We start from the raw sequence: 55,934 nt of genomic DNA, 5'->3' as shown, positions 1-55,934 counted from the left end.
GCTCGTTCTACGCACTCGGCGCCTATGCGGCCTATGTCCTCACCTCGCTGCTCGGCGTTCCGCTCTTCATCGCTGCACCGCTGGCAGTGTTGATCGTCGCAGGCTTCGGCGTGGTGATGGAGCGCTTTCTGGTGCGTCCACTGCGATCGTCACAGCTTGCCGTATTGATGATTACGCTGGCTGTGTCGCTGGCTGTGGAGCAGGCGCTGTTCATCACTTTCGGTTCCGAATATCGCAACGTCCCCTCCTTTGTCGCTGACAAGCTATCGATCGGCGGCGTCGATATCTCCGGCCAGCGCCTGCTGGCACTCGTTGCCGGCGTCCTTGTGCTGCTCGGCCTGTGGCTGTTCATCCAGCGCACGCGCCTCGGCGCGGCCATCCTCGCGGTGTCGCAGGATCCGGAAGCCGCGCAATATATGGGGATTCCGACCAACCGCATCTTCTCCATCGTGATGGCGATCTCCGCCGGCACTGCGGCGCTCGCCGGCGTATTGGTGTCGCCTTTCCTTACGGTGCAGCCGACCATGGGCCTGCTGCCGATGGTGAAGGCCTTCGCCATTGTCATCGTTGGCGGGCTGGGCTCGATCCCCGGCAGCATCATCGCATCGCTGATCCTCGGTTATTCCGAGACCATCGTGGCCTATCTGATTTCGTCATCATGGACCGAGCTGGTGTCGCTGGTCGCGGTCGTCGTCACGCTGATGATACGGCCATCCGGAATCCTTGGTCGACGGGCGGCGTTCTGACATGAAGCGCATTTCACCGATCGATATCGCCGGCGGCATCATCGTCGTCGCCATTCTCGCGCTGGCGCCCATGTTCGCCGCCAGCAACTATCTCACCGGCGTGCTGACAGTGTGCGCGATCTACGGCATCTGGGCGTCGAGTTGGGACTTCATGTCCGGCCTCACCGGCCGCGAGAACTTCGGACATTCGCTGTTCATCGGCACCGGCGCCTATACCGCCGGTTTCCTCTCCAGCATCTGGTCCGCCAGCCCGTGGATCAGCCTGCCGCTGGGCGTCGTCATCGCCATCGCCTTCAGCCTGCTGGTGGGTTTCCCCACGCTGCGCCTGCGCGGGCCCTACTTTGCGCTGGCCATGCTGTCGGCTTCCGCCATCCTGCAGCGCCTGTGCCTGATCTTCTGGGAATATACCGGCGGCGAGGAGGGCCTCTACGGCCTCGATCCCCTGATCAAGAATCCGCTGCATTACTACTGGTTCGTGCTCGCCATTCTGGCGGTCACGGTGATCGCGCTGACGCTGCTGGCGCAATCCCATTGGGGCCTGCTGCTGCGTGCGATCCGCGGCGACGAAGCCACCTGTCAGGCCGCCGGCATCAATGTCACCTTCTATAAGATCGTGTCGCTGATGATATCGGCCGGCTTTGCCGGTCTGGGCGGCGCGCTCTACGCGCATTACCAGCTCCAGGTGTCGCCGCCGCTGTTCTCCGTCGTGGTGTCGATCACCGTCATCATCATGGTCTATGTCGGCGGTATCGGCTCGATCTACGGCGCTGCCGTTGCCGCGATCCTGCTGACGCTGCTCACCGAGATGCTGCGTGGCTTCGGCGAATACCGGCTGTGGATCTACACGCTGACCCTGATGCTGATCCTGTTCTTCCTGCCCAACGGACTGATCGCTCCCCTGTGGCGCCGCATGACGGAGCGTTTCCGATGACCGACCTGCTCGAAGTCAACGGCGTGACCAAGCGCTTCGGCGGCCTGACCGCCGTCAAGAACGCGTCCTTCACCCTGAAGAAAGGCGAGTTCACCGGCATTCTCGGCCCTAACGGGGCCGGCAAGACCACATTGTTCAACATCCTCACCGGCTTCATGCAGCCGACTTCCGGCACCATCCATTTCAACGGCGATCTGGTGCGTGAGCTCGCGCCATACAAGGTCGTCAATCGCGGCATGGCGCGAACCTTCCAGCTCACGCGGCCGTTCGTCGGCATGAACCTGCTGGAGAACGTGCTGGTCGCCTGCATGTCCCCCCGCGCCAGCCAGGACAAGGACAAGGAGGCGCGCGCCAGCTACCTGCTCGCCCAGGTCGGGCTTGGCGGACGTGACAGGGAGCCTGTGGAGACGCTGCCTTACGGCGACCTCAGGCGGCTCGAAATCGCGCGCGCACTGGCGACCCGGCCGGACCTGTTGCTGCTCGACGAGCCTTTTGCAGGCTTGGGGAGCAGCGAGATCGAGCAACTGGCGCAATTGATCCGCCGGCTGCATCGCGAGGAAAACCTCACCATCCTTCTGATCGAACATAAACTCCGCGAATTCATGGCACTCGTATCGCGCGTCATCGCGATGAATTTCGGCGAGATCATCGCCATCGGCCCGCCGGAAGAGATCGTGAAGAACGAGAAGGTGATCGAGGCCTATATCGGCAAGACGGAGGACGCTCATGCCCCTGCTTGAAGTCGCCGATCTCAAGGTCAGCTATGGCAAGGCGCTGGCGATTGAGTCCGTCTCGATCAAGGTCGAGAAAGGCGAACTCGTGGGCGTGCTCGGCCCCAATGGCGCCGGCAAGACCACGCTGCTGAAGGCCATCTCCCGCAGCATCGCCTCGCAGGGCACGCTGAACTTCAAGGACGCGTCGCTGCATCCGATCGAGCCGTATAATGTCGTCGCCAGGGGCATCTGCCACTGTCCCGAGGGGCGCAAGCTGTTCTCGGAACTCTCAGTGCTGAAGAACCTGCAGCTCGGCGCTTACCTGCGCAAGAATAACGCCGACGTCGAGAAGGACCTAGAGCGCGTCTTCGCGCTGTTCCCGGTGCTGCGCGAGCGGCAATGGCAGCAGTCCAGCACACTGTCCGGCGGCGAGCAGCAGATGGTGGCCATCGGCCGTGCCCTGATGGGGCGGCCGGAACTGCTGCTGCTCGACGAGCCCTCTGTCGGCATCGCGCCGCGGCTGAAGGGGCTGATCTTCGACTCGATCCAGCAGATCAGGAAAGACGGTACAGCGATCCTGATCGTCGAACAGGACGCGACATCGACGCTACGGATCGCGGATCGGATCTATGTGCTGGAACACGGGCGGACGATCCGTGAGGGAACGTCGGCGGAGATCGCCGGCGACAAGTACATCCAGCAGATTTATCTGGGGGTGTGAGCCGCTTCCTTCTCCCCGCATGCGGGGAGAAGGTGGCTCGAAGGCGCGAAGCGCGTTCGAGTCGGATGAGGGGGACTATCAGCAGGCTCGGAGCATGAGGATAGTCCCCCTCACCCGCCTTCACATGCTACGCATGCGAAGGACGACCTCTCCCCGCAAGCGGGGCGAGGTTAGAATCACCCCTTCCGCGTATACAGATGAAACCCGCCATAGATGCCCGAGCGATCCGCAGCCAGACCTGCAGCGCTGCGCGCGTCGTCGCGCTGCCACGTCTCGCGCAGCGAGGCATGTTCCGGATCGTCCAGCGGCGATTCAGCGCCGGCCGTGCGAAAGATCACGCGGATGCCGTCATTGCCGGCGCGGTCGATCGCATCCCACAGCGCACGGATTTCGTCCGGCGCCATCCAGTCCTGCGAATCCAGCAGCACCACTGCGTCGATCTGGCGGGCGGGCAGACTCTCAATGAACACGCGCAGATTGGCATGGACCGGTGTGACCAGCGCGGCGCGGCTGGCAGTTTCCGCATAGCGGCTCTGCTGCAGATACAGTGGCAGGCATTTGTCGCCGGGGCCGGCATAGCTGCGGCTCAGCGCCTGCCAGGCGAAATAGTTGTTCGCGTTCGGATGCACGTCGATCAGCGCGAGCAGGCGCTGATGCAGCACTTCATTGAGCGGCTGATTGCCGCCGAGCAGCGTGCGCTGCTGCGGCGGAATGCCGAGGCTGAACAACAGGGCCGGCGTCTTCGTCATCATACGGGCAAGCCGCGAATGGAACAGCCAGTGCAGGCGCTCCAGCGCGCGCTTGCGCGCGGGCGACTGGGCGTCGTCGTGCAGCAACGCCTTGAGATCGATGCGAGCAAGCTTCGCCAGACCATGCGCGAAGCCTATGAAGCGGCCGAGCGCGCCATGGCGATAGAAGCCGTCGCTGAAGTAACCATAACGGGGGCGGCCCTGGATATCGCGCTCGTCCCAATAGCCGCGCGCTTCGGCATCGAGCAGCGGGCGCAGCCGTTCGCGGTACAGACCCACATTGGTATCCGACGCGCCTTCGCCGAAGAATTTCCAGAAGTCCTGGTAGTTCGGCAGCGCGCGCAAGCCGGCGAGTTTCAGCTTCAACAGCGACAGATGCGCCTCGTTGAGATCGACCGCATAGACATGCTCGGGCTTCGCTGACAGATAGGACAGCGCGTTGCAGCCGCCGCTGGAGATGGTGACGATGGTGGAACCGGGCGCCAGCTGCAGTGCCGCCATATCCGCCTCGGGATCTTCCCAGATCTGGGTGTAGACCAGCCGGCGGAACCAGAAGGCAAACAGCCTGTCCCAGATCGTCGTTTCCTCGCGACCACGGCTATTGCGAACGGCGTCGGCGATCAGATGCGTATTCATCGGCTTCTTGGACCCTTCGAATCGACAATCTGATATTTTTATCAAGCGCAGACTGCGGTTTTGCGACAGAACCTTCTCCAATCAGCGACTTTCTTGCCACAAAGCCACTGTCACACCGCTGTCGTGTGGCGATGAAAAGGATCGCGCTGATAGTTGAGCGATGAGGTGAGCCATGACGATTGTCTCCGAATACGAGGATGGCGGTCAGCCTGCGTGGTCGAACGAGGCCACGCATCGCATGAACCGGATGTATCGCTGGCAGCGCTTCATCTATGACGCGACGCGCCGGTACTATCTTCTCGGCCGCGACCAGCTCATCGCCGAACTGTCACCAACGCCGGGCGCATCGGTGATGGAAATCGGCTGCGGTACCGGCCGCAATCTCGTTCAGGCTGCCCGGAAATATCCACAGGCGGTATTTTACGGCATCGATATTTCGACCGAGATGCTGACCACGGCCATCGCATCGATTGCACGCAACGACCTCGCGGATACCGTCCGCGTCGCCCATGGCGATGCGACGAATTTCGATCCGGCACGCATCTTTGCCGTTCCGTTATTCGATCACGTCATGATTTCCTACAGCCTGTCGATGATCCCGAGCTGGCAGGATGTGCTCGATCATGCCGTGTCGCAGCTCAAGCCCGGCGGGCAACTGCACATCGTCGATTTCGGCCATCAGGAGCGGTTGCCCAAACTCGCCAGCACACTGCTGCTGCGCTGGCTGACACTGTTCGACGTGACGCCGCGCCGCGAACTTCTCGATGTGCTGAAGACGCTCGCCGAGCGTCACCATGCCAATCTCGATTTCAAACGCCCGTTCCGCGGCTACGCGCAATCGGCGGTGCTGACGTTGCCGAAGTAGTTCAGGCCAGCTTGCGTCTGTTCACATTCCGATAGGCCTCGACGGCGCCGAACAGCGCCAGCGACAGCACGAACGGAATCAGGTGGTAGAACAGCCGGAACAGCAGCAGCACGGCCAGCAATTTTTCAGTATGTTCGCCGCCGAGCCCGACGAGGATCGTTGCGTCGAACACACCGATGCCCGCGGGTGCGTGGCTGGCGAATCCCAAAAGCGTCGCAGCGATGAAGACGACGATCACCTGCGCGACGCCGACATCCATCGTTTCGGGGATCAGCACATACATCGCCAGCGCCGCCGCCCCGAGATCGACGAGCCCGATGCCGATCTGAAAGAACACGTTGCGCCCGCTGGGCACCGGCACCGACCAGTTGCGGCCGCCGAGCGTCCGCATACCGTTCCACGTCCAGGCGACATAGGCGACGATGCCCACGAGAATTGCGACAGCGATGAAGCGGTTGATCTCGGGCGAGAGCTGATCGATCCGGCTGATGGCGCCCGGCTCATGCAGGGTGCTGAGCGCCAGCGCGGTGAGATTGCCGAGCCAGAAGGTGAGTCCGGTCAGGAAGCAGATACGCGCGACGCCGGCAGGACCGATGCCGTGTGGTGCATAGATCCGGTAGCGCACCGCCGATGAGACCAGCAGCACGGCGCCGGTGCCGTGCGAAATGGGATAGCTGGTGAAATTGGCCAGCGCCGCAATCCTGAAGGGAATGTCCCCCCGCCCGATCATCTGCAGCGCGAGCCAGTCATACAGCGTCAGACTGCCATAGGAGATCGCCACCAGGGACAGCGAGAGCGCAATGCTCGTCGGCTGCACCGTCTGCATCGCCGCCAGCACATGGGCGAAATCCACGCCCTTGAGCGCCTTGGTCAGCGCCATAAACGCGATGGTCGCGATCGCTATGCTAAGGATTGCGCCAAGCCATCCCCAGCTGAGGCGCGCGCGCATCAGCTGAATGATATTTCTCAATGCGGGTGGCACATCGTTCCACTTTTCATTAGGTCTGAGCACGCCGTGATTCGCGCTTGTGTTTGCGCGTTCTGTTGCACGTCCATGTGACAGCTGCGCAAAAGCAGCGCCTTGGCATCGCCTAACAATCCGGTGATTTCCAGATTTAGCCGCCGCGTTGTCGCATCAAATTCATGCGACGCTCGTAAGCCACCCACACTGAATTGATTGACCTAAGCAGGACACCATGCCGACCGAGACCGAATATCAGCTCACCGAAGATCAATGGGACACGCTGCGGGCACTCCGCCCAGCCGGCCTGCCCGTTCGGCTGAACCGTTACGTTCTCGATCAGCTGGTTGCTATGGGGCTCGTCGCGCTGTCGGACACCGATCCGACGCTGACACCCACGGGCCGGGCCGTGGTTTTGCGCGGCTGTCCACGTCTGTGGGACCTTGCGGCGTAAGCTGCCGTCTTGTCTCCGCGGCCATTGCCGCCGCTACAACAGAAACGTCAGCGCATCCTCGCAGCGGTCCTCGACCTTGAAGCTGAGAAATTCATCGGCGCGCGTGCGGCCGAGATTGATCGCCGCGATGGGGATCCCGGCACGCACAGCGGCCTGAACGAAGCGGAAGCCGGAATACACCATCAGCGACGAGCCGACGATCAGCATAGCGTCGGCCTTGTGCAGATGGCCGAGCGCAGCATCGACGAATTCGCGCGGCACGTTCTCACCGAAGAACACCACGTCCGGCTTGAGGATGCCGCCACACTGCGTGCAGGCCGGCACCACGAAAGACGCGAAATCAACGTCCTCCAGATCGGCATCGCCATCAGGCGCAACGGCCGCATCGAGGTCGAGCCATCCTGCGTTCAAGCGACCCATCTCGTGCTGAAACTCGTCGCGCTGGATGCGACGTTCACATCCCATGCAGCGAACACGATCGAGCCGGCCATGAAGGTCGATCACCCCCGTGCTGCCGGCGACCTGATGCAGCCGGTCGACATTCTGGGTGAGCAGCACCTCGCATTTGCCGAGCTGTTCGAGGCGCACCAATGCGTGATGCGCATCGTTCGGCCGCGCCTGGCCAAACCGCCGCCAGCCGATGAGGCTGCGTGCCCAGTAGCGCTGCCGCGTCAGTTCCTCGCCCATGAACGCCTGAAACGTGACGGGCTGCGTCCGCTTCCAGTTGCCGTCGGTGTCACGATAATCGGGAATGCCCGAATTGGTGCTGCAGCCGGCGCCGGTCAGGACAAAAAGACGGTCATGGCGATCAACGAAATCGCGGAGGGCATTGGGTGGGGTCATCAGGGTAGGCTTATCTCTCGGCGAGAAACGATGCCAAGCGGACGCCGGCGCGACGCATGGGACTGCATATGTGGGGGCGGAATTCGGCGATTCCACCGCGCGCGATCGCGCCGCCGCACCGAACATCGTCGGTGAGCCGATGGACCGGCTGTTTTCAGATGAAAATCGGGAGATTCTGGCCAATAGGGGCGCTGCAAGTGAGCGCTAAGCCATTGAAATCATGGTCGGAGTGGCAGGATTCGAACCTGCGACCCCTGCGTCCCGAACGCAGTGCTCTACCGGGCTGAGCCACACTCCGACTAAGAGCGCGGCTTATAGCCTTGGGTTTCGCATCCTGCAAGAACCCCGGTAAAGAAGCCTGACCGATTTTCCAGAACAAGGATCTGCCCTGCATGGCCACAGGCCTGACAACCCGGATGAGCCCTGCCGACACCGCCCATATTGTGGAGGCGGCGCGCTGCCTGCGCGCAGGCGGGCTGCTGGCGTTCCCCACCGAGACGGTCTACGGGCTCGGCGCGGATGCGGCCAATCCGCGGGCCGTGGCGGGGATCTATGAGGCCAAGGGCCGGCCGTCGTTCAATCCGCTGATCGCCCATGTGGCCGATCTCGCCGCTGCCCGGCGCATTGCCCGCTTCGATGCGCGCGCGCTGGCGCTGGCCGAAGCGTTCTGGCCGGGACCGCTGACGCTGGTGCTACCCAAGGCGGCGGACTGTCCGGTAGCCGACCTGGCCACCGCCGGCCTCGACACGATCGCCATCCGCGTACCGGCGCATCCCGTGGCCCACGCGCTGCTGCAGGCCTTTGGCGGTGCCGTGGTGGCGCCATCGGCCAATATCTCCGGACACGTCTCGCCGACCACCGCAGCCCATGTGCTGAGCGATCTGGAGGGCCGGATCGACATGATTCTCGATGGCGGGCCGGTTGAGGTGGGCGTTGAATCCACCATCGTCGGTTGTTTCGACCAGCCGATGCTGCTGCGGCCGGGCGGCCTGCCGCGCGAGGCGATCGAGCGGGTCTTGGGTCAGCCGCTGGCAAGCCCGCCGGATGAACTCGCGAGCGATACAAACCAGCCGCTGGCGCCGGGCATGCTGGCCTCGCATTACGCGCCGCGGACACGGGTGCGGCTGCTGGCCGAGGCCGTCAACCCCGGTGAGGCCTTGCTGGCCTTCGGATCGGCCCCGCTGCCAGGTATGGAGGGCGCCGCCGCTATCCTGAATTTGTCTGAACAGGGCGATCTCGAGGAAGCCGCCACCAATCTTTTCGGCTATCTTCGCGCGCTCGACGCCGCTGCCATCGCTTCGGGCGCCACCAGTATCGCGGTGATGCCGGTGCCGAACCACGGGCTCGGCGAAGCCATCAACGACCGGCTGCGCCGCGCCGCCGTGTAAATCGAACGCGAGACCAAGAAACGCGCCAAGAAAATATCCAAGGGAATAGTTATGAATATCGTCCAGCCGAAGCCGCCCACGCTCTCCCCCGAAACCATCGCGCGCTTCCGGGCCATCGTCGGCGACAAATACGCCATCACCGATCAGGCCGACGTGCATCAATACGTCACCGAGGATCGCAACCTGTTTTTTGGCACGTCACCGCTGGTGCTGCGCCCGGGCTCGACGGCTGAAGTCGCCGCGATCTGCAAACTCGCCACCGAGACGCGCACCGCGCTGGTGCCGCAGGGCGGCAATACCGGCCTCGTCGGCGGCCAGACGCCCTATGGCGGCGAGGTGGTGCTGTCGATGCGCCGGATGGACAAGGTGCGCGATCTGGACACCTCGTCCAACACCATGACGGTGGAAGCCGGCCTCGTGCTGCAGGTCGCGCAGCAGCGCGCCGCGGAAGCCGACCGGCTGTTCCCGCTGTCACTGGGCTCCGAGGGGAGCTGCACCATCGGCGGCAATCTCTCCAGCAATGCCGGCGGCACCACGGCGCTCGCCTATGGCGTGGCGCGCGAGATGGCGCTGGGCCTCGAAGTGGTGCTGGCCGATGGCCGCACTCTCAACGGCCTGTCGAAGCTGAAGAAGGACAACACCGGTTACGACCTGCGCAACATCTTCATCGGCGCCGAGGGCTCGCTGGGCATCATCACCGCCGCAACGCTGAAACTGTTTCCGAAGCCGCGCGCGGTCGAGACCGCCTTTGTCGGCCTGAGATCGCCGGACGATGCGCTGAAACTGCTCGGCATCTCGCGCTCCGAAGCCGCCGGCAATCTCACCAGCTTCGAACTGATCGCCGATATCGCGGTGGATTTCAGCGTCCGCCACGGCATCGGCATTCGCGATCCCCTCGCCGGCAAGCACGCCTGGTATGTGCTGATGGAATTGTCCTCGGGACGCGACGACGCGCGCGCCACGCTGGAAGCGATCCTGGAGCGCGGCATGGAAGACGGCATCGTCGACGATGCCGTGATCGCCGAGAATATCGCCCAGCGTCAGGCGTTCTGGAAACTGCGCGAGGAAATCTCGCCGGCGCAGAAGCCGGAAGGCGGCTCGATCAAGCACGACATCTCGGTCCCCGTCGCATCGGTACCTGCCTTCATTGCTGAAGCCAATGCTGCCGTCGTGAAGCTGATGCCCGGCGCGCGGCCGGTGCCGTTCGGCCATCTCGGCGACGGCAACATCCACTACAATGTTAGTCAGCCCAAGGAGACGCTTGGCGACAGCGACGGCCGCGAGAAATTCCTGGCGCGCTGGCATGACGTCAACGAAGTCGTCTTCGAGGTCGTGCTGCGCATGGGCGGTTCGATCTCCGCCGAACACGGCATCGGCCAGATGAAGGCGGCTGAGCTGCCCTCGGTGAAGGACCCCGTCGCCATCGAGCTGATGCGCAGCCTGAAGACCATGCTGGACCCGCTGAACATCCTCAATCCGGGCAAGGTGCTGCTGCCGGTGCAACATTGAAAGTTGCCCGGCTCGTCGACACCGATATTCAGGCGGTCATCCAGCTCTGGCTGCGCTGCGGACTGGTGCGGCCCTGGAATGATCCGGAAGCCGATATCCGGCTGGCGCGCGCCGGCACCAATGCCGATGTGCTGGTCGGCCGCAAGGGAAAGACCATCGTCGCCTCCGTACTCGTCGGCCATGACGGCCATCGCGGCTGGGTCTATTACGTCTCGGTCGATCCGGACCATCAGCGCCAGGATTTCGGCCGCGGCATCATGACGGCAGCCGAAGACTGGCTGCGCGAACGCGGTATCGAGAAAATGCAGCTGATGGTGCGCTCGGACAACACCAAGGTGCAGGCATTCTACGAGTCGCTCGGCTATGGCGAACAGAAACGCGTGATCTATGCCAAGTGGCTCGACGGGCGTCCGCTGACGCCGTAGGTCGCAATTGTTGGATGGGTAGAGCGTAGCGAAACCCATCGCCTTGGCGTCCAGCAAGGATGGGGTTCGCGAAGACGCTCTACCCGTCCTGCTGTCAAAACAGCGAGCCCTGACCGTCGTCCTCGCTCACCATCACCTTGCGCGGCGCCCGCACCGGCTTCACCTGCTCCACAGCAGCTTCCTCTGCCGAGATCGGCAGGATGAGCTGTGCATCGTCATTGGCCACCTTGTTGACGGCCATCGCCACCGGATGCCAGGCGAAGGTGCCGTCTCCGGGGGCAGCGAGCATCGTCATCACGTCGGATGCGCTATCCGCACTGCAATCGAGCCACCGGCCGAAATGATCCGGCGTGATCGTCACCGGTACGCGATGGTGCAGAACCGACATGCCCGTGCTGGCTTGCGCAGTAATGATCGCAACCGTGTCGACTTCTTCACCGTTCGGCCCCATCCAGGTTTCGGCAAGACCCGCGAAGCCCATCGGTCCGCCCGCATGTGGATGGATAAAATACGGTTGTTTGCGTTCACCGCGATTTTGCCATTCGTAGTAACCATCGGCCGGAATCAGACAGCGTCGGCGGCGAATCGCGTTTTTGAAGGCAGGCTTTTCCTGTACCGTCTCGGCGCGTGCATTAATCAGAAGCGTAAACTTCCGCGGGTCCTTGACCCAGGAGGGCAAAAGGCCCCATCGCATCAGACGGAAATGCCGGGATCCGTTTTCAACGATGACAACGGGAACCGGCTGCGTCGGCGCAACATTGTATCTGGCAGGGAAGTTCGGCTGCTCAACATAGCCGAATACCTGCCGTAACGCTTCCGGCGCCGACGTAATGACAAACCGCCCACACATTCTCGATCCGCAATCCTTGTTCAGGCGGTTTTAACCCGAAACACCAACAGTGCGACACATGACCCTGACGGCCCTGCAACCGGCGCAGCATGACCACCACGACCTGGCCGGCGCCGGTGCTGGCCCGGTCGCGTCCGCCGCTGAACTGATGGCCGCGAACATCAATCCACGCACGGGTCTGGCCACCGATTATCTGAATCACTTCAACGAAGCCATCATGCTGCTTGAGCTGATCCCGGACATGCCGGACTGCTATGAGCTGTTTCTGGAGTGGCAGCCGCTCAGCTATGCCGGGCACTTCATCAAATCCAACTTCAAGGCACGCGATCTCGCCATCGCTTCCTATGAGGCTGCACGCCCCGATATCCGCGCCGAATTCGACGCGCTGGTCACGAACATGACGCAGATCCTGATCACCGTCGGTGACGCCATGCGCACCGTGCATCATGACCGCACCCGCGCGATGCTGGCCGAACAGGCTGCCGGCTGGGTCAAGCCGATGGTCGGAACCGCCGGCGGCATCATCAACGGCCGCGATGAGGAATCCAACGTTGACAGCATCATGGCGCAGTGACCTCGTGACCATTGCTCCTCCCGCCCATCCGCAACTCGCCACCAGCGCCGCCATCTTCCGGGACGGCAAGGTGCTGCTGGTCCGCCGCGCCCGCTCGCCCGGCAAGGGCTTCTATTCGCTCCCCGGCGGGCGCGTGGAATTCGGCGAATCCCTCGCCGTCGCCCTCGCGCGCGAAGTGATGGAGGAGACCGGGCTGACCATCGACATTGTCGGCCTGTCCGGCTTTCGCGAAGTGCTGCCGAACGACAAGGTGACCGGGCATTACCTGATCATGTCCTTTGCCGCACGCTGGGTGGCTGGCGAACCCAGGCTGAACGACGAGCTCGACGATTTCCAGTGGGTCGCGCCGGACGATCTCGGCGCCTTGAAGACCACCGACGGCCTCGGTCCGATCCTTGCCATGGCGGAAGACCTGGTCGGACCATAGATAGCTCCTTGCCGCTGCGGCAGCGTTGCCTTGCTTCAGACGGCTTGAAAAGGCATATCAGCCGGGTTCCGGGACCATTCATGTTGAAGCATCTGCTCCTCATTCTGACCGTTGTGACGATCTGCGCTGGCTCTGCCCGGGGGCAGGACGCGGCTGCGCCATTCGACAACGATCTGCAGCGGATGTCGGAGATCCTCGGCGCGCTGCATTACCTGCGCGGCATTTGCGGCAATAACGAAGGCAACAAGTGGCGCAACGAGATGCAGGCGCTGGTCGACGCCGAGACGCCGTCCGGCGAGCGCCGCGCGCGCATGATCGCCGGCTTCAACCGCGGCTATAACGGCTTCCAGCAGACCTACCGGACCTGCACACCTGCCGCGACTATCGCGATCCGCCGCTATATCGACGAAGGTTCGCGGATCTCGCGCGACCTCACCGCAAGGTATGCGAACTAGATGAAGCAACATGTGATCGACACGGTCTTTTTCGATCTCGACGGGACGCTCACCGATCCCAAGATCGGCATTACGGGCTCGATCCAGTATGCGCTTGATAAGCTCGGCATCCCCGTTCCCAGCCAGGACGAGCTGACCTGGTGCATCGGGCCGCCGTTGCGCGCCAGCTTCGTGGCACTGCTTGGCGGCGAGAAAGACGCCGATCGCGGCGTCGAACTCTATCGCGAACGCTTCGGTACGATCGGACTGTTCGAGAATACGCTCTATGACGGCATCACCGCGACGCTGGAGACGCTTCATACTTCCGGCCGCCGGCTCTTTGTCGCAACCAGCAAACCGCATGTATTTGCCGACCGCATCGTCGAGCACTTCGGCCTGCGCAAGTATTTCACGCACGTATTCGGCTCGGAACTCGACGGTACCCGCGTCGACAAAAGCGATCTGCTTCGCTACGCGCTGGACGAGACCTCCACCGATCCCGCCCGGGCCATCATGATCGGCGACCGCAAGCACGACATCATCGGCGCCGCGAATAACGGCATTCCGGGAATCGGCGTGCTCTATGGTTATGGTGGCCGCGAGGAGCTGACCTCCGCCGGCGCTCGGCATCTGGTGACTTCACCTACGGAAATTCCGGGGCATATCAACTAGTCGTTGGATGGGTTCCGCGAACACGCTCTACCCATCCCTCCGATAATCGCGATTTCAATGCTTCCCCGCGCCCATATAGCCGAACAGGAATCCCGCGACCTTGCGCTTCTGGATTTCCTCGCTGCCTTCCGTAATGCGATAGCGGCGGTGGTGGCGATAGATGTGCTCGAATGGCTTGTGGCGTGAATAGCCCATGCCGCCATGCACCTGCATCGCGCGATCGGCGGACTCGCAGCACAGCCGGTTGGCCCAGTAGTTACACATGGACACCTTGTCGGACAGCGTGTGCTCGACCTGGGCCTGGGTGAGCTGGTCCATCTCCCATGCGGTCTTGCGGATCAGCAGCCGCAGCATCTCTGCCTGCGTCGCCAGTTCGACCAATGGAAACTGGATGCCCTGGTTGCGCGCCAGTTCCTCGCCGAACGGCTTTCGCTCGCGCGCGTATTTCACGCTCTCATTGATGCAATAGACCGCCGCCCCCAGCGAGCTCGCAGCCTGGCGGATGCGGTTCTCATGCACGAAACACTGCGCCAGCGATAACCCGCGGCCGATCTCGCCGAACAGCGCATCATCCGGCACGAACACATCGGTGAACGAGACACGCGGATGGTCCGTGGGCATGTTGAAGGTCCACATATATTCTTCGATCTTCACGCCTGCGGCCTTGGCCGGCACCAGGAAACAGGTGATGCCGCGCGCATCCCCGTCATTCCCCGACGTTCGCGCGAACAGCGCGCAATGCGTGGCCACATGCATGCCGGTGGTCCACATCTTCTCGCCGTTGATGACCCAGCCCTTGACGCCGTCTCGTGTCGCCTCGACCGCCGTCGTCTCCATATGTGTGGCGTCCGAGCCGTGCTCGGGCTCCGTGAGCCCAAAGGTGATGCGATACTTGCCGGTGATGGAGCCTTCGATCATCTCCTTCTGGTCGTCGCGGCCATAGCGATCCAGCATCGTTACCAGCGGCAGATTCCCGACAATGGAGTGTTCGTTCTGCAGATCGTTGTGCAGACCAAGACCCTTGGCGGCGAAATGCTCGCGGATCACCGCCATCCAGAGATTGCTGCCGTCCTTGCCGCCATAGCGCTTCGGGATTGCGAAGCGGAGATGGCCGGCCTTGTCGGCGCGGTTCTTTGCCTGGCGCAGCAGCGCTTCCCATTCGTGTCGAGGCAGCCCGCCATTGTCGAAATCGGTGCGCGCCCATTCGCGACGATGATCGAAGAAACGGATGTTATCGTCCGCGTCTTCCATCGGCTTGATCTCGCGCAGGATGAAGCTATCGAGTTCGGCGAGATAGGCGACCAGATCGGCCGGCAAGGAACAATCCAAGGCGCTCTCCCGATTGTTTTGATGAGCTTTGTTGCTCTTGTTAATCGGGCGATTAAGATGGCATCGTTCGATCAAGTCAAGCGCGGCAAGTCACGCACGGCCCCGCCGCAAATATTCTGCGCAACGAAAAACAAGAGGGAGGCCGCGATGGCTCTGCAATTCTCAACCGTGACCCGCAAGGGACCGATCACCATCGTGACGCTGTCACGCCCGGAAGTTTACAACGCGCTGCACACCGACGCGCATAACGAGCTGCACGAGGTGTTCAACGACTTCGCCGCCGATCCCGACCAGTGGGTGGCGATCGTCACAGGCGCGGGCGACAAGGCGTTCTGCGCCGGCAACGATCTGAAATGGCAGGCGGCAGGCGGCAAGCGCGGCTGGAACACGTCGGGCTTTGCCGGCCTCACAGCACGCTTCGATTGCGACAAGCCGATCATTGCGGCTGTGAACGGCGTCGCCATGGGCGGCGGCTTCGAGATTGCGCTGGCCTGCGACCTGATCATCGCCGCCGAGAATGCGACCTTCGCCTTGCCGGAACCACGCGTCGGCCTCGCCGCTTTGGCCGGCGGCCTGCAGCGCCTGCCACGCCAGATCGGCATGAAGCGCGCCATGGGCATGATCCTCACGGCACGCCACGTGAAGCCGCAGGAAGGTTATGAGCTCGGCTTCGTCAATGAAGTGGTGCCGCAGGGCGAGGCCCTGAATGCCGCGCTGCGCTGGGCCGAGACCATCTGCCAGAACTCACCGATGTCGATCCGCGCCTCCAAGCAGGCAATCCAGAAGGGCATGGCGGTGTCGCTGGAACAGGCGATCACCGAACAGCGCGAATATCCCGCGGTGAAGGCAATGGCGGCGTCGGAAGACTATGTCGAAGGACCGAAGGCATTTTCGGAGAAGCGCAAGCCGAACTGGAAGGGGAAGTAGCTTCAGAGCCGCAGGGTGGGCAAAGGCGCGCTTGCGCGTGCCCACCCTATTTTTTCAGCTCCCGTTGATACGCCGCATAATTGGGCTGATCGACCGCGAGTTTCGCCAGCGTCGTCTGCCACAGGTGATCCTTTACACCGGGCGTATCGAGATCAGCCTCACCGCTCGCAATGCGCGCGGCGAGTATTTGATTGAGTTCGTTGAGCGATCCCGTGGTGCCCAGCAGTGCCGAGAGGCTTGCGGCCTCGCTCGCATCGCTCGCACCTTCCAGCGTCAACTGCCGCGTCACCAGATCGAGCGCGTTGATTGCGACGCGCAGCTTGAACGCCGCATGACCGGACAGCTGCGGCGTGATGTCGTTGCGCAGGAAATCCGCGACGGCTTTGACGAGTTCATCCGGCTTCGGTTCGTCCTGCATCACTCACCCTTTTGCTTTCGCATGATCCAATCCGAAAACCGGCAACCACTTTCCGGGATCATGCGCGCGGAGCAAGAAGCCGCAACAGATCAATCTCGGTTTCCGACGAGCGCCGCCCGATCATCGCCCGCTCCATCGAATGATCCGGCCCCAGTCGAAATCGCTGCATCATCCCGACGCACATCACGCCCCAGCGCAGTGTGCCCATCACTTCCCAGAACTTTACGCATTCGGCATCGACCTTGATGCCCGACGCCGCCTCGTAAGCTGCGAACAAATCCTCATAGGCGCCGAAACCACCGACCGGTTTGTCGATCGCTCCAAAGCGCCATGAATTGACGCAGATCCAGCCAAGATCCTCCATGGGATCGCCTATATGCGCGAGCTCCCAGTCCAGCACTGCGCACACGCCATCGGGCCCGATCATCAGATTGCCGTGACGAAAATCGCCGTGCACCAGAGTGACGCGCTCGGACGGGCCGGGATCGTGATCACGCAACCAGCGCAGTGCCAGTGCGAAAACCGGCCTTGGCCAGTTAAACCCCTCAATTTCCCTGGCAATATCGGAAATTTCGATCGCGGCTGTCATGCGTCGCAGCTGCGGCAGTGCTGCGATATCGAGACCATGGATGCCGGCGAGGATTCCGCCACACTGTTGCGCGAGTTTTGGGCGCGCCTGCGCGAATTCGTCGTCACGCAAAATCTTGCGCGGGATGGTTTCGCCAGCGACCCGCTGCATGATGAAGCCCGTTCCCAGATCCTCATCCGGTCCGAGAACATGCAGCACCTTCGGCGACGGCACGCCGGCATCATGCGCAAGCTGCATCAGCACCGCTTCGGCATCGAGACCCGCAGCACGGCCGGGCGCCGCGCCATAGCCCGGCGGCGCGCGGCGCAGGATGGCGCCGATGGCACCATCGGGATGCGTGATATCGAACGACCACGTCTCCTGACTGGCGCCACCGGACAGCCGCGTTGCCGACGCCACGCCCGTCGCGCCGGGGCACCACGCCACCGCACTGCGCGCCAAAAGCTCCGCGACGGACGCCGCGCTCAAGGCTTACTGGCCCGTGAACTTGGCCGGACGTTTTTCCAGGAACGCCGCGACGCCTTCCTTGAAGTCGGGCGAAGCACCGGCGGCGCGCTGCGATTGGACCTCGAGATTGATCTGGTCCTCGAAGGAATTCTCCGGGCTTTCCCAGTAGAGCTTGCGGATCAGCGACAGTGCGATGGTCGGGCCGTTGGCGAGTTCATGGGCGAGCTTCATGGTTTCATCCATCAGCGCCGCATCATCATAGACACGATTGACGAGGCCCCATTCCAGCGCCTTCTCGGCCGGCAGCCTTTCACCAAGCAACGACAGTTCGACCGAACGCGCCTTGCCGATCATGCGGGGCAGAATCCAGGTCGAGCCGCAATCCGGCACCAGACCGATACGGCGGAACGCCTGCAGGAAATAGGACGAGCGCGCACACAAAATGAGATCGCCCATCAGCGCGAAGCTCATGCCGGCGCCGGCGGCGGGGCCATTCACCGCGGTAACGATCGGGCAATGCAGGTTCTGCAGCCGGCGCAGGAACGGATGGAAGGCAGTCTCCAGCGTGGCGCCGGCATTGCTGCGCGCCTTTGTGAGCTGATTGTTGCGCCCCTGAAGATTGGCGCCCGTGCAGAAGGCACGGCCGGCGCCGGTGAGGACCACGCAGCGCACATCCGCCTTGCGATCATCGATCTCGTCCAGCGCCTCGCCGAGGCCGCCGAGCATGTCGACCGAGACCGCGTTCATGACCTCCTGATGATCGAGCTTCAGGATGGCGACATTGCCGTCGAAATCGAGCGTGACGTGTTTGAACTGCATGGTTTCCTCACGGGATGATCCGCGTGTTTATTCCGCGGTGTGGAAGCTCTATCTGGGCATGATCTGATCCGAAAACCGGCATCCACTTTTCGGGATCATGCGATTGTATGTCAGGCGGCATATTTGATTTTTCAGACGCGCTTGTCCATGCTTCCTGGGGAACACCAGCCCACCAACGGACGCACGGCATAACGTGCGCCAAACATGGAAACGCTGACATGGCAACGCCAACACACATTTTCGACCTCAGCGGCCGCGTGGCCGTCATCACCGGCGGCAATGGCGGCATCGGCCTCGGCATCGCGCAGGCGCTGGCCACCGCCGGTTGCAATGTCTCGATCTGGGGCCGCAATGCCGAGAAGAACAAGGCGGCAGCTGCCAGCATGGCGGATTGCACCGGCAAGGTGGACACGCTGGTCTGCGACGTTACCGACACCGCCTCGGTGAAGTCGGCGATGGATGCCACGCTCAAAAAATTCGGCCGTGTCGATGGCTGCTTCGCCAATGCCGGCATCGGCGGCGGTGGCCGGCACAATTTCATCGACCGCACCGAAGAACAGTGGCGCACCATGTTCGCCACCAATCTGGACGGCGTCTTCCATGCCTTCCAGGTCGCCGCGCGGCACATGACGGAACGCGCCGAGGCCGGCGACAAATTCGGGCGGCTGGTGGCGACATCGAGCCTCGCGTCGATCTTCGGCACTGCGCGCAACGAGCACTATGCGGCGACCAAGGCGGCGATCAACGCGCTGGTGCGCGCACTGGCGGTCGAACTGGCGCGGCAGGGCGTGACGGCGAATGCGATCCTGCCCGGCTGGATCAAGAGCGACATGACGGCGGGGATCATGGGCAACGAAAAGTTCGTCGCAAATGTGATGCCGCGCATTCCGGTGCGCCGCTTCGGCGAGCCCTCGGATTTCGGCGGCATCGCGGTCTATCTGATGAGCAAGGCATCGTCGTATCACACAGCGGATACGTTCGTGATCGACGGCGGGTATACGGCGTTCTAACCACAAATGCTGTCATGCCCGGACTTGATCCGGGCATCCATCCTTGCCCCCTGCACCCCATGAAGATGGATGGCCGGGTCAAGCCCGGCCATGACAACCGGGAGAGCGCAGTCTCTCGCCCTCCTCCACGACTCTACGACGCCACGGCCTCCCGCGGCTTCGCCCCGACCGTCATAGCGAACCCCTCATAGTCCTTCGCGGCGACGTCGTTGCAGATCTGCCGGTAGACTCCGACGCCCCCGATATAGGGCATGAAAATCTGCGGCTTGCCGGGGATGTTGGCCCCCATGTACCAGGAATTGGCCTGCGGATAGAGCGTGCCGGCCGCCACCTCGTTGACATGCGCGACCCATTTGTCCTCGGCAGGATGCGTTGCCTCCATGACCTCGGCGCCGCGGTCGCGCATATAAGCGAGGCAATCGCTGATCCAGTCGACATGCTGCTCGATGGACACGATCATGTTTGACAGCACCGAGGGCGAGCCGGGACCGGTGACGATAAACAGGTTCGGGAAGCCCGCGCTCATCAGACCGAGATAGGTTCGCGGGCCTTCAGCCCATTTGTCGTTCAGCGTCTGGCCGCCGCGGCCGCGAATGTCGATCTTGGCGACCGAGCCGGTCATGGCATCGAAGCCGGTGGCGAGCACCAGCGCGTCCACCTCATAGTCCTTGCCGCCGGTGCGCACGGCATGCGGCAAGATCTGTTCGATGGGGTGAGCCTTGATATCGACCAGCTTCACATTGGGACGGTTGAAGGTCGCGTAATAGTCGGTGTCGACACAGATCCGTTTGGATCCGACCGGATGATCCTTCGGCTGCAGAAGTTTCGCCGTCTCCGGATCGCTGACGATCTCTGAAATCCTCTCGCGGATGAAATCGGCGGCCGTATCGTTGGCGCCCTGATCCAGTACCAGATTGTTGTAGACGCCCATGAAGGTAAGACCGCCAGAGGTCCAGCGCGCGTGATACTTCTTACGCCTTTCATGTTCCGGATCGTCGAGCGCACCACGGTCCGGAATCGGCTGCACGATGCCGTTCTTGAATTCCTCGCGGGCGCGACGGCGGATTTCCGGATAATTGTCGCGGAACGACTTTCGCTCGTCATCGGTGAGCGGCGCATTGCGCGCCGGCACGCTGAAATTGGCGGTGCGCTGGAACACATAAAGCTGGCTTGCCTGTTCAGCGATCAGCGGGATCGACTGGATTGCCGACGATCCGGTGCCGATGACGCCAACGCGCAGGCCGGTGAAATCGACCGGCTCATGCGGCCAGTTGCCGGTGTGATAGACCTTGCCCTTGAAGTCCTTCATGCCGCGGAATTCGGGGGTCCGCGCATTGGACAGACAACCTGTCGCGAGCACGACATGCTGCGCGATCGTGGTCCGCCCCTCGGAGGTCGTCACCGCCCATCGATTGGCGCGCTCGTCGAAGACTGCAGATTTGACGGTCGTGTTGAACTGAATGTCCTTCCGCAGGTCGTAGCGATCGGCGACATGGCCGGCATAGCGCAGAATCTCGGGCTGCGGCGCATAGCGCTCGCTCCAGTTCCATTCCTGCTGCAGTTCCTCATCGAACGAAAAGGAGTACTGCATGCTCTCGACATCACAGCGCGCGCCGGGATAGCGGTTCCAGTACCAGGTGCCGCCGACATCGCCGCCCTGTTCGAACACCTTCACGGTAAAGCCGAGGCCACGCAATTTGTGCAGCAGATAGAGCCCCGCGAACCCGGCGCCAACAACCACGACATCAATGTGCGCATTGTGATGTGAGACAGATTGCGGCTGTGCAGCGGCCATGCGTTCACTCCTGTATTCTTTGCTTTGCTTGTTACAGCCAGCATTTCCCGCATGACGCGAAAGCGCAAGCAGGAAATCGGGCATCGTTGCCGCGTATTTTGCCAGACGGAATGCCGCTCGCCCGCTTGGCATCGCCCTTCCCCATACGCTAGCGTTCATCACGAACCCGCCACATGAAGCGGGTCATGCGAGATTCAGGGAGACACGCCGATGAAGTCGCCGATCTGCGAGATGCTGGGCATCGAGTTTCCACTGCTCGCTTTCAGCCACTGCCGCGACGTGGTGGCTGCCGTCAGCCGAGCCGGAGGTTTTGGTGTCCTCGGTGCCACCGTGCATTCACCGGAGACGCTGGAGCAGGAACTGAAGTGGATCGACGATCATGTCGACGGCAAGCCCTATGGCATCGACGTGCTGATCCCGGAGAATATTTCCACCGCGGGCGAGAAGGATGTGACGTGGAAATCGCTGGAGAGCCGCATCACGCCGGCGCATCGTGATTTCACCAGGGGCCTGTTGAAGAAATATGGCATAGAGCTCAAACATACCGAGGTGCCGGCCAATCAGCCGCAACCTTTCGATGGCGAGACCGCACTACGTCTGCTCGACGTTTCGTTCAATCATCCGATCCGCTTGATCGCCAATGCGCTCGGCGTGCCGCCGAAGGCCATGATCGAGATGGGCAAGGCGCATGGCGTACCGGTGGCGGCATTGGTCGGCGCCAAGGAACATGCGATCCGCCAGGTCGCAGCCGGCGTGGATATTCTCGTCGCGCAAGGCACCGAGGCCGGCGGCCATTGCGGCGAGGTCTCGACCATGGTGCTGGTGCCGGAGGTGATCAAGGCGATCAAGCCGATGCGCGAGGTGCCCGTGCTGGCGGCCGGCGGCATCATGACCGGACGGCAGATGGCCGGTTGCATGGCGATGGGCGCGGCCGGCGTGTGGACGGGCTCGGTGTGGCTGGCGACGACGGAATCCGAAACCTCCGAAATCTTCCGCGAGAAGATGATTGCCGCCTCGTCGCGCGATGCAATCCGCTCCAGGGGTCGCACGGGCAAGCCCGCGCGGCAGTTACGCTCGGTCTGGACCGATGCCTGGGATCGCGGCGAGGATAGCCCAGGCGCACTCCCCATGCCGCTGCAAAGCCTGATCAGCCGCGACGCCTTCGCCTCTATCGACCGTTCGGCCGCGGCCGGCAATGCGCAGGCACGGGATCTGGTCAGCTATTTCGTTGGCCAGGGCGTCGGCCTGATTGACAGCGTCAAGTCGGCGGGCGCAGTTGTGCAAGAGTTCAAGGAGGATTTCGCAGAGGCCGCCGAGCATCTGACGATGTTGGTGAGCGAGTAAACAGCCTCATTGTGAGGAGCGCGCCCTTTGCGCGCGTCTCGAACTATGAGTGGCTTGGCCATCCTTCGAGACGCGGCGAAGTCGCCGCTCCTCAGGATGAGGTTCTGAGGATGTTGAAGGAAGTGAAACAAGAAAATGACCAATCAAGCTGAAGACCGCATTCCCGTCATCGTCGGCGTCGGCGAGTTCTCCGATCATCCGAAGGAGCTCACGGAGGGTCTCGAGCCGCTCGCACTGATGCTCGAGGCGCTGAAGCGCGCGGAGCAGGATTCCCGCGGCAAGCTGCTTGGCGATATCGACTCGCTCGACATCGTGAACTTCCTGAGCTGGCGCTACGCGGCGCCGGAGAAACAACTCAGCGAGAAGCTCGGCATCACGCCGAAGCACGCTTATTACGGCCCGGTCGGCGGCGAGAGCCCGATCCGCTATATCCATGAAGCCGCAAAGCGCATCGCGCGCGGCGAGTCCCAGGTGGCAGCAATCACCGGCGCGGAATCGCAGGGCACGGCCACCAAGGCCGAACGCGCCAAGGTTGGTCTACCCTGGACGCCATTCGCCAAGGATGCGCCGGAGCCGCTGCGCGGCGCCAACTACCAGAAGCCGATGGCAACGACGCTGGGCGTTGCCAAGCCTGTCACGGTCTATCCGTTCTATGAAGCCGCCTCTGCCGCGCATTGGGGCCAGACGCCGCGCGAGGCTCATCGCGAATCCGGCGAGCTCTGGTCACGCTATGCGGGTGTCGCTGCGACCAATCCCGAGGCGTGGATCAAGAAGGCTTACACACCGGAACAAATCACCACACCGACGCCCGACAACCGGCTGATCGCCTGGCCCTATACCAAGCTGATGGTCGCCAATCCGATGGTCAACCAGTCGGCGGCGATCCTCGTCACCAGCCTTGCGAAAGCGCGCGCCGCCGGCGTGCCCGAGGACCGCATGGTGCATATCTGGGGCGGTGCCTCGGCTGAAGAGCCGCGCGACTATCTCGATCGCGATCAGTATGTGGAAAGCCACGCGCAGAATGCCGTACTGAAAGCCGCGATGGATCTGGTGGGAGGCTCCGGCAAGAATTTCGGCGCCATCGAGCTCTATAGCTGCTTTCCCTGCGTGCCGAAGATGGCCCGCCGCACCCTCGGGCTTGGCGCCGACGTACAGCCGACGGTGACGGGCGGTCTCACCTTCTTTGGCGCACCACTCAATGACTACATGGCCCATGCCGCCTGCGCGATGGTGCGCAAGATCCGCGCCGGCACCAGGACGGGACTGCTCTACGCGCAAGGCGGCTTCGTCACCAAACACCACGCGCTGGTGGTGTCGAAGGATATGCCGAAGGAAGCGATCGCGCAGGACACCAATGTGCAGGCTGACGCCGATCGCAACCGCAAGCCCGTTCCAGCATATGTGACCGAGGCCTCGGGCAACGGTACTGTCGAAAGCTTCACGGTGATCTACGGCCGTGGCGGCGAGATCGAGCACGGCGTGGTGATCCTGCGCACCGCGGCCAATGAACGCGCGCTGGCGCGTGTGCCGGCGCAGGACAATGCGACGCTGGCGTTTCTGATGGATCAGGACAAGACGCCGGTGGGGACATCCGGCGCGATCAGCACAGCAGGTGATGGTGTGCTGGAATGGCGGGTGTAGAGAGGCGCTGAAGGGCCCCCACCCCGACCCTCCCCCGCAAGCGGGAGAGGGAGAAGAGATGGTATCCGCCCTACCCCTTCACTTCCTTCTTCTCCGTCTCCGCCGTCGGCTTGCCGCCCTTCGGCGCGCTGCCGCCGGTGATGCGGACCTTGTCGCCGTCGCTGAGGCCATCCGGCGGCGCAATGACGATGCGGTCGTCGGCGGCGATACCGGACGCGAGTTCGATATCACGGCCAAGGTCGCGGGCGATGGTCACGGTCTTGAACAGGATCTTGTCGTCCGGCCCAACGGTCGCGACTCGCAGGCCGTTCTTGTTGAAGATCAGCGCTGAGGCCGGCACATGCAGCGGCGCGGAATCGCGCGCGAGGCTCATCTTCACATTGGCATAACCGCCCGGCAGCAATTCCCCGTTGGTGTTGTCGAGCACGAGCTGCATGCGCGTGGCGCCCGATGCCACATCGACGGACTGCGACGAGGCTTCCACCGTGGCCGGGAATGTCTTGTTCGGATGATCGGGCACGCTGATGATGGCTTTGGCGCCTAACCTGATCGCCGGCACATAGCTCTGCGGCACGTCGACATAGACACGCAGCTTCTTGATATCAGACACCACGAACATCGCGGCGCCGGTGCCGGTGCCGCCCGAGATCAGCGCGCCGACGTCGGTGTTACGCTGGGTCACAACACCATCGAACGGCGCGGTGATCTTCTTGTAGCCGGCCAGCGCTTCCAGGCGCTCGACATTGGCCTGGCCGGAATTCACGGCAGCGCGTTTGTTGTTCAGATCGGCGGTGCGTTCGTCGATTTCCTGCGCTGAGACGAAATTCGACGCCACCAGCGTCTTGCGGCGGTTCAGTGTCGCTTCCGACAGTTTGGCGCTGGACTGTTGGCTAACGAGGTCAGCGCGGGCCTGCAGCAACTGCTGATCGAGGTCCGGGGCTTCAATCTCGGCGATCACCTGGCCGGATTTGACCTGTGCACCGATATCGGCGCTCCAGCTCTTCAGATAGCCCGAGACGCGGGCAAAAATCGGCGCGCGGTAATAGGCCTCGAGCCGGCCGGGCAGATCGAGCGTGGCGCTGAGCACACGTGCATCGGGCGGCGCCACGGCGACGCTGGGGATCGCCTGATCGTCGGTCCAGGCTTTCAGGTCGGTCTCGGTCTTGGCGCGGGCCATGATGCCGGTCACGACGATGGCACCGGCGGCGCACAGGCCAATCACTCCGACCAGGCCGAGCTTGCGGCGTGACACCGGGGGGGTCTGCTCAGTGGGCATGCAAAGTCTCCGAGGTAGCCACGTCAGCCGCAGGCTGATTTTCGGGCTGCTGTTTCTTGTGAACCATGCTGAACACCACCGGCACGAACATCAACGTGGCGATGGTAGCAAAAATCAGGCCGCCGATGACAGCGCGGCCAAGTGGCGCATTCTGCTCGCCGCCCTCGCCGAGCCCCAGCGCCATCGGCGCCATGCCGATGATCATGGCCAAAGCGGTCATGAGCACAGGCCGGAAGCGGACGAAACCGGCTTCGGATGCGGCCTTGATCGGATCGCCGAGGATGGCATAGCGCTCGCGGGCAAAGGAAATCACCAGCACCGAATTGGCCGTGGCGACGCCCATGCACATGATGGCGCCGGTCAGCGCCGGGACCGACAAAGTCGTCTGCGTCGTGAACAGCATCCAGACGATGCCGGCCAATGCTGCCGGCAGCGCGGTGATGATCACGAACGGATCGGACCAGGACTGGAAGTTCACGACGATCAGGAGATAGATCAGCACGATGGCGCCGAGCAGGCCGAACAACAGGCCCGCAAAGGCGCTGTTCATGGTCTGCACCTGACCGAGCAGCGCCACATTGCTGCCCTTCGGCACATCCGCCTTGGTTTCTTCCAGCACCTTGTAGATATCGTTGGACACGGAGCCGAGATCGCGGCCCTGCGTGGTGGCATAAATCTGCACCATGGACTGGATGTCATATTGCGACACCACGGCATTCGAGGTCGAGCGGTTGATGCTGGCAATGCCGCCAAGCATCGGCGAGTTGTTGCTGGCGTTCACTGCCGTGATCGGCAGCGTTTCCAGCGCGCCCAGCGAATCCAGCTTGTATTGCGGCGTCTGCATCACGATCGAATAGGACACGCCGTTATCGGGATTGAGATAATAGGTCGGCGCCACCTGCGACGAACCGGCGAGATTGACCACGAGGCTGTTGGTGACGTCGCGTTCGGTCAGACCGACATATTGCGCACGGGTGCGATCCACATCGATGTTGAAGCCGGGATTGTTCGGCGACTGCTGGATGCGCGCATCGGCAATGCCCGGAATGCGACGGATCTTGCCGAGCAACTTGTTGGCATATTCAAAATTCGCAGCGAGATTCGCGCCCCGTATCTGCAGATCGATCGGTGCCGGCGCGCCGAAATTCAGGATCTGGCTGACGATGTCGGCAGGCAGAAATGCAAAGCTGACGCCTGGAAACTGCCGCGGCAGTTGCTCGCGCAGTTGCCGCACATATTCCTCGGTCGGTCTGTGGTCATCCTTCAACTTGATCTGGAAGTCGCCATCCTGCGGACCGATTACGCCGGTGTTGTTATAGGTCAGATTGATGCCGGAGACGGGCATGCCGATATTGTCGGTCATGGTCTCGATCTGGTCCGGCGGAATGATCTGGCGCACCGCCTTGGTGATATCTGCGAACTGGTTGGCGGTTTCCTCGATGCGGGTACCGACCTGAGCACGGACATGCATCAGGATGGCGCCACCGTCGACCGACGGGAAGAAGTTGCGGCCAAGGAACGGCACCAGCAGGAACGACACGGCGACGACGCCAAGGAAACCGATCACAAAAACGGGACGCCGCGCCAGCGCCATGTCCAGCAGGCCATGATAGCCGCCGCGGATACGCTCGAAGCCGGCCTCGAAGCCACGCTGGAAGCGCACCAGCGGATTACTGGTCGGCGGCTTCTCGCCCTCATGATGGACATGCGGCTGCAGCAGATACTTGGCCATGGTCGGCACCAGCGTGCGCGACAGCAGGAACGACCAGACCATCGCGAACATCACCGCTTCCGCCATCGGCACGAACAGGAAGCGCGCAATGCCATTGAGGAAGAACATCGGCACGAAGACGATACAGATACAGAGAAGCGATACGAAAGCCGGCGTCACGATCTGCGCCGCACCGTCCATGATAGCGGTCTCGACGTCCTTGCCCTGCTCCAGATGGTAATTGATGTTCTCGATGGTCACCGTGGCGTCATCGACGAGAATGCCGACGGCGAGCGCCAGACCGCCCAGCGTCATGATATTCAGCGTTTCGCCGATCATTGACAGCATGATGATGGCGCCGAGCACCGCGAGCGGGATCGACACCGCAATGATGACCGTGGAACGCCAGCTGCCGAGGAACAGCAGGATCATGACCGAGGTCAGCAATGCCGCGATGACGCCTTCGACGGCCACGCCCTTGATGGCGCCGCGCACGAAACCGGACTGGTCGCCGATATAGCTGATCTTCAACGCATCCGGCAGCGCGGAGCGATAGTCGATCACCTTCTGCTTGATGCCGGAAATGATATCGAGCGTGGAGACCGAACCGGCCTTCAGCACCTGCATCAGCACGGAACGATTGCCGTCCACATGCACGATATTGGTCTGTGGTGGATTGCCGTCGCGCACGGTGGCGACGTCATCCACATAGACCATGGCGCCGTTGACGCTCTTGATTGGCAACCGGCCGAGCTCTTCGATCTTGAGCGGCGAGTTGTTGAGATTGATCGTGTATTCAAACTCGCCGATCTTCTGCGTACCGACCGGCGTGATCAGGTTCTGCGCCGCCAGCGCATTGGCGACGTCCTGCCCCGATAGACCGCGCGCCTGCAGCGCGCCGGAATTGAGGTCGATCTGGATCTGGCGCTGCTTGCCACCGAACGGATACGGAATCGCGGCACCAGGCACGGTGACCAGCGGCGTACGGAGCTGGTTGATGCCGATATCGGCGAGGTTCTGTTCCGTGAGACCGTCACCCGAAAGAGCAACGTTGATGATCGGAACCGTCGAGGCCGAGTAGTTCAGAATCAGCGGCGGCGTGGCGCCCGGCGGCAACTGCTTGATCAGCGTCTGCGAGATCGCGGTGACCTGCGCATTGGCGGTGCGGATGTCGACATTGGGCTGGAAGAAGATCTTGATGATGCCAAAGCCGGCATAGGAATTCGCCGTGATGTGCTCGATATCATTGACCGTGGTGGTCAGTGCGCGCTGGAACGGCGTGGTGATACGGCCGGACATCTGGTCGGGCGGGAGGCCCGTATATTGCCAGACCACGCCGATGACGGGGATGCGGATATCAGGGAAAATATCGGTTGGCGTGCGAAGCGCGGCCAGCGGCCCCACAATCAGCAGCAGCAGGGCCAGCACCACAAAGGTGTAAGGCCGGGTCAGGGCGATGCGCACCAACGAAATCATGAACGGGCAGTCCTCGATACATTGACGAGAGGGGCACAGCGGAGGACCCGCCTGCACACGGTCGAATTCACCTGTTTAGAGACATCGCCCGTATTCGATGGGGGAGCCGCGCCGGCATAAGCCTATCGGCTCGGTCCATGAATGAACGGGCAATCCTCTTTGCATGAAGGGCTGCGAACGAGCGGTTTCCGCGCCTGCTCACATCAGCAGATTTAGCCGAACTGCAACAAAATAGCCAACGCACGGTGCCTCACGGCCCTTCACTTCGGCGGTATTGTTAATTGTTTCCGCGCCGCCGTGGCGTCCACACAACAGTTTCAGGCTTTAAAAGGCGTAGGTGCGGCTCACGCACCCAAGGTGTCACGCACTGGTCAAGATGAACTATCTGTAATGCGCGCGACACCAGCAGCGCCTTGCCTATTCTGGCAGCCTGTCGCCCCGGGATTGGGCGGCGGGCATCAGGCCATCAGGCCAAGCGCGTTGGCGAAGAAATCCGCCCCCCCGAAATTGCCGGACTTGAGCGCCAGCAACATCTCGCGCTCCGCCGCACCGACCGCGCGCAATACCGGCACACCGGGAGCGATTTCCGCACCGACCAGGAAGCCCGGAATGCCCAGCCGATCGACAACGGCGCCAGAGGTCTCGCCGCCGGCCACGACGAGCCGTTGCACGCCGGCCCGGACCAGGCCTTCAGCGAGATCGGCCATCGCCTGCTCGATGGCATGCCCCGCTGCATCGCGGCCATGGCGCTTTTGCAACGCCGTCACCTGATCCGGCGTCGAACTGCTGGCGATCAGGACCGGGCCGTTGCCCAGCCGCTCCTTCGCCCAACCAAGGGCGCGCTGCACTTCAGCGCCGCCGGCCATCACCTGCTCGGGATCGAGATGCAGCACCGGCATCACCTGTTCGGCACGCGCTATCTGCTGCAGCGTCGCCTGCGAGCAACTGCCGGCCAGACAGGCTGCAGCGCCGCCCACAGGCGTGTCCTTGATCGAGGTGGCCGCATTCGCCTTGACGCGCCCCGACGCGACCAACGCGCGCGCCAGACCGAGCCCCATGCCGGACGCACCGACCGAGACTCGATGGCCGAGAGCAACCACTCCGATGGTTTCCAGATCGCTGGCAAACACGGCGTCGATGATCGCCGCGCCAAAACCATTCTCCGACAGTCCGTCGAGATGCGTGCGCACCACGTCGGCACCGCAGGCGACAACGCCGAGATCGACCAGCCCGATATTGGTCGCGCTTTGCCGCGCCAGCACCCGCACGAGATTGGAGTCATGCATCGGATTGAGCGGATGGTCCTTCAGCGGGCTCTCGTTCAGCGGTACGGCACCGACGAACAGATTGCCCTGATAAACCGTGCGACCGGTCTCCGGAAATGCCGGCGTCACCAGCACGATGTTGTCGCCGGAATCGATGCGCAGCGCATCCATCACCGGACCGATATTGCCCTTGTCGGTGGAATCGAACGTCGAGCAGATCTTGAACAGCACATGATCTGCGCCGCGGCTACGCATCCATTTCTCGGCGGCGCGCGATTTCTCGACTGCTGCGCGTGCCGCGATCGAGCGGCTTTTCAGCGAAACAACAACGGCGTCGACCTCCGGCAGCTGCAGATCATCGGCGGGAATGCCGATTGTCTGCACGGTCCTCAGACCGCAGCGGGTGAGCGTGTTGGCGAGGTCGGACGCACCCGTATAGTCGTCAGCAATGCAGCCCAGCGCCAGCGTCATGCGCGCACTCCAGCATAGGGCTTGAACCAGCCGAGGCCGGCAACGGTGTCACCCGCAGGGCGATATTCGCAGCCGACGTAATTGTCGTAACCGAGACGGTCGAGCTCATCGAACAGGAACGGATAGTTCAACTCCTCGCCGGACGGCTCGTTGCGCGACGGCACGCTGGCGATCTGGATGTGCCCGATCCACGGCAGCATCTCACGCAGGCGCATGGTGACGTCGCCGTGAATGATCTGGCAGTGATAGATATCGAATTGCAGCCCTAGATTGGGGATTTTCATGTCGGCGATGATGTCGCGCGCGAACATGAAGTCGTTGAGAAAGTAGCCGGGCACGTCGCGCGGATTGATCGGCTCGATCACCACATCGATGCCGTGTTCACCGAGAAAATTGGCGGCCCATTCGACGGATTTGCGGAAGGCTGCCACGGCCTTCGGATCGCGGCGATCCGCAAGGCCCGCCATCATGTGTAGGCGACGGACATTGGTGGCCAGAGCATAAGGCAGTGCCGTGTGAATACTCTGCCTGAGGTCATCGAACTTGTCGGGACGCGCGGCAAAGCCCTTTTCGCCCGCGTTCCAGTCACCCGGCGGGAGATTGAACAACACCTGCTTGAGCGCGTTGCGTTCCAGCCGCTCTGCGATCGCTTCCGGCGGATGCTCATAGGGAAACAGGAATTCCACCGCCGTGAAGCCGGCCCTGGCCGCGGCATCGAAGCGATCGAGGAACGCGTGCTCGTTGAACATCATGCTGAGATTGGCGGCGAAGCGGGGCATCGATCGTCCTCTTGTTTTTAGTTCGGCTCGCCCGGCAGCTTGGTGCCGGTGACCTTCGCATACATCCGCGCCACGGACGCATCGTCATCGCGGCCCATGCCGGAGGCCGATGTCATCAGGAACATCTGCAGCGCCGCCGCGGAGACCGGCACGGGAAATTTCGCCGTACGCGCCATATCCTGGATGATACCGAGATCCTTGACAAAAATATCGACCGCGCTCCGCGGCGTATAATCGCCGTCGAGCACATGCGGCATGCGGTTCTCGAACATCCAGGAATTGCCGGCGGAGGCGGTGATCACCTCATAGACCTTACGGATGTCGAGACCCTGCTTCGCCGCAAAGGCTATCGCCTCCGAGGCCGCGGCGATATGCACACCGGCCAGCAACTGATTGATCATCTTGAAAGCGGCGCCCTGCCCGGCGGCATCACCGAGTTCGTAGAGCTTGGCGGCCATCGCATCGAGCGCCGGCCGCGCTCCGGCAAAGGCGGCCTCGCTCCCGGAGGCGAGAATGGTGAGTTCACCTTGCGCTGCGCGCTGTGCTCCGCCGGAGATCGGCGCATCGAGATAATGTCGGCCGGTGGCTTCGAGATCCCCAGCGAGACGGCGCGCGACATCGGGATCCATGGTGGCGGACGAGACGAATACCGCGCCTTTCGGCAGGGTTTCGGCAACGCCATTCGTCCCGAACAGGATGGTCGCCGTCTGCGCGGCATTGACGACGACGCTGACGACGATATCCGCGCCTTGCGCGGCACCCGCCGGCGTATCCGCGCCCTGCCCTCCGTCAGCCACGAAGCGTTTCACCGCATCCGCCGAGACGTCGCAACCGGTCACCGTGAAGCCGGCCTTCTTGAGCGACAGGGCCATGCCGTAGCCCATCGATCCCAAACCGATAACGGCGACACGTGGTCTCTCAGAACTTGGTTTTTCAGATGCAGGTGACATGCGGCAATTCCCTGGGGTCCTCGATGGCCAGCTTGAGGCGGCCTTGCTTCTCGGTAACACGGCTTGGCCATCATGCCAAAGCATGGGAAAAGCATCACGAGATAACGCCAAGAAAGTACCGAGGACATCCGGTGACTGACACAAAGCTGCGTGAAGAGATTTGCCGGCTCGGCCGCTCGCTGTTCGACCGCGGGCTGACGCCGGGCTCATCCGGCAATATCAGTGTGCGCTGCGATGACGGCGGCTGGCTGGTGAGCCCGACCAATGCGTCACTGGGCTCGCTCGATCCGGCCAGACTGTCGCGGCTCGACAGCAACGGTCGCCTCATCTCCGGCGATGCGCCGACCAAGGAGGTTCCGCTGCATACGGCGCTGTATGAGACCCGCAACGCCGCCCGCGCCGTGGTGCATCTGCATTCAACCCATTCGGTGGCGGTGTCCATGCTGCCGGAGATCGACCCGCGCGCCGCGCTGCCGCCGATGACACCCTATTACCTGATGAAGTGCGGCGCGACCGCGCTGGTGCCGTATTATCGGCCGGGCGACCCGGCGGTCGCCGATGCCATCAAGGGCCTCGCCGGCAAATATTCATCGGTTCTGCTGGCCAATCACGGGCCAGTTGTCTCAGGAGACACGCTGGAAGCGGCGGTCTATGCCATCGAGGAACTGGAAGAGACTGCGAAGCTCTACCTGCTGCTGCGCGGGCTGAATCCACGGCATCTTACGCCCGCGCAGGTGAAGGATCTGGTGGCGACATTCGGGCTGGCGCTGCCGGAGCATGGACACGATCATTAATCGTGTCCTGACTTACAGCCCCAGATACGCCTTGCGCACATCGGGATTGGTCGCGATCTCCGAGGCCTTGCCCTGCATCTGGACGCGGCCGGTCTGCAGGATATAGGCGCGGTCGGCGATTTCCAGCACTTCGGCCATGCGCTGCTCGACGATCAGCACGGTCATGCCGGTGTTGCGGATCTTGACGACAGCCTGGAAGATTTCGTCGACTAGTTTCGGCATGATGCCCTGCGAGGGCTCATCGAGCATCAGCAGCCGCGGCCGGGTCATCAACGCGCGACCGATGGCCAGCATCTGCTGCTCACCGCCGGACAGCGTCTCGGCGCGCTGCTCGAGCCGCTCCGACAGCCGCGGGAACAGTTCGAATACCAGATTCAACGGTTGGTCGCGGTCGGCCTTACCGCGATACATGTAGCTGCCGAGGCGGAGATTATCCTCCACCGACAGCCGCGGGAACAGCCGGCGGTTTTCCGGAACATAAGCAATGCCGCGCGCGGTGATGAGATGCTGCGCGATGCCGTTGATCTGTTCGCCGTCGAAGGTGACGGTGCCCGAACGCGGACGTTCCGCGCCGGCGATGGTCTTGATCAGCGTCGACTTGCCGGCGCCATTGGCGCCGCAGACCGCGACGATCTCGCCCTTGGCCACATCGATGGTGACGTCCGAAATGGCGACCAGCCCCTGATAGGCGGTGGTGGCTTCACGCACCGACAGCATGACGATCCCCGAGATAAGCGCTGATGACTTCCGGATGCCGCACGACATCGGTGGGTTTGCCCTCGACAAGCTTCTTGCCGAGATTGAGCACGATGGCGCGGTCGACCAGCGGCATCACGATTTCCATGACATGTTCGACCATCAGCACGGTAACGCCGGTGTCGCGGACCTTGCGCACCAACGCCACCCCGGACTGAGCCTCCAGCGGCGTGAGGCCAGTGAGACACTCGTCAAGCATCAGGAGCTTGGGCTCGGTGGCCAGCGCACGCGCGACTTCGAGGCGGCGTTTCTCCGACGGAATGAGATCGCGGGCGAGCTTGTCGGCTCGCGGCGCGAGGCCACAGAACTCAAGCACCTCATGCGCCTTGCGGCGGGCATCGCGCATCTTGTCGTTGCGGATCAGTGCGCCGACGATGACGTTGTCGATAACAGTCATGGTCTCGAAGCTCTTCACCACCTGGAACGTGCGCGCGATGCCGAGCGCGCAGCGCTCGGCTGCCGGGAGCCGCGTGACGTCCTTGCCGTCGAACCAGATCGTGCCCTGGGTCGGCGGCAGGACACCGGCGATCAGGTTGAACAGCGTCGACTTGCCGGCGCCGTTCGGGCCGATCAGGCCGACGATCTCGCCGGCGCCGACCGAGATCGAAACATCGCTATTGGCGATCAGGCCGCCGAAGCGCTGCCAGACACCACGGGTTTCAAGCAGAGGCGCACTCATTGCGGCACTCCCTTCGGGGCCGGGCGCCGCGAGAACAGGCCGAGCAGACCATCCGGCCGTGCCAACGAGATCACCACGATCACCGCACCGTACAGAATGAGATCGACGCCGCGGCCGGAGCCGCCGATGAAGGAGCGCGTCAGTTCGGTCATCGGGATCAGGATGACCGCGCCAAGCACGGGTCCCCACAGCGTGCCGATACCGCCGAGCACCGCCGGCAGCGCCATCAGCAACGAGAACTGGAAGGTCATGACGCTTTCAGGATCGATATAGGAGACGAACTGCGCATAGAACGCGCCGCCGATTGCGGTGAGGAAGGCCGAGACGGCCGCCGCGCCCATCTTGGAATTGAACACCACGACGCCGAGGCTTTCAGCGGCATCGGGATTGTCCTTCACCGCGCGCCACCAGTACCCCCATTTGGAGTCTTCCAGCCACCAGGTGATCAGCCAGGCGACACAGCAGAACACCCAAGCGAAATAATAGAACGGCAGCTTGCTACGGGTGAACTGGAACTTGGCCCAGCTATCGCCGCGCACGGGAATGTCGATGCCCAGCGCCGCGCCTGCATAATCCCAGTTGTGGAACAGCAGGAAGCCGATTTCGGCAATCACGATGGTGGCGATGACGAAGTAGTGGCCGCGCAGGCGGAAGGTCGGATAGCCCAGCGCCAATGCGATCAGCGCAGAGAGAACGCCACCGCCGAGCATGCCGAACCAGGGCAGCACGCCGAACTTGGTGAACAGCAATGCCGTCGTATAGGCGCCAAGGCCGAAATACAGCGCATGGCCGAGCGATATCTGGCCGCAATAGCCGCCCAGGATATTCCAGGCCTGCGACAGTGCCGCATACATCAAGGTCAGCACCATGATGTTCTGGACATAGACGTCCTTGACGAAGAACGGCACGCAGGCGGCGATGGCCGCAAGCACGGCGGCGAGGATGAGGTCGCGGCGGCGACGCTGGGTGAAGCTGTCCATCAGATCGATCCGAACAGGCCGCGCGGCCGGACAAAGACAACGAGAAGATAGACGGCGTAGATGCCGACCGATTTGAGCGACGGCGGCAGGATCATCGCCGTGGTCGCCTCGACCAGACCGACGATGATGCCGCCCGCGAACGCGCCGAACACGCTACCGAAGCCGCCGAGCGCCACGGTCACGTAAGCAATCAATGCGAAGGACGCTCCGACATCGGGATAGACATAGAAGAAGATCGCCATCACGCCGCCGGCGAGACCGATCAGCGCGGAGCCAAGGCCCCAGCCCAGCGCGAACACCTTGTTCTTGTCGATGCCGACCAGCGCCACCGCGCCGGCATCTTCGCGGGTCGCTTCCAGCGCGCGGCCGAAGTCGGTCTTCTTCATGAAGAAGTAGAGCGCGCCGAAGGCCAGGATCGAGATCAGCGCGCCGACCAGCTGCGGGACCGGCAGGAACACGCCGAAGATCGAGATCGTCTTGCCGCCGAGGAACGAGGCCGGGATGCTGCGATAATCCGGGGTGAAAAAGAACTGCGCGAGACCGCGCATCAGGATCGCGAGACCGAAGGTCGCAAAAATCTGCACCATGCCGATATTGGCCTTGGCCCGCATCGCAAACCGTATGACGACGAGATAGATGACTGCGCCGAATACGAACATGCCTGCGGCGACAATCGGAATCGACAGCAGCGGGTCGACTGCCCAGAACATGAACAGAAAGAAGGTGAGGTACATCGCCAGCATCAGGAATTCGCCATGGGCGAAGTTGGTGACGTCCATTAACCCGAAGATCAGCGCGAGGCCGACCGCGAGCAGGCCGTAAAGCAGCCCCATCAGCAATCCGCTGGCAAGGCTCTGGATGATGGTCGCGGCGGTCAAAGGCTTCCCCTTCTCAAGTCGGCAAAACGCGGCGGTGAGGCTATGCGCAGACCCATTCTTCGGAATGTATGGGTCCCCGCTTTCGCGGGGACGACACCGAGTATGCGGCCGCCTTACGGCATCGGCCAGATCGCATCCGCCACCGCGGCCTGCGGCGGGAAGATGGTGACGAACTTGCCGCCATTATATTGCAGCAGTACCGGATCGGCGTTGTTGTTCTGTCCCATCTCGTCGAACTTGACTTTCGCCCACGGCATGATCGTGCTTTCACCCGGCATGTCGGTGGCGACCAGCGCTTCGCGGATCTTTTCGCCATCGGTGGACTTGGCGCGGTTGATGGCGTCAGCCATCACGATCAGACCCATGAACTGGCGCGACGAGTAGTCGTTGAAGTCCTTGCCGGACTTTTCCTTGAACATATCGTTGATCTTGCCAACCATCGGACGCTTGACGGCGAGATCGAGCGAGAACGAGCCGCGCGAGATCACGCCCGGAATCTTGTCACCGACCGCGTCATACAGTGCCTTCTCGGAGAAGCCTGCGTCCTGGGCGACGATGTTCTTGGCCTTGTAGCCGAGTTCGCCCATGGTCTTGATGAGCAGGATGCCATCGGTGGTGTAGCTCGACGGCATCAGCACGTCGGCATTGGCGGCCTTGAGCTGCTGCACTTCGGCGGTGAGCGACGGCGAATTGGCGCGATACTTGATGTCGGCGACGATCTTGTAACCGCGATCGGCAGCGAGCTTGAGCTGCGCATTGGCCGAGTCGGTGCCGAAGATGGTGTCTTCATGGAACAGCGCCAGCGTTTCGATCTTCTGGCCCTTCTTCTTCAGCGCATCGAAGAAGTCGAACATGGCAGTCGAGAACATCTCGTCATGCGGCGCGGCGCGGAAGTAATACTTCAAACCACGGCGATGCAGGCTCGGCGACGAGTTGTCGGCAGACAGGAACGGGATCTGGTAGCGTTCGCAGATCTGGCTGACGGTGACCGCGACGGCGCTCTGATAGGTGCCGACGATGGCCGAGACTTTCTCCTGCGTGATGAGGCGCTCGGCTTCGGCGCGGCCCTTCTGCGGATCGGCCTGATGGTCGGCGAAAACGAGACGCACCTTCGCCCCGCCGAGACCGGTAAAGCCTTCGCCCTTTGCCATCGGCAGTGCGAAATCGTAGTCCTTGTTGATGATGTCGGCAGCAGTTTCAAAGGCCTTCTGCGCATCGACGCCGATCTGCGCGCTGGCGCCGGACAGCGGATAGATCACGCCGATCACGACTTCCTTGACCTGCGCGCGCGCAGGCTTGGCAAGAGGCAACAGCGCGGCAGAAGCGGCGCCTCCGAGCAATACGTTTCGGCGAGAAATCGTCATGTCTTTGTCCTTTGTGACCGGCGGCTATCGATGAAACTAATCAAGGTTACGGTAAAGCCCGAAAGATCGGCAAGCTGCTTCTTATAAAACAGCCAAATGCTTATTCTTGAGGTCAGTAACGAGCATCACGCCCGGTGCATGTGTAATTGCGAACGGTACACGCGCTGCAGCAATGATAGCCTGAGGCGTGACGCCGCAAGCCCAGAACACCGGGATCTCGTCGTCGTTGATACGCACGGCATCACCGTAATCAGGCTTGTTGATATCCTTGATGCCGATCGACTGCGGCAAACCCAGATGGACTGGCGCACCATGCACTGCGGGAAAACGCGAGGTGATCTGGACGGCGCGGATCGCATCAGCCGGCTTCAGCGGTCGCATCGACACCACCATCGGCCCGGCGAACGGGCCTGCGGATTTGCAGGCGATGTTGGTGCGATACATCGGCACCAGCACGTCCTGCTCGATGTGGCGGATCGGCAGGTCGTCGGCCATCATCGCTTCTTCGAACGAATACGAACATCCGATGACGAAAGATACGAGATCGTCGCGCCAGTATTTCGTCACCTCGTAAGGGCGATCGATCGCCTCGCCGTCCTTCCAGACCACATATTGAGGAATGTCAGTGCGGATATCGAGATCGAGACCGAGCGCAGGAATACTGGGACTGCCCACATCCGACATACCGATGATCGGACACGGCTTCGGATTGAGCTGGCAGAAGCGATGGAAGGCCGCGGCCTGGGCTTCTGGCAGGATAACGAGGTTACCTTGGACATAACCGGGGGCGACGCCGGCGGTGCTGCCATATTTGCCGGCCCTGTAAGCGCGGCGGGCCGCGGCGCTTGGCAAATCCGACGATCGATTGTCACTTTGCTGCGGTGCCGAAGAAATAGCCATCATACCACCCTGCCTAATTCTGCCTCGACACGCACTGAAACTCAGGGCTAGTATAATGTCTAATCGTTGTTTTTAATCAACATGCATAAATTCTACTTATCGAAAGCCGGATCGCATCCATGGCGGACTTCAAGGCGCTGGAGACCTTTCTCTGGGTGGTCAATCTCGGCAGCTTCCGCGGGGCCGCCCAGAAGCTCAACACCACCCAGCCGGCGATCTCCCAACGTATCGCGCAACTTGAACATGAGATGGGGGTGCGGCTTCTGCAGCGCGATCGTCGCATAGCGTCGCCCACCCCGTCAGGCCGCCAGATGCTGGTCTATGCCGAGAAGCTGATCGGACTCCGCTCGGAAATGATGGCGGCAGTCGGCGATCGCTCCGCGATGCGCGGCGTGTTGCGGCTCGGCGTCGCCGAAACGATCGTGCACACCTGGCTGTCGAAGCTGATCAAGAGCGTCAACGAGGCCTATCCCAACCTGTCGCTTGAGATCGAGGTCGACATCACGCCGAACCTGCGCGCGCGGCTGCTGGCGCAGGAGATCGAACTCGCATTCCTGATCGGCTCGGTTGCGGCATCGAACGCCCAGAACAGGGTGCTGTGCGACTATGAGGTCGGCTTTCTCGCCAGCCCGGCACTCGGCCTCAGCGGCAAGACGCTGACCGTGCACGATCTCGCCAAGCATCCCATCATCACCTTCCCGCGCAAGACGCAGCCTTACGAGATCGTGCGCTCGCTGTTCAATCTGCCGGAACTCCCGCCGATCCGCCTGCATGCCAGCGCCTCGCTCGCCACGGTCATCCATATGGCGATCGAAGGCCTCGGCATTGCCGTGATCCCCACCGCCATCGTGCAGAACGAACTGGCCGACGGACGCCTGCAACTCCTCACCACCAACCTGCAGATGCAGCCGCTGACTTTTGCGGCCAGCTGGCTCAGTTCGCCGGACACGGTCGCCATCGAACTCGTCGCCGGGCTTGCCGCGAAGCTGGCGCAAGAGAGCGCCTTGCAGGGCCGCCATTTGGTTGACGTTGCGGCATCGCCGCGTCATTGAAAAGAAGCCTCCTCAACGCGAACTTCTCGGGACAGACCGCATGACCAAGCTTGGCGACAACCTCAAAATCAATTCCGCGCGGCTCTGGGACACGATCAACGAGACAGCGAAATTCGGCGGCACACCGAAAGGCGGCGTGCGACGCCTGACGCTCGGGCCTGAAGACAAGCTGGTGCGCAACTGGTTTCGCAAGGCCTGCGAAGACGCCGGCCTGGAGGTGCATGTCGATGCGCTCGGATCGATGTTCGCGCTGCGCAAGGGCCGCGACATGTCGAAGGCGCCGATCGGCATCGGCTCGCATCTCGATACCCAGCCGACCGGCGGCAAGTTCGACGGCATTCTGGGCGTGCTCGGCGCGCTCGAAGTGGTCCGCACGCTGAACGATGCCGGCATCGAGACCGACGCGCCGATCTGCATCGCCAACTGGACCAATGAAGAAGGCTCGCGCTTCGCGCCGGCGATGATGGCGTCTGCCGCCTATGTCGGCGACTTCACCACCGACGATATTCTATCGCGCAAGGACATCGCGGGCGTCACCGTTGGCGAAGCGCTCGACGAGATTGGCTATCGCGGCGATGTCCCCGTCGGCACACAAAAGTTCTCCGGCTTTGTCGAATTGCACATCGAACAGGGACCGATCCTCGAAGCCGAAAGCAAGACCATCGGCGTGGTCGAAGCCGGTCAGGGCGTGTTGTGGTTCGACGGCAAGATCACCGGCTTCGAAAGCCATGCCGGCTCGACGCCGATGCCGCTGCGCAAGGATGCGCTGGCGACCTTGTCCGAGATCGTGCTGGCCACCGAGCGCGTGGTCACCGACGTCGGCGCCCTCGGCACCATCGGCGAGGCCGTGATCGCCAATCCCTCGCGCAATGTGATTCCTGGCGAGATTGGTTTTACCATGGATCTGCGCAGCGCCGATGAAGGCAAACTCGACGCCATCGAGAAGGGCGTGCGCGAAGCGATCGCAACCATCGCCGCGAAGCGCAAGGTCGAGGTCGCCTTCGACAAGGTCTGGCACAAGCCGCCGACGCACTTCAACAAGGACTTCGTCAACGCCGTCGAAAGCGCTGCGGAATCCCTGGGCTACTCGCATCGCCGCATCACATCCGGCGCCGGCCACGATGCCTGCAACCTCAACAACATCATGCCGACGGCGATGGTGTTCATTCCGAGCAAGGACGGCATCAGCCACAACGAGCTGGAAAGCTCCACCCAGGACGATTGCGCCGCCGGCGCCAATGTCCTGATGCATACGGTGCTGGCGCTCGCCGGCGTTTCGTCGAAGTAATCAGGGAACATGACAATGCGCGGCGTATTCGTCGATGCCAGCGAAGAACTGGCAAATATCCTGGAGCGGCTCACGCAGCCGGGCGACATCGCGATCAAGATCAATCGCGACGAGGACATCAAGTCCACAGACCTGCCGAAGGTGCTGGACGGTGCCGAGATCGCCATCGTCGATCACACCTATGTGCCGACCGATGTGGCCAGGCAATGCACCGGCCTGAAGCATATCGTATTTCTCGGCACCGGCGCGCGCAGCTACATGCATATCGAAGAGCTCGCTGAACTCGGGATCGAGGTGCATTTGATCCGCGGTTATGGCGACACCGCTGTCGCCGAATGCGCCATCGCGCATATGTGGGCGGCCGCGCGCGGCCTTGCCCAGCAGGACCGTGAAATGCGGGCCGGCAACTGGCTGCGCGATGAAGGCATGGAACTGACCGGCAAGACCATCGGCCTGATCGGCTTCGGCGGCATCGCTGCGGAAGTCGCGCGCATCACGCTCGGCTCGGGCATGAAGGTGCTGGCGTGGAACAGATCGCCGAAGAGCTATCCCGGCGTCGAATTCGCCGACATGGAAACGGTGTTGGCGAAGAGCGATGTGGTCTCGATCCATCTGCTGCTGAACGACGAAACCCGCGGCATGATCACGCGCGAACGCATCGCGCAGATGAAGAAGGGCGCGATCCTCGTCAACACCGCGCGCGGCGCGGTGGTCGACGAAGCGGCGATGATCGATGCGCTGAGGTCAGGCCATCTGCGCCATGCCGGTCTCGACGTTTTCGAGATCGAGCCGCTGCCGGCAGCCCATGTGCTGACGACGATCCCCAACGTGACGCTGTCGGCGCATTCCGCATTCCGGACGCCGGAGGCCAGCATTAATCTGATCGCCGCGGCGTGGAAGCATTGCCGGCGGATTGCAGGTTAAGCGCTACGAACTCCCAAAATGAAAATGCCCGGCACAAAGCCGGGCATTTTTTTGCACATCAGTGACTACAGCTTATTCGATCATCTCCGCGACAGCCTTGCCGCACGCGCCCGTATCGGCCTGACCGCCGAGATCGCGTGTGCGCAGCGTGCGTTCCCCGAGCGTGCGCTCGATCGCCTTGACGATGGAATCCGCAGCCTGCTTCTCGCCGAGATGCTCGAGCATCATCGCGCCCGACCAGATCATGCCGATCGGGTTAGCGATGCCCTGCCCGGCGATATCCGGCGCCGAACCGTGCACCGGCTCGAACACCGACGGGAAATCGCCGGTCGGATTGATATTGCCCGACGGCGCGATGCCGATGGTGCCGGTGCAGGCCGGACCGAGATCGGACAGGATATCGCCGAACAGGTTGGACGCCACCACGACGTCGAACCAGTCCGGATGCATCACGAAATTCGCGGTGAGAATGTCGATGTGATACTGGTCCCACTTCACGTCGGGGTAGTTTTGACCCATCGCCTTCACGCGTTCGTCCCAATAGGGCATCGTGATCGCGATGCCGTTGGACTTGGTCGCGGAGGTCAGGTGCTTCTTCGGCCGCGACTGCGCGAGGTCGAACGCAAATTTCAGGATGCGATCGACGCCGGTGCGAGTCATCACCGTCTGCTGGGTGACGAATTCACGGTCGGTGTCCGGGAACATGCGGCCGCCGACGGATGAATACTCGCCCTCGGTATTCTCGCGCACCACCCAGAAATCAATATCGCCGGGCTTGCGGCCGACCAGCGGACAGGGCACGCCGGGCATCAGCCGCACCGGACGCAGGTTGACGTATTGATCGAACTCGCGCCGGAACTTGATCAGCGAGCCCCACAACGAAATGTGATCCGGAATCTTCGCCGGCAGGCCGACGGCGCCAAAATAGATCGCATCGTGCTTGCCGATCTGCGCCTTCCAGTCGTCCGGCATCATCTGGCCGTGCTTCTCGTAATAGTCGTAGGACGAGAAGTCGTAATGATCGAAATGCACCTTCACGCGGTGCTTCTTCGCCGCCGCTTCCAGAACGCGCAGGCCTTCCGGCATCACTTCCTTGCCGATGCCGTCGCCGGGGATGACTGCGATCCGATATTCTTTTTGTGCGCTCACGAGCAGGTTTCCTTCGCCAGTAATTTCAGGCCCAGATGTGGACCAATCCCGGCCTGCGATCAACGCTGCACTGCAATGTTGACCGGTTTCGCCGCAGGAGCCTAACTCTGTCGCAGATACTCCATCCTGCAATCCAGAGGCATTCCATGGATCTTCATCTGCGCGGCAAGCGCGTCCTGATCACCGGCGCATCCAAGGGCATCGGCGCAGCCGCCGCTGAAGCCTTCGCCGAGGAAGGCTGCGATCTCCGCCTCGCCGCACGTAACGTCGAGCAGATGCAGGCGCTGGCGGATCGGCTGCGATCCAGCCACCAGATCGATGTGGCCGTGCATGGCGTCGATCTCCGCAAGCCCGACGACCTCGCCGCACTGGCGGCTGCCGCCAGCGATATCGACATTCTCGTGAACAATGCCGGTGATATTCCCGGCGGATCGCTCGACAGGATCGACGAGCCGACCTGGCGTCATGCCTGGGATCTCAAGGTGTTCGGCTTCATCAATCTCACGCGACTGGTCTATGCCGACATGAAGGCCCGCGGCCATGGGGTGATCGTCAACGACATCGGCGCGGCCGGCGAGAAGTTCGACGCCAGCTATATCTGCGGCAGTGCCGGCAATGCGGCGCTGATGGCGTTTACGCGGGCGCTGGGCGGAAAGAGCCTGAAGGACAATATCCGCGTCGTCGGCATCAACCCGGGCCCCGTGGAAACCGAGCGCCACATCACGCTGATGAAGACCCGCGCCAAGGCACAGTTCGGTGACGAGAACCGGTTCCGGGAATTGCAGCAGGGCCTGCCACTCGGCCGCGCCGCGAAGCCGCGCGAGATCGCCGACTTGATGACATTCCTGGCGTCCGATCGTGCAGGCTACACGACCGGCGTGATCTATACGGTGGACGGCGGCTACAGCGCGGGATGGGGCAGCTAGTCGCTTTTCTTAACCTCGCCCCGCTTGCGGGGAGAGGTCGGAGCACGAACGGCAGCGCGTGATCCGGGTGAGGGGGAGCCAGCCAGTGTTTCACTCGCTGGCTGGCTCCCCCTCACCCGTCGCGGACTTCGTCCGCGCCACCCTCTCCCCGCAAGCGGGGCGAGGGAAAAAGCGCGCTAGCTCAGCGCGCCGGCATGCACCCACCACAGCGGGTAAGCGAGCTGGATGGCGCCGGCCGCACGCCGCGCGTCGGTATCGTTGTCGAACAGCGCAAAGCAGGTCGCGCCCGAACCCGACATGCGGGCCAACCGCACACCTTCAGCAGCGCGCAAGGCCGACAGCACCGTGTTGATCACAGGCTCGACCTTCAGTGCGGGCGCTTCAAGATCATTGGTTCCGGCATTGAGCGCATCGATCCATGCATCGAGTGAGCCGCCTTGATCCGGCCAGGTGGCGCGCTTCAACACATCCTTGACGCCTACACGCAGCTCGCCATTCTTCAGGTCGAGCTCCTTGAACACATCCTTGGTCGCCACCGGCACGCGCGGATTGACCATCACGCAAGGCAGACGCGGCAGGCTGAGCGGCAGCAGGTTTTCGCCTACGCCCGTCATCACGCAGGCCTGCGACTGCACGCAAACAGGCACATCGGCGCCGGTCAGGCGCGCCACTTCGAGCACGCGGGGATCGTCCATTTCGAGATTGTTGGCGCGGACCAGGAGGCGGAGCGCTGCGGCAGCATCCGCCGAACCGCCGCCAATGCCGGCGGCAACCGGCAAGTGCTTATCGAGCGCAAAACGCCCGAATGTGAGACCCTCGACACGCTCGCCGAGCAGCCGAGCGGCCTTGATGACGAGATTGTCGGCAGTATCACCGCATTCCTGCGCGCGCGGACCGGTAGCGGTCAGCGACAGATCGCCGCCGACATCCAGCGTCAGGCGATCAGCACAATCAGCAAAGGCCACGACGCTTTCGAGATCATGATAGCCGTCAGCCCTACGGCCGATGACGCGCAGGGTCAGATTGACCTTGGCGCGCGCATCCTCTTCGAGAACCGGGCGCATGGAGCCGGACTCGTTCGCAGACTTGCCCCCAACCATTGAATCAGCCGCCCTTGCCGTCTTCTTTTTTCTTGTCGTTTGACGCAGCCGACGACGATGGCTCGTCCGACAGACCGTTTTCCATCTTGGCTTCGATCTTCGGAATCTCTTCGGCTTCCGGCTTCAGATCCTTGGCGTGCTGCCACTGGAACTTGGCTTCCAGTTTGCGGCCGACGCGCCAATACGCATCGCCGAGATGGTCGTTGATGGTCGGATCTTCCGGCTTGAGATCGATGGCACGTTCAAGCTGCTTCACAGCATCGTCGTAATTGCCGATGCGGTAATAGGCCCAGCCGAGGGAGTCGACGATGTAGCCATCGTCCGGACGCTGATCGACGGCACGCTTGATCATCTTCATGGCGTCGTCGAGGTTGATGCCCTGGTCGATCCATGAATAACCGAGATAGTTCAGCACATGTGGCTGCTCGGGCTGCAATTCGAGTGCCTTGCGCATATCGACTTCAGCCTTGGCCCACTGTTTGGACCGCTCCAGGCAGATTCCCCGGAAGTAGTAATACACCCAGTTCGGCTTGTCCTGGTTCGCAGCGATGACGTCGATGCCCTTGGTATAGGTCTCGCTACAGTCAGCAAACTTCTTGCGACCACGCTCGATATTGCCGAGCGCCATGATGGCTTCGAGATCCTTCGGATCGTCGGCGACGACGCCCTTGAGAATCTTGATGCCTTCGTCGCTACGATCCGCCGCATCGAGATCGGTGGCCTGCTGGATCTGGGCGTTGCGCTTCAGCGCCGAATTGGCAGGCACGCGCTCATAGACCTTGATGGCCATCTGCGGCTTCTTCACCGACTCGTAGAGGTCGGCAAGCGACAGCAGCGCCAGCGAGTGATCCGGCTTGAGGAAAAGCGCGAGTTGCAGATAGACCAGCGCGAGATCCTCGCCGCCGCGGCGGGTCAGCGACGCACCGATGCCATAGAGCGCTTCGGCAGCGCCGGCCTGCGGGCTGTCCACCAGTGGCGCCAGCTTCTTGCCGGCCTTGGTCTCGCGGATGCCTTCCAGCACCAGCGGGTGACGGGCGAGCTTCTTGTTGAAGGTCTCGTAGATATTCAGCGCGGCGGCATCGTCCTTGTTGCGCGATGTCCAGCGGCCATAGGCATCGACTACGCGCAGCGCGGAATCGTCGAGCTTGTAGGCGCGCTCGAACCGGGCGCCCGCGTCCTTCTGCTTGTTGGCAAGATCGAGGATCAGGCCGGCATGCAGATCCTTGAATATCGGATACCATTCCGGACCGGCCAGCTTGTCGATATTGGCAATCGCCGTCTTGCTGTCACCGGCGCCATAGCCGGCCCAGGCCGACAGCAGCGTCGCCACGAGGTCGGTGATCGGGCCGCGCACCGACTGGTTGATGTTGGTTTGCGCAGCCGAATATTTCTTCAGCTTGAGATCGCGCACGCCCACGACGAGACGGGCAACGCGGTTCGACTTGTCGATGGTCAGGATGCGATCCGCGAGCTTCACGGCCTCGTCGATATCGCCATCGGCGAGCGAGGAGATGAAAGCGCGATCGAGCAGTTCGTTGTTCTTCGGATCGGTGCGCAGAGCGGAGCGGTAAAACGCCGCAGCTGAGGTGGCATCGCGCTCGACGCTGGCATGGCGGGCGGCGAGATAGCTGCCGGCGGTGGTGAGCGACTTCAGATCGCGGGAGGTGGGGAACTGGGCAGCGGAGCTGTCGCCGGCATGATCCGGGGTTTGCGCCAGCAGCTGGCCGGGCATCGCGAGAACGGCGACCGTGGCGGCAGCGAGCGTCAAACGATTGAAACGAATGGACAACATAGGGTTCGCCTAGCTCCAGGATTTACGGGCAGGATATCGAGCGGGACTGCGAGACAGGCTCGGATGCGCAGCCGACCCGGCAATAGCGCGCACGCCAACAATGCCGCGTTTGGCGGTCAATCGCAAGGATCGGGGGCCCGGTCACACCAGTGGCACCTTGAAGCCTGTCAGCAATTGGGGCCGCCGGATTGCGCCACTATCCCTGAAAACGCTCGCACTGTGGCGTTATCGTGACCTCAGGCCGGTGTGGCGGCCCGCCGACAGGCGTGGCCGCTCACACAATCGTAATCAGCCGTAGTCAGCACACCGCCAGTTACATCGCCTCGTAGTTCGGGCCGCCGCCACCTTCCGGCGGAACCCAGGTGATGTTGCCGTTGGGATCCTTCACGTCGCAGGTTTTGCAGTGGACGCAATTCTGCGCATTGATCTGGAATCGAACGCCGCTCGCCTCTTCCACCCACTCATAGACGCCTGCCGGGCAATAGCGATTCGACGGCCCTGCGAAGACGTCATGCTCCGACGACTTCTGCAGCGCCATGTCGGCAACCTTGAGATGGATCGGCTGGTCTTCCTCGTGGTTGGTGTTCGACAGGAACACCGAGGACAGGCGATCGAAGGTGATCTTGCCGTCCGGCTTCGGATAGACGATCGGCTGATACTGCTTGGCGGGCTTGAGCGTCTTGCGGTCCGGCTTCTCATGCTTCTGGGTGCCGAACAGCGAGAAGCCGAACGTGTTGCACCACATGTCGAAACCACCAAGCGCATTGCCCAGAAGGGTCCCGAATTTGGACCACAGCGGCTTGGCGTTGCGAACCGGATAAAGATCCTTGCCGATCGAGGACGAGCGCCAGCCGGTCTCGTATTCCATCAACTCGTCATTGGCGCGGCCTGCGGCCAGCGCGGCGGAGACGTGTTCGGCGGCCTGCATGCCGCTGGCCATGGCGTTATGCACGCCCTTGATGCGCGGCACGTTGACGAAACCCGCGGCGCAGCCGATCAGCGCGCCGCCCGGGAAGACCAGCTTCGGCACCGACTGGTAACCACCCTCGGTGATCGCACGCGAACCATAGGCCAGGCGCTTGCCACCCTCGAAGGTGTCGCGGATCAGCGGATGGGTCTTGAAGCGCTGGAATTCCTCGAACGGATAAAGATACGGATTTTCGTAGTTCAGATGCAGCACGAAGCCGACCGCGACGAGGTTATCGTCATAGTGATACAGGAACGTGCCGCCGCCGACGTCATTATCGAGCGGCCAGCCGAACGAGTGCTTCACCGTGCCCTTCCGGTGCTTGGCCGGATCGATCTGCCAGACTTCCTTGATACCGATGCCGAACTTGCCGGGCTCGCAATCCTTGTCGAGGGCGAACTTGGCGATAATCTGCTTGGTCAGCGAGCCACGCGCGCCTTCGGCAAACAGGGTGTACTTGCCCAGGAGTTCCATGCCGCGGGTGAATGAATCCTTCGGCTTGCCGTCGCGGCCGATGCCCATGTCGCCGGTGGCGATGCCACGCACCGCGCCGTTCTCGTCGTACAGTGTCTCGGCAGCCGCAAAGCCCGGATAGATTTCGACGCCCAGCGCTTCAGCCTTGGCGCCGAGCCAGCGGCAGACCATGCCGAGCGAGGTGATGTAGCAATGATGATTGTTCATCAGCGGCGGCATCAGGAAGTTCGGCAGCTTGAAGCCACCGGTCTTGGTCATGAAATAGAACTGGTCATCCTTGACCTGGGTTTTCAGCGGGCAGTCCGCATCCTCGCGCCAATCCGGGATCAGCTTGTCGAGATTGACGGGATCGATCACCGCGCCGGACAGGATATGCGCACCGACTTCGGAACCCTTTTCGACCACCACGACGGACAGGTCCGCATTGAGCTGTTTCAGCCGGATCGCAGCCGACAGGCCCGATGGCCCCGCGCCGACGATCACGACGTCAAATTCCATGGACTCACGCGGCGGTAGTTCTTCAGTGCTCATGATATTGATCTCAGACCCGTTTCCAACCCGATCAGAACGCTTCTAAGGGTGTTGTTTCCCATTTTTGAGGTAAGAACAACCACCGAAATGCACAGGGGCCGTTTCGCTGGGCGGCGATCCGGCCTAGATTGGTGGCATGCCTGTGATCCCCGGCCATGACGCCTGAGCCCCAGCCCCGTGTTGCGCAACTGCTCGCCTTCTATCTGGAGGCCGGGGTCGATTGCGCATTGATGGACGAGCCGGTGAACCGGCTGTCCGACGACCTGCCGGTGCCTGCCCGGGAGCTGTCCGATGCCGGGCCGAAGCGGCCGCCGCTGACCGGCATGCCCCCTCCGCCGCCGCGCCCACCTGCCCGCGTCGAGGTCGCCCCCGACGTGGCGATTGCTGCCGCCCGCGATGCCGCCCGCACCGCACCCTCGCTCGAGGTACTGCGTGGCATGCTGGAGACATTCGACGGCTGCGCGCTGAAATCGACCGCGACCCAACTGGTGTTTGCCGACGGTAATCCACAGGCACGGATCATGTTTGTCGGCGAGGCGCCGGGCCGCGACGAGGACATCGAAGGCCGGCCCTTCGTCGGCCGCTCCGGCAAATTGCTCGATCTGATGATGGGGGCGATCGGGCTGAAGCGCACCGACGTCTATATTGCCAATGTCATTCCGTGGCGGCCTCCGGGCAACCGCACACCGACGCCGCAGGAAACGCAGATCTGCCTGCCGTTCATCCGGCGCCAGATCGAACTGGTGAATCCGGACATCCTCGTCACGCTCGGCAATCCGTCGACACAGACACTGCTGCAGACCCGCGACGGTATCATGAAGTCCAGGGGACGCTGGGTCGACTACGACACCGGCACACGCAAGATCAAGGCGCTGGCGACGTTCCACCCCGCTTATCTGCTACGCTCGCCATCCTACAAGCGCATGACCTGGATGGATCTGCGCTCGATCGCCAAGGCGCTGGAAGCACCGTCGGGGAAATAGGCCCAGTCCTCATCCCAGCCTAAACCTCAGTGGGTTTAGGCGAGATAAGCCAAGCAACTCATGGTTCGAGACGGCGCAAGAGGCGCCCCCTCACCATGGGGACCTGACTAAAGGGTCTTCGGCCGCACGATCGCCCAGCCGATCCGCAACACGGGTTGCCGGCCGTTCACCAGACGCTCGAAGGCGCGCGGCACTTCGGGCACGAGATCGGGAAAGCGCTGCGCGATCTCGGCAGGCGGTGTGCCCACCGTATCCGCCGCGCGCCACACGACGACACCGCCGCTCTCGGCGAACTTCGCTGGCGTGATCCATGGCGTGCGCGAAGGCACGGCATCATTCAGCAGATGCGGCCGTGACGCGCTCATGCCGATCAATGCGGCGAGTTGCGCATCGCCCGCGACCGCCGACAGTGGACGATTGGTGCGACGCTCGAAACTCTCACCGAAGAAGCGCCCGATCTCGCGTGCGGGAAGCGCTGTGACATCTTCGCGACCATCGACCCAAGGCAGAATCACGAGGCTTGCGAAAGCTGCCAGTGCCGGAGCGATAATCGCAAAGGCCCAAACCTTGCGCAGGATCCGCTGCCGCCGCAACGCAATCAGGTCCCCCGACGCCACGACGATGGCGAGACCCGACATGACCAGAGCGATGCCGGCACCGCCGACCACGCGATCGAGGCCGTAGAGGGCCGCAAACAAGCTGCCGAGCAGGCCCGGCGCGAGCGCAAAGAAAAACACATAGCCACGCGCCAGCGGATCGACCGGCGGGCGGAAGATGATCGGAGCTTCCTCGCTCTTCGGAACGATACGACCCCAGTTCATCGCCGTGAGCACGATTGCGCCGGTCGTTGACGCGAGCAGCCAGGCCATCAGCACGCCCCACTGCCGTGCTTTGCCGGCAAGATCATCCAGTTGGGGAAGGGCTGGCAAGACCGGTGCACCGGCCCGGATAACCCACATCGCCCATGGCAATGTCAGTACCGCGATAACCAGCAGCGCATAGAGTGGGTCGAACGACGTCAGGTTACGCCGGCCGCGCGATGTCGCCAGACCGAAGACGAGCGGCAGCGGCAGCAGCCACATGGCATGGGGCGTCGTCAGCAACAGCAGACCTGCCTCGATGGACAGCGCGAACCAGGCATTGCGTCGGCCCTGCCCGATCGCCAGCCACGCATGCAGCAGGAACATCGCCCAGAGCGGACGCGCGAGAATCAGCGGGCTGAACTCGATGCCGGGCGTGCTGAAAGCCGTAACAGTCATCGTCAGCAGCACGGCGATCACGGCCTGCGGGCCGCCAACGATAGTCCTGCCCAGCTGATAGACCGCACGGAAGGTGAGGACGGCGCAGATTTGCGCCAGCACATAGACACCGAAGACGTGATTGCCGGCGGCCCGGAACGCGATGTCCGCCAGCCAGAACGCCAGCGGCGGACCCAGATGGGTGCCGACCTGATATTCCCGGCCATAGGCCAAGACAGTGGCGAGATCGCCGGGCGGACCGCGATAGAGCAGCAGGGGGACAAACAGCCAGATCGCCGCCTGACACAGCACGACGATCCAGAACACCAGCCGCGGCCGGGCGCGGATCAGTTCGACGATCAGGGAGGTGAAACGCATTGAACGTCTGAACCGGCCAGCAGGGAATGAAGCGTGCTCAGGTGATACGGCGCGGAGCCGGGAGAGGCAACCGCCTGTCGGCTCAGGCAGATATCTCGATATCGATGGTAGTATGGACCTCGATCAGGCCTGCAGCACGGGCGCCAGCCTGATGCCGCGCACGCGCCGCAGCAACGGGCGCGAACAGGCTGCGGTGATGAATGCTGGGCCCCAGTTCATTCAGCGCGGCCATATGCTGCGGCACGCCATAACCCTTGTGCACCTCGAAACCGTAGCCCGGGCAATCCTCGGCAAGCCGGCACATCAGCCGGTCGCGCGAGACTTTTGCGATGATCGAGGCTGCTGCGATGGACAAGACCAGTGCGTCGCCACCAATGACGGCCTCGCAATCGGCCACCGTATCGATCCTGTCGCGGCCATCGACGAACACATGCTTCGGCGCATCCGGCAGCGACGCGACTGCGCGGGCCAGCGCCCATAGCGAGGCCCGCAGGATATTGTCGCGGTCGATCCGGGCGGGTGACGCATAGGCAACGGCAAATGACGAGGTGGCGCAGATTTCCTCGAACAGCGCCTCGCGCTTGCTCTCTGTCAGCTTCTTGGAATCATCGAGTCCCCTGGGGATGTTGTTCGGGTCGAGGATGACCGCCGCCGCCACCACCGGGCCGGCCAGCGGACCACGGCCGGCCTCATCGCAGCCCGCCACCGGCCAGATGCCTTTCTTGAGCAACGCGCGCTCGCGCGTGAAGCTCGGCGCTACTGCTATCTTGCGCGGCTTGGCCGGCGCTTTCTTCTCATCCCGAATCATCGGGGGATCGTGCTGAAGCAGCTCTCGGGGTGCAACCGGGAACTCAGGATCATGCCCGCTATTCAGGTCGGGCCTTCAATCGTCCAGATGCACCCGCCGGTCGTCGCCGACCTCGATACCTGGGGCCACAACTACATCCCAGGCGTGTCCGTCCGGATCGGCAAAGTAGCCTGAATAGCCGCCGTAGTCGGTCTTGCGCGCCGGCTTCAGCAGCGATCCGCCACAATCGACGGCGAAAGCGAGGACCGCATCGACCTCGTCTTCCGAGCGACAATTCCACGCCAGCGTACTGCCGCGAAACGCCTGCGGCCTGGGATGGTCAGGCAATGTCGCATCCTGCGCCAGTTGCTCCCACGGAAACAACGCGAGAACGCTGGCGCCGGTGTCGAAAAAGGCGATGGCGTCGCCAGAGGCACGGGCCTTTCGCGTAAAGCCCAGCGCTTCGTAGAAGGCAATGCTCCTGCGCATATCCGCGACGCCCAGCGTGATCACCGTCATGCGCGCGATCGGCGCGGGTGGTTTCTTCGTTGTCATGCGCGTCACTCCTAGACTCACTCTATAGATCGAAAAGAGGGACGCTGGCAGGCTCTGGTTTCCTGCCAACGTCCCCTCTCCACCACTCCGTATGCTGCGAGACCTGCGGAGTTAGAACAGATTCAATTGCTTCCCGGCACCGGCCGGCTTCTCGAAATGATCGAGGGTCAATTTCGAACGACGCTTGTTGAGACCAAGCTTCGTGCAGGCTATCTCGAAGCGGCGGCCAATCATCCAGGCCATCGGTCCGGTGCCCTTCATGCGGGTGCCCCATTGCGAGTCGTAATCGCGGCCACCGCGCATTTCGCGGATCAGCGTGAAAACATGCCGATAGCGGTCCGGATAATTCGCGATCAGCCACTCGCGAAACAGGTCGCGCACTTCCATCGGCAGCCGCAGCAACACGTAGCTGGCTTCCTTGACGCCGGCATGAGCGGCGGCATCGAGAATGCGCTCGATCTCGCTGTCATTCAGTGCGGGGATCACCGGCGCCACCATCACCGTGGTCGGAATGCCAGCCTCGGATAGCTGCCGCAAAGCTTCCAGCCGCTTCGACGGCGTCGACGCGCGTGGCTCCATGGTGCGCGCGAGTTTCGCATCGAGCGACGTCACCGACAGCGCCACCTTGACCAGATTGCGCTTCGCCATCCGCGCCAGAATATCGATATCGCGGGTCACCAAAGCCGACTTGGTGACGATGCCGACGGGATGACCGGCCTTCTCCAGCACTTCGAGAATGCCGCGCATCACCTGACGCTCGCGCTCGATCGGCTGATACGGATCGGTATTGGTGCCGATCGCAATCATCTTCGGCTCGTATTCGGCGGCCGCCAGCTCCTTCTCGAGCAGCGCCGGCGCATCGGGCTTCACGAACAGCTTCGACTCGAAATCCAGCCCCGGCGAGAGGCCGAGATAGGCGTGGGTCGGCCGGGCGAAACAATAGACGCAACCATGCTCGCAGCCGCGATAGGGATTGATCGAACGGTCGAAGCCGATATCCGGCGACTCGTTACGTGTGATGACCTTGCGCGCCGTGTCAGTGGCAACCACGGTCTTGAATGGCGGAAGCTCGTCTAGGCTCTGCCAGCCATCGTCGAAGGCGACCCGGGCCTCGGCCTCGTAACGCCCGCTGTCGTTGGACTGGGCGCCGCGACCCCGTCGCCGCTGCTTGTCGATCGCCACCGCGATCTCCGGAAAAGGGGAAAGCGCACCCGCCGGTTTATCGGAGGGCGCCGGGACCGGCGGGTGCTTGAGGGCAGCGATCTGGCGACTCATGAAGCCACGATAGCGCAGATAAGGAACAAATCAAGAACATAAATGGGGATGGCGCACAGGGCAGGCACTGTGCATTCTCCGACCGCCCTTTGGACTACCGCTTAGGCTTGCCCCAAATTGCCGCGGCTGACAGTGCTGCGTAGAGTATGACGAAATGATAACGCAGTTGGGTGCTTGTTAGAGGTATCAACCCGAAATCCATGCTGAGCGTGATTATCCCCACCGAAGGCATCGAACAGCCCGCTGTTGCGACACTGGCAGCGCTGGTGCCGGGCGCGGCTGCCGGTGTGATCCGCGAAGTGCTGCTGGTCGATCGTGCCGGCACCGATGTCATCGAACGCGTCGCCGATGTCGCTGGCTGCGGCTTCCTGACCTCGCAGGGCTCGCGCGCTGCGGCAATGGCCGCCGGCGCCAAGCAGGCGCGTTCGCCGTGGCTGATGTTCCTGCATGCGGGTGCCGTGCTCGATGCCGGCTGGATCGAGGAGACCCAGCAATTCATCCAGCGCGTCTCGACCAGCAATCGCCCCCGCGCGGGCATTTTCCGCTATGCGCGCTCACCCTATGATGAGCCCGGATTTGGCGATGGCCTGAAACACATGATCCGCGTGATCACTGGCCCCAAGGCCGATCAGGGACTCTTGATCGCACGCGACCATTACGACCGGCTTGGCGGCTACGCCCCCGATGCCCGGCGCTCCGAGGCCCGGCTGCTGCGTCAACTCGGGCGGTCGTCACGCACCCTGCTGCGCAGTCGGATCATCGTCGCCTGACCATGGCAGCGGTGTTACGCGATCTCCAGCCCGGCGATATCGACTGGGTCATCCGCAGCCACGGCGAACTCTATGCGAGTGAATACGGATTCGACGCGTCCTTCAAAGCGCTGGTGGCTGACATCGCCGCAGAATTCGTCGCATCATGCGATCCTGCGTGGGAGCGATGCTGGATCGCCGAGAAGGATGGCGCGCCCGTCGGCTCGCTGTTTCTCGTGAAGGCATCCGACGACGTCGCCAAGTTTCGGCTCTTGCTGATCGATCCCAAGGCGCGCGGACAAAAGCTCGGCCTGCGCATGGTGACGGAAGCCATCGCCTTTGCGCGGCAATGCGGTTATCGCAGGATCACCCTGTGGACCCAGAGCAATCTCGGCGCCGCGCGAAAAATCTATCAGGATGCCGGCTTCGCGTTGGTCGCCACCGAGCCGCATCGCAGTTTCGGGCAGGATCTGATCGGCGAGACCTGGGACCTCGACTTGCAGGATGGGTAGAGCGCAGCGCGCCGAAGCGAAACCCATCAATCAAGTGCCGCAGGCGATGGGTTTCGCGAAGACGCTCTACCCATCCTACACATCAGGCCGACGCACCCTTCGCTTTCGGGCGTCGCAGATGCTCGTCCAGCCGCGGCATGATCTCGACGAAATTGCACGGCCGCGTGCGGTAATCCAGTTGCGCCGCGAGAATGCCGTCCCAGCCGTCGCGGCAGGCGCCGGGCGAGCCCGGCAGGCAGAAGATGAACGTCGCACCTGCCGTGCCTGCCGTAGCCCGGCTCTGGATCGTCGAGGTGCCGATCTTGGCGTGGCTCAGCATGTGAAATGCAATCGAGAAGCCATCCATGCGCTTCTCGAACAGAGGCTCGATGGCTTCCGGCGTGACGTCGCGGCCGGTGAATCCCGTGCCGCCGGTCGTGATGATGGCGTCCACGCCGGGATCGGCAATCCATGCGCGCACGATCGTCCGGATCGCCTCGACATCGTCCGTGACGATCTCACGCTTCGCCAGCGTGTGACCGGCCGATGTCAGCCGATCGGCCAACGTCGCGCCGGACTTGTCGTCCTCGAGCGAGCGCGTATCGGAGATGGTCAGTACCGCAATGTTGAGCGGCACAAAGGCCTTGGTCGTATCCGGCTCCATCGTCGCTACAGCCGATCTGTTGCAAATGTATTGCAGGCCTGCACGGTGCCCTGCTGATAGCCGGTCATGAACCAGCGCTTGCGCTGTTCGGCCGAGCCGTGGGTGAACGAATCCG

55 protein-coding genes, 1 tRNA gene and 1 pseudogene (1 of these 57 running past the window's edge) are annotated in these 55,934 nt (G+C 62.6%); 26 read left to right on the top strand and 31 right to left on the bottom strand.

All coding sequences use genetic code 11. The features are described from left to right. The 4 genes in view from ACEK02_RS11670 to ACEK02_RS11655 are tightly spaced (at most 1 nt apart) and all read left to right on the top strand, a layout consistent with a single transcriptional unit that may run on beyond the window. Positions 1-746, top strand: the 3' portion of a protein-coding gene (locus ACEK02_RS11670) for a branched-chain amino acid ABC transporter permease (protein ID WP_371421868.1). The gene continues 109 nt to the left of window position 1, outside the view; the window shows 746 of its 855 coding nt (coding positions 110-855); its start codon lies off the left edge, out of view; it ends in the stop codon at positions 744-746. Position 747: 1 nt separating this feature from the next. After that, positions 748-1,677 carry a branched-chain amino acid ABC transporter permease gene (locus tag ACEK02_RS11665; protein ID WP_371421867.1) on the top strand — a complete coding sequence of 310 codons (930 nt, stop codon included), beginning with the start codon at positions 748-750 and terminating at the stop codon, positions 1,675-1,677. Continuing rightward, entirely contained in the window at positions 1,674-2,417 is a 744-nt protein-coding gene (locus ACEK02_RS11660; RefSeq protein WP_371421866.1) for an ABC transporter ATP-binding protein, read from the top strand. The genes ACEK02_RS11665 and ACEK02_RS11660 overlap by 4 nt, the downstream gene beginning before the upstream one ends. Beyond that, complete coding sequence (locus tag ACEK02_RS11655) at positions 2,404-3,111, top strand: ABC transporter ATP-binding protein (protein ID WP_371421865.1); 708 nt, start codon at positions 2,404-2,406, stop codon at positions 3,109-3,111. The genes ACEK02_RS11660 and ACEK02_RS11655 overlap by 14 nt, the downstream gene beginning before the upstream one ends. 176 nt (positions 3,112-3,287) lie before the next feature. Here ACEK02_RS11655 and ACEK02_RS11650 read toward each other — a convergent pair whose 3' ends face one another. After that, positions 3,288-4,496 carry a DUF3419 family protein gene (locus tag ACEK02_RS11650; protein ID WP_371421864.1) on the bottom strand — a complete coding sequence of 403 codons (1,209 nt, stop codon included), beginning with the start codon at positions 4,494-4,496 and terminating at the stop codon, positions 3,288-3,290. 172 nt (positions 4,497-4,668) lie between these two features. Here ACEK02_RS11650 and ACEK02_RS11645 point away from each other — a divergent pair, with 172 nt between their 5' ends. Further along, positions 4,669-5,361 carry a class I SAM-dependent methyltransferase gene (locus ACEK02_RS11645; protein WP_371421863.1) on the top strand — a complete coding sequence of 231 codons (693 nt, stop codon included), beginning with the start codon at positions 4,669-4,671 and terminating at the stop codon, positions 5,359-5,361. 1 nt (position 5,362) lies between these two features. Here ACEK02_RS11645 and ACEK02_RS11640 read toward each other — a convergent pair whose 3' ends face one another. After that, positions 5,363-6,310, bottom strand: a complete 948-nt coding sequence (locus ACEK02_RS11640; protein WP_371421862.1) for a UPF0104 family protein — start codon at positions 6,308-6,310, stop codon at positions 5,363-5,365. Between the two features lie 247 nt (positions 6,311-6,557). On the opposite strand from ACEK02_RS11640, the gene ACEK02_RS11635 reads away from it, so the two are divergent. Beyond that, complete coding sequence (locus ACEK02_RS11635) at positions 6,558-6,776, top strand: hypothetical protein (protein WP_371421861.1); 219 nt, start codon at positions 6,558-6,560, stop codon at positions 6,774-6,776. Positions 6,777-6,809: 33 nt separating this feature from the next. On the opposite strand, the gene ACEK02_RS11630 is transcribed toward ACEK02_RS11635, so the two are convergent. Next, entirely contained in the window at positions 6,810-7,619 is an 810-nt protein-coding gene (locus ACEK02_RS11630; RefSeq protein ID WP_371421860.1) for an NAD-dependent protein deacetylase, read from the bottom strand. Between the two features lie 70 nt (positions 7,620-7,689). On the opposite strand from ACEK02_RS11630, the gene ACEK02_RS11625 reads away from it, so the two are divergent. After that, positions 7,690-7,827, top strand: a complete 138-nt coding sequence (locus tag ACEK02_RS11625; RefSeq protein ID WP_371421859.1) for a hypothetical protein — start codon at positions 7,690-7,692, stop codon at positions 7,825-7,827. Between the two features lie 13 nt (positions 7,828-7,840). On the opposite strand, the gene ACEK02_RS11620 is transcribed toward ACEK02_RS11625, so the two are convergent. Further along, positions 7,841-7,917, bottom strand: a tRNA-Pro gene (locus tag ACEK02_RS11620). Positions 7,918-8,011: 94 nt separating this feature from the next. On the opposite strand from ACEK02_RS11620, the gene ACEK02_RS11615 reads away from it, so the two are divergent. Genes ACEK02_RS11615 through ACEK02_RS11605 form a run of 3 tightly spaced genes read left to right on the top strand, consistent with a single transcriptional unit; the run spans position 8,012 to position 10,941 of the window. Continuing rightward, positions 8,012-9,007 carry an L-threonylcarbamoyladenylate synthase gene (locus ACEK02_RS11615; RefSeq protein WP_371421858.1) on the top strand — a complete coding sequence of 332 codons (996 nt, stop codon included), beginning with the start codon at positions 8,012-8,014 and terminating at the stop codon, positions 9,005-9,007. Positions 9,008-9,058: 51 nt separating this feature from the next. Next, positions 9,059-10,516 (top strand): FAD-binding oxidoreductase, encoded by a 1,458-nt coding sequence (locus ACEK02_RS11610; protein ID WP_371421857.1) that lies wholly within the window; start codon positions 9,059-9,061, stop codon positions 10,514-10,516. Then, positions 10,513-10,941 carry a GNAT family acetyltransferase gene (locus ACEK02_RS11605; RefSeq protein WP_371421856.1) on the top strand — a complete coding sequence of 143 codons (429 nt, stop codon included), beginning with the start codon at positions 10,513-10,515 and terminating at the stop codon, positions 10,939-10,941. Before ACEK02_RS11610 ends, ACEK02_RS11605 begins: the two co-directional genes overlap by 4 nt. Positions 10,942-11,035: 94 nt before the next feature. Here ACEK02_RS11605 and ACEK02_RS11600 read toward each other — a convergent pair whose 3' ends face one another. Next, positions 11,036-11,791 carry an SOS response-associated peptidase gene (locus tag ACEK02_RS11600; protein WP_371421855.1) on the bottom strand — a complete coding sequence of 252 codons (756 nt, stop codon included), beginning with the start codon at positions 11,789-11,791 and terminating at the stop codon, positions 11,036-11,038. A gap of 58 nt (positions 11,792-11,849) precedes the next feature. On the opposite strand from ACEK02_RS11600, the gene ACEK02_RS11595 reads away from it, so the two are divergent. From ACEK02_RS11595 to ACEK02_RS11580, 4 genes are all read left to right on the top strand, one after another. After that, on the top strand, positions 11,850-12,365 hold the full coding sequence (locus tag ACEK02_RS11595; RefSeq protein WP_371421854.1) for a hypothetical protein: 516 nt from the start codon (positions 11,850-11,852) through the stop codon (positions 12,363-12,365). Further along, positions 12,328-12,792, top strand: a complete 465-nt coding sequence (locus tag ACEK02_RS11590) for an NUDIX hydrolase (protein ID WP_371421853.1) — start codon at positions 12,328-12,330, stop codon at positions 12,790-12,792. The genes ACEK02_RS11595 and ACEK02_RS11590 overlap by 38 nt, the downstream gene beginning before the upstream one ends. A gap of 80 nt (positions 12,793-12,872) precedes the next feature. Beyond that, entirely contained in the window at positions 12,873-13,247 is a 375-nt protein-coding gene (locus ACEK02_RS11585; RefSeq protein WP_371421852.1) for a TIGR02301 family protein, read from the top strand. 15 nt (positions 13,248-13,262) lie between these two features. Further along, positions 13,263-13,898 (top strand): HAD family hydrolase, encoded by a 636-nt coding sequence (locus tag ACEK02_RS11580; protein WP_371421902.1) that lies wholly within the window; start codon positions 13,263-13,265, stop codon positions 13,896-13,898. Positions 13,899-13,952: 54 nt separating this feature from the next. On the opposite strand, the gene ACEK02_RS11575 is transcribed toward ACEK02_RS11580, so the two are convergent. Beyond that, positions 13,953-15,227: an acyl-CoA dehydrogenase family protein gene (locus ACEK02_RS11575; RefSeq protein WP_371421851.1), complete on the bottom strand. Its 1,275-nt coding sequence runs from the start codon at positions 15,225-15,227 to the stop codon at positions 13,953-13,955. Positions 15,228-15,374: 147 nt separating this feature from the next. Between ACEK02_RS11575 and ACEK02_RS11570 the strand changes: the two genes are divergently transcribed. Next, positions 15,375-16,154 (top strand): enoyl-CoA hydratase-related protein, encoded by a 780-nt coding sequence (locus ACEK02_RS11570; RefSeq protein ID WP_371421850.1) that lies wholly within the window; start codon positions 15,375-15,377, stop codon positions 16,152-16,154. 46 nt (positions 16,155-16,200) lie between these two features. Here ACEK02_RS11570 and ACEK02_RS11565 read toward each other — a convergent pair whose 3' ends face one another. The 3 genes from ACEK02_RS11565 to ACEK02_RS11555 are packed head-to-tail and all read right to left on the bottom strand — an operon-like array spanning position 16,201 to position 18,427. Then, a complete protein-coding gene (locus tag ACEK02_RS11565; protein WP_371421849.1) occupies positions 16,201-16,572 on the bottom strand; it encodes a DUF6285 domain-containing protein in 372 nt (123 codons plus the stop codon). 58 nt (positions 16,573-16,630) lie between these two features. Beyond that, positions 16,631-17,629, bottom strand: a complete 999-nt coding sequence (locus tag ACEK02_RS11560) for a phosphotransferase family protein (RefSeq protein ID WP_371421848.1) — start codon at positions 17,627-17,629, stop codon at positions 16,631-16,633. 3 nt (positions 17,630-17,632) lie between these two features. After that, on the bottom strand, positions 17,633-18,427 hold the full coding sequence (locus ACEK02_RS11555) for an enoyl-CoA hydratase/isomerase (protein ID WP_371421847.1): 795 nt from the start codon (positions 18,425-18,427) through the stop codon (positions 17,633-17,635). Positions 18,428-18,645: 218 nt separating this feature from the next. Here ACEK02_RS11555 and ACEK02_RS11550 point away from each other — a divergent pair, with 218 nt between their 5' ends. Then, on the top strand, positions 18,646-19,437 hold the full coding sequence (locus tag ACEK02_RS11550; protein WP_371421846.1) for an SDR family NAD(P)-dependent oxidoreductase: 792 nt from the start codon (positions 18,646-18,648) through the stop codon (positions 19,435-19,437). A 133-nt stretch (positions 19,438-19,570) separates the two neighbouring features. On the opposite strand, the gene ACEK02_RS11545 is transcribed toward ACEK02_RS11550, so the two are convergent. Beyond that, a complete protein-coding gene (locus ACEK02_RS11545) occupies positions 19,571-21,232 on the bottom strand; it encodes a flavin-containing monooxygenase (protein ID WP_371421845.1) in 1,662 nt (553 codons plus the stop codon). A gap of 210 nt (positions 21,233-21,442) precedes the next feature. Between ACEK02_RS11545 and ACEK02_RS11540 the strand changes: the two genes are divergently transcribed. Together ACEK02_RS11540 and ACEK02_RS11535 are read left to right on the top strand one after the other, a co-directional pair. Beyond that, entirely contained in the window at positions 21,443-22,576 is a 1,134-nt protein-coding gene (locus tag ACEK02_RS11540) for a nitronate monooxygenase (RefSeq protein ID WP_371421844.1), read from the top strand. A 135-nt stretch (positions 22,577-22,711) separates the two neighbouring features. Further along, complete coding sequence (locus ACEK02_RS11535) at positions 22,712-24,217, top strand: acetyl-CoA acetyltransferase (RefSeq protein ID WP_371421843.1); 1,506 nt, start codon at positions 22,712-22,714, stop codon at positions 24,215-24,217. A 70-nt stretch (positions 24,218-24,287) separates the two neighbouring features. On the opposite strand, the gene ACEK02_RS11530 is transcribed toward ACEK02_RS11535, so the two are convergent. From ACEK02_RS11530 to ltnD, 5 genes are all read right to left on the bottom strand, one after another. After that, a complete protein-coding gene (locus ACEK02_RS11530; RefSeq protein ID WP_371421842.1) occupies positions 24,288-25,493 on the bottom strand; it encodes an efflux RND transporter periplasmic adaptor subunit in 1,206 nt (401 codons plus the stop codon). Then, complete coding sequence (locus ACEK02_RS11525) at positions 25,483-28,680, bottom strand: efflux RND transporter permease subunit (protein WP_371421841.1); 3,198 nt, start codon at positions 28,678-28,680, stop codon at positions 25,483-25,485. The genes ACEK02_RS11530 and ACEK02_RS11525 overlap by 11 nt, the downstream gene beginning before the upstream one ends. A 458-nt stretch (positions 28,681-29,138) precedes the next feature. Then, positions 29,139-30,416 carry a 3-oxo-tetronate kinase gene (gene otnK / locus ACEK02_RS11520; RefSeq protein WP_371421840.1) on the bottom strand — a complete coding sequence of 426 codons (1,278 nt, stop codon included), beginning with the start codon at positions 30,414-30,416 and terminating at the stop codon, positions 29,139-29,141. After that, positions 30,413-31,195 (bottom strand): 2-oxo-tetronate isomerase, encoded by a 783-nt coding sequence (gene otnI / locus ACEK02_RS11515; RefSeq protein ID WP_371421839.1) that lies wholly within the window; start codon positions 31,193-31,195, stop codon positions 30,413-30,415. Before otnI ends, otnK begins: the two co-directional genes overlap by 4 nt. A gap of 17 nt (positions 31,196-31,212) precedes the next feature. Further along, complete coding sequence (ltnD, locus tag ACEK02_RS11510; protein ID WP_371421838.1) at positions 31,213-32,145, bottom strand: L-threonate dehydrogenase; 933 nt, start codon at positions 32,143-32,145, stop codon at positions 31,213-31,215. A gap of 131 nt (positions 32,146-32,276) precedes the next feature. On the opposite strand from ltnD, the gene ACEK02_RS11505 reads away from it, so the two are divergent. Then, positions 32,277-32,939 carry an aldolase gene (locus ACEK02_RS11505; RefSeq protein ID WP_371421837.1) on the top strand — a complete coding sequence of 221 codons (663 nt, stop codon included), beginning with the start codon at positions 32,277-32,279 and terminating at the stop codon, positions 32,937-32,939. A gap of 12 nt (positions 32,940-32,951) precedes the next feature. Here ACEK02_RS11505 and ACEK02_RS11500 read toward each other — a convergent pair whose 3' ends face one another. The 6 genes from ACEK02_RS11500 to ACEK02_RS11475 form a co-directional block, all read right to left on the bottom strand. Next, entirely contained in the window at positions 32,952-33,656 is a 705-nt protein-coding gene (locus ACEK02_RS11500) for an ABC transporter ATP-binding protein (RefSeq protein ID WP_371421836.1), read from the bottom strand. Further along, complete coding sequence (locus ACEK02_RS11495) at positions 33,640-34,374, bottom strand: ABC transporter ATP-binding protein (RefSeq protein ID WP_371421835.1); 735 nt, start codon at positions 34,372-34,374, stop codon at positions 33,640-33,642. Before ACEK02_RS11495 ends, ACEK02_RS11500 begins: the two co-directional genes overlap by 17 nt. Beyond that, complete coding sequence (locus ACEK02_RS11490) at positions 34,371-35,354, bottom strand: branched-chain amino acid ABC transporter permease (protein ID WP_371421834.1); 984 nt, start codon at positions 35,352-35,354, stop codon at positions 34,371-34,373. Before ACEK02_RS11490 ends, ACEK02_RS11495 begins: the two co-directional genes overlap by 4 nt. Next, entirely contained in the window at positions 35,354-36,187 is an 834-nt protein-coding gene (locus ACEK02_RS11485; protein ID WP_371421901.1) for a branched-chain amino acid ABC transporter permease, read from the bottom strand. Before ACEK02_RS11485 ends, ACEK02_RS11490 begins: the two co-directional genes overlap by 1 nt. Before the next feature lie 158 nt (positions 36,188-36,345). Next, the gene (locus tag ACEK02_RS11480; protein WP_371421833.1) at positions 36,346-37,596 is read right to left on the bottom strand and encodes an ABC transporter substrate-binding protein; all 1,251 of its coding nucleotides are present in this window, start codon (positions 37,594-37,596) and stop codon (positions 36,346-36,348) included. Between the two features lie 81 nt (positions 37,597-37,677). Then, on the bottom strand, positions 37,678-38,496 hold the full coding sequence (locus ACEK02_RS11475) for a putative hydro-lyase (RefSeq protein WP_371421832.1): 819 nt from the start codon (positions 38,494-38,496) through the stop codon (positions 37,678-37,680). 119 nt (positions 38,497-38,615) lie between these two features. Between ACEK02_RS11475 and ACEK02_RS11470 the strand changes: the two genes are divergently transcribed. From ACEK02_RS11470 to ACEK02_RS11460, 3 genes are read left to right on the top strand one after another with little or no spacing between them, the layout of a single operon-like run. Then, the gene (locus ACEK02_RS11470; protein WP_371421831.1) at positions 38,616-39,548 is read left to right on the top strand and encodes a LysR family transcriptional regulator; all 933 of its coding nucleotides are present in this window, start codon (positions 38,616-38,618) and stop codon (positions 39,546-39,548) included. A 40-nt stretch (positions 39,549-39,588) separates the two neighbouring features. Then, positions 39,589-40,836 carry a Zn-dependent hydrolase gene (locus ACEK02_RS11465; protein WP_371421830.1) on the top strand — a complete coding sequence of 416 codons (1,248 nt, stop codon included), beginning with the start codon at positions 39,589-39,591 and terminating at the stop codon, positions 40,834-40,836. 15 nt (positions 40,837-40,851) lie between these two features. Next, positions 40,852-41,760, top strand: a complete 909-nt coding sequence (locus tag ACEK02_RS11460; protein WP_371421829.1) for an NAD(P)-dependent oxidoreductase — start codon at positions 40,852-40,854, stop codon at positions 41,758-41,760. A 72-nt stretch (positions 41,761-41,832) separates the two neighbouring features. Here ACEK02_RS11460 and ACEK02_RS11455 read toward each other — a convergent pair whose 3' ends face one another. Then, the gene (locus ACEK02_RS11455; RefSeq protein WP_371421828.1) at positions 41,833-42,909 is read right to left on the bottom strand and encodes a tartrate dehydrogenase; all 1,077 of its coding nucleotides are present in this window, start codon (positions 42,907-42,909) and stop codon (positions 41,833-41,835) included. Between the two features lie 146 nt (positions 42,910-43,055). Between ACEK02_RS11455 and ACEK02_RS11450 the strand changes: the two genes are divergently transcribed. Then, positions 43,056-43,835 carry an SDR family oxidoreductase gene (locus ACEK02_RS11450; RefSeq protein ID WP_371421827.1) on the top strand — a complete coding sequence of 260 codons (780 nt, stop codon included), beginning with the start codon at positions 43,056-43,058 and terminating at the stop codon, positions 43,833-43,835. A gap of 176 nt (positions 43,836-44,011) precedes the next feature. On the opposite strand, the gene ACEK02_RS11445 is transcribed toward ACEK02_RS11450, so the two are convergent. The 3 genes from ACEK02_RS11445 to ACEK02_RS11435 form a co-directional block, all read right to left on the bottom strand. Further along, on the bottom strand, positions 44,012-44,899 hold the full coding sequence (locus tag ACEK02_RS11445) for a 4-(cytidine 5'-diphospho)-2-C-methyl-D-erythritol kinase (RefSeq protein ID WP_371421826.1): 888 nt from the start codon (positions 44,897-44,899) through the stop codon (positions 44,012-44,014). A gap of 40 nt (positions 44,900-44,939) precedes the next feature. Further along, positions 44,940-46,727 (bottom strand): tetratricopeptide repeat protein, encoded by a 1,788-nt coding sequence (locus ACEK02_RS11440; RefSeq protein ID WP_371421825.1) that lies wholly within the window; start codon positions 46,725-46,727, stop codon positions 44,940-44,942. Positions 46,728-47,040: 313 nt separating this feature from the next. Then, entirely contained in the window at positions 47,041-48,699 is a 1,659-nt protein-coding gene (locus ACEK02_RS11435; protein WP_371421824.1) for an electron transfer flavoprotein-ubiquinone oxidoreductase, read from the bottom strand. A gap of 155 nt (positions 48,700-48,854) precedes the next feature. Between ACEK02_RS11435 and ACEK02_RS11430 the strand changes: the two genes are divergently transcribed. Further along, positions 48,855-49,682, top strand: a complete 828-nt coding sequence (locus tag ACEK02_RS11430; RefSeq protein WP_371421823.1) for a uracil-DNA glycosylase family protein — start codon at positions 48,855-48,857, stop codon at positions 49,680-49,682. Between the two features lie 107 nt (positions 49,683-49,789). On the opposite strand, the gene ACEK02_RS11425 is transcribed toward ACEK02_RS11430, so the two are convergent. The 4 genes from ACEK02_RS11425 to ACEK02_RS11410 all read right to left on the bottom strand — a co-directional run bounded on the left by ACEK02_RS11425 (position 49,790) and on the right by ACEK02_RS11410 (position 53,915). After that, positions 49,790-51,298 (bottom strand): glycosyltransferase family 39 protein, encoded by a 1,509-nt coding sequence (locus tag ACEK02_RS11425; protein ID WP_371421822.1) that lies wholly within the window; start codon positions 51,296-51,298, stop codon positions 49,790-49,792. Positions 51,299-51,380: 82 nt separating this feature from the next. Then, positions 51,381-52,106, bottom strand: coding sequence for a ribonuclease HII (locus ACEK02_RS11420; protein ID WP_371421821.1), 726 nt, complete (start codon positions 52,104-52,106; stop codon positions 51,381-51,383). A 75-nt stretch (positions 52,107-52,181) separates the two neighbouring features. After that, a complete protein-coding gene (locus ACEK02_RS11415) occupies positions 52,182-52,640 on the bottom strand; it encodes a VOC family protein (RefSeq protein ID WP_371421820.1) in 459 nt (152 codons plus the stop codon). A 111-nt stretch (positions 52,641-52,751) separates the two neighbouring features. Then, complete coding sequence (locus ACEK02_RS11410; RefSeq protein WP_371421819.1) at positions 52,752-53,915, bottom strand: PA0069 family radical SAM protein; 1,164 nt, start codon at positions 53,913-53,915, stop codon at positions 52,752-52,754. A 200-nt stretch (positions 53,916-54,115) separates the two neighbouring features. On the opposite strand from ACEK02_RS11410, the gene ACEK02_RS11405 reads away from it, so the two are divergent. Both ACEK02_RS11405 and ACEK02_RS11400 read left to right on the top strand, forming a co-directional pair. Next, positions 54,116-54,685: a glycosyl transferase gene (locus ACEK02_RS11405; protein ID WP_371421818.1), complete on the top strand. Its 570-nt coding sequence runs from the start codon at positions 54,116-54,118 to the stop codon at positions 54,683-54,685. A gap of 11 nt (positions 54,686-54,696) precedes the next feature. Next, positions 54,697-55,176 (top strand): annotated as a pseudogene (locus ACEK02_RS11400) (GNAT family N-acetyltransferase); the annotation flags it as partial. Between the two features lie 82 nt (positions 55,177-55,258). Here the strand turns inward: ACEK02_RS11400 and moaB are convergent. Together moaB and ACEK02_RS11390 are read right to left on the bottom strand one after the other, a co-directional pair. After that, positions 55,259-55,819, bottom strand: a complete 561-nt coding sequence (moaB, locus tag ACEK02_RS11395; RefSeq protein ID WP_371421817.1) for a molybdenum cofactor biosynthesis protein B — start codon at positions 55,817-55,819, stop codon at positions 55,259-55,261. 5 nt (positions 55,820-55,824) lie between these two features. Further along, positions 55,825-55,934: neutral zinc metallopeptidase (locus ACEK02_RS11390; protein WP_371421900.1), on the bottom strand; the 110-nt coding region annotated here is incomplete at its 5' end.

This window comes from Tardiphaga sp. (assembly GCF_041424195.1).
In the GTDB taxonomy this organism is placed as follows: Bacteria; Pseudomonadota; Alphaproteobacteria; order Rhizobiales; family Xanthobacteraceae; genus Tardiphaga.
Note: the sequence above shows the minus strand (reverse complement) of the source record. Positions and strands in the feature narration are given on the sequence as shown.

Coding starts and splice junctions, on each gene's coding strand:
- ACEK02_RS11590 (WP_371421853.1), top strand. CDS start 12,328: ATGAGGAATCCAACGTTGACAGCATCATGGCGCAGTGACCTCGTGACC.
- ACEK02_RS11405 (WP_371421818.1), top strand. CDS start 54,116: ATGCTGAGCGTGATTATCCCCACCGAAGGCATCGAACAGCCCGCTGTT.
- ACEK02_RS11600 (WP_371421855.1), bottom strand. CDS start 11,791: ATGTGTGGGCGGTTTGTCATTACGTCGGCGCCGGAAGCGTTACGGCAG.
- ACEK02_RS11635 (WP_371421861.1), top strand. CDS start 6,558: ATGCCGACCGAGACCGAATATCAGCTCACCGAAGATCAATGGGACACG.
- ltnD (WP_371421838.1), bottom strand. CDS start 32,145: ATGTCACCTGCATCTGAAAAACCAAGTTCTGAGAGACCACGTGTCGCC.
- ACEK02_RS11480 (WP_371421833.1), bottom strand. CDS start 37,596: ATGACGATTTCTCGCCGAAACGTATTGCTCGGAGGCGCCGCTTCTGCC.
- ACEK02_RS11445 (WP_371421826.1), bottom strand. CDS start 44,899: ATGCGCCCGGTTCTCGAAGAGGATGCGCGCGCCAAGGTCAATCTGACC.
- otnK (WP_371421840.1), bottom strand. CDS start 30,416: ATGACGCTGGCGCTGGGCTGCATTGCTGACGACTATACGGGTGCGTCC.
- ACEK02_RS11485 (WP_371421901.1), bottom strand. CDS start 36,187: ATGGGGCTGCTTTACGGCCTGCTCGCGGTCGGCCTCGCGCTGATCTTC.
- ACEK02_RS11655 (WP_371421865.1), top strand. CDS start 2,404: ATGCCCCTGCTTGAAGTCGCCGATCTCAAGGTCAGCTATGGCAAGGCG.
- ACEK02_RS11535 (WP_371421843.1), top strand. CDS start 22,712: ATGACCAATCAAGCTGAAGACCGCATTCCCGTCATCGTCGGCGTCGGC.
- ACEK02_RS11640 (WP_371421862.1), bottom strand. CDS start 6,310: ATGCGCGCGCGCCTCAGCTGGGGATGGCTTGGCGCAATCCTTAGCATA.
- ACEK02_RS11415 (WP_371421820.1), bottom strand. CDS start 52,640: ATGACAACGAAGAAACCACCCGCGCCGATCGCGCGCATGACGGTGATC.
- moaB (WP_371421817.1), bottom strand. CDS start 55,819: ATGGAGCCGGATACGACCAAGGCCTTTGTGCCGCTCAACATTGCGGTA.
- ACEK02_RS11650 (WP_371421864.1), bottom strand. CDS start 4,496: ATGAATACGCATCTGATCGCCGACGCCGTTCGCAATAGCCGTGGTCGC.
- ACEK02_RS11530 (WP_371421842.1), bottom strand. CDS start 25,493: ATGCCCACTGAGCAGACCCCCCCGGTGTCACGCCGCAAGCTCGGCCTG.
- ACEK02_RS11460 (WP_371421829.1), top strand. CDS start 40,852: ATGCGCGGCGTATTCGTCGATGCCAGCGAAGAACTGGCAAATATCCTG.
- ACEK02_RS11525 (WP_371421841.1), bottom strand. CDS start 28,680: ATGATTTCGTTGGTGCGCATCGCCCTGACCCGGCCTTACACCTTTGTG.
- ACEK02_RS11430 (WP_371421823.1), top strand. CDS start 48,855: ATGACGCCTGAGCCCCAGCCCCGTGTTGCGCAACTGCTCGCCTTCTAT.
- ACEK02_RS11545 (WP_371421845.1), bottom strand. CDS start 21,232: ATGGCCGCTGCACAGCCGCAATCTGTCTCACATCACAATGCGCACATT.
- ACEK02_RS11425 (WP_371421822.1), bottom strand. CDS start 51,298: ATGCGTTTCACCTCCCTGATCGTCGAACTGATCCGCGCCCGGCCGCGG.
- ACEK02_RS11410 (WP_371421819.1), bottom strand. CDS start 53,915: ATGAGTCGCCAGATCGCTGCCCTCAAGCACCCGCCGGTCCCGGCGCCC.
- ACEK02_RS11595 (WP_371421854.1), top strand. CDS start 11,850: ATGACCCTGACGGCCCTGCAACCGGCGCAGCATGACCACCACGACCTG.
- ACEK02_RS11470 (WP_371421831.1), top strand. CDS start 38,616: ATGGCGGACTTCAAGGCGCTGGAGACCTTTCTCTGGGTGGTCAATCTC.
- ACEK02_RS11465 (WP_371421830.1), top strand. CDS start 39,589: ATGACCAAGCTTGGCGACAACCTCAAAATCAATTCCGCGCGGCTCTGG.
- ACEK02_RS11540 (WP_371421844.1), top strand. CDS start 21,443: ATGAAGTCGCCGATCTGCGAGATGCTGGGCATCGAGTTTCCACTGCTC.
- ACEK02_RS11490 (WP_371421834.1), bottom strand. CDS start 35,354: ATGGACAGCTTCACCCAGCGTCGCCGCCGCGACCTCATCCTCGCCGCC.
- ACEK02_RS11495 (WP_371421835.1), bottom strand. CDS start 34,374: ATGAGTGCGCCTCTGCTTGAAACCCGTGGTGTCTGGCAGCGCTTCGGC.
- ACEK02_RS11440 (WP_371421825.1), bottom strand. CDS start 46,727: ATGTTGTCCATTCGTTTCAATCGTTTGACGCTCGCTGCCGCCACGGTC.
- otnI (WP_371421839.1), bottom strand. CDS start 31,195: ATGCCCCGCTTCGCCGCCAATCTCAGCATGATGTTCAACGAGCACGCG.
- ACEK02_RS11665 (WP_371421867.1), top strand. CDS start 748: ATGAAGCGCATTTCACCGATCGATATCGCCGGCGGCATCATCGTCGTC.
- ACEK02_RS11555 (WP_371421847.1), bottom strand. CDS start 18,427: ATGCAGTTCAAACACGTCACGCTCGATTTCGACGGCAATGTCGCCATC.
- ACEK02_RS11500 (WP_371421836.1), bottom strand. CDS start 33,656: ATGCTGTCGGTGCGTGAAGCCACCACCGCCTATCAGGGGCTGGTCGCC.
- ACEK02_RS11630 (WP_371421860.1), bottom strand. CDS start 7,619: ATGACCCCACCCAATGCCCTCCGCGATTTCGTTGATCGCCATGACCGT.
- ACEK02_RS11550 (WP_371421846.1), top strand. CDS start 18,646: ATGGCAACGCCAACACACATTTTCGACCTCAGCGGCCGCGTGGCCGTC.
- ACEK02_RS11645 (WP_371421863.1), top strand. CDS start 4,669: ATGACGATTGTCTCCGAATACGAGGATGGCGGTCAGCCTGCGTGGTCG.
- ACEK02_RS11585 (WP_371421852.1), top strand. CDS start 12,873: ATGTTGAAGCATCTGCTCCTCATTCTGACCGTTGTGACGATCTGCGCT.
- ACEK02_RS11420 (WP_371421821.1), bottom strand. CDS start 52,106: ATGATTCGGGATGAGAAGAAAGCGCCGGCCAAGCCGCGCAAGATAGCA.
- ACEK02_RS11565 (WP_371421849.1), bottom strand. CDS start 16,572: ATGCAGGACGAACCGAAGCCGGATGAACTCGTCAAAGCCGTCGCGGAT.
- ACEK02_RS11450 (WP_371421827.1), top strand. CDS start 43,056: ATGGATCTTCATCTGCGCGGCAAGCGCGTCCTGATCACCGGCGCATCC.
- ACEK02_RS11615 (WP_371421858.1), top strand. CDS start 8,012: ATGGCCACAGGCCTGACAACCCGGATGAGCCCTGCCGACACCGCCCAT.
- ACEK02_RS11435 (WP_371421824.1), bottom strand. CDS start 48,699: ATGAGCACTGAAGAACTACCGCCGCGTGAGTCCATGGAATTTGACGTC.
- ACEK02_RS11475 (WP_371421832.1), bottom strand. CDS start 38,496: ATGGCTATTTCTTCGGCACCGCAGCAAAGTGACAATCGATCGTCGGAT.
- ACEK02_RS11610 (WP_371421857.1), top strand. CDS start 9,059: ATGAATATCGTCCAGCCGAAGCCGCCCACGCTCTCCCCCGAAACCATC.
- ACEK02_RS11660 (WP_371421866.1), top strand. CDS start 1,674: ATGACCGACCTGCTCGAAGTCAACGGCGTGACCAAGCGCTTCGGCGGC.
- ACEK02_RS11570 (WP_371421850.1), top strand. CDS start 15,375: ATGGCTCTGCAATTCTCAACCGTGACCCGCAAGGGACCGATCACCATC.